Here is a 56,007-nt window from a genome sequence, read left to right on the forward strand (position 1 = left end):
TTGCCCGGCGGTGAAAGCGTCGGGACTATTTGGAGGACAACCGGCTGGCGTTTCTGGACGCGGCTCGCGCGGTCATGGGGTAGCGCACCGCCGTCCCCCGGAGACCTTTTACGGGACAGCCCTTAGGCACGACAACCCTCTGGAGAATATGTCGCTGGATCACGAAAGAGCATGGTTTCCCAGCAGAGGTGTTTGATGACTGGCATGAGACCAGTCGCCGGGGCTCTCATTTCGGCTGCGCGGTAGGCGTCCGACGCGTAGGGTCTTCCTGTGACATTCCTTAACTGGTTGCAGTTCGGTGCGGCATGCACCGCGGTGGCGCTCGGATGCTTCATTCTTACCAAGTTTCTCAACTTCATATTGTCAATGGGGCATCAGGTGCCGGCAAGATCCGATGGTCGATCATACGACTCCGATCGATGTCGGCCGGCCAGGCATGAACACCTAATTTCTGACCTACGGCTTAGTTGTCGATATTTTGGCGTTCGCTTTTCCATCCCGAGCAAGAGATTAAATTCAATGGCCCTCGATGGATTCCGGCAACAGCAGAGACTCCCTCTTGCGGGATCCCTGACTGCCTTCGTGTTGCCCATCGCTGCTTTTGCTGGGTCGACTCAAGCCGCAGCACCCTTCGTGCGACAAGCACACGAAGCGGATTTCCACAAATTGGGTGACAGAGGGCCCTTCTATCTCTCGATCGCTCTCTACGTCTTTTCGATCATGTGGTGGCCCCTTGAGCTTAAGCGCGTGAGAGCACGGATGGCGTCGGCGGGACACCGCAGGGCCTTCTACGAAGGTTGTAGATGCGTATTCATGTGTCTCGCCGTCAGCGAGCAAAAATGTTCCATCATTTCGGCTGATCGAAGGATTCATCACATCGCCAGGGCATTGATTCGCTTCAGCGAGAGTGAAGAAAGGAGGGGTGGTGGAACCTCCAGACAGAATCAACTATTTGAGCATGCCGTTCGGGTGAAAATGGCGCTGGATGAGTGTGCGGGGCAAGTCCTCAAAGAGGGCCAGAGCGCGATGCCTGCTTTGGTGGCGATGCTCATGAAGGTTCTGGAGCGCCTCTCAACTGGTCGATTGCTCGGATTGTTGGACGAGAATGAGCTCCCTGCGTACAGTCCACCGTCTGCGGAGGAGCTTGAGAATGAGGCGAGCAAAAGTGATCGCCGAATTGTTTTGTGGGGGGGCTACAGCCGCTGCTATTGCGGCCGACGTAATGATCTCACTCGGTGTTCCTACGGGAGCCGTCGCGCCTGCTGCCCTGATTTTTCTGATGGGTCCTGCGGTACTGTGGGGAAGCAAAAAGATCGGCAACCCCAAGGAACTGATGGACTCCATACGCCAAGGAGTTGCACGGCCTCAGGAGCCACAGGGTGCGGGGGGAAACGGGGCTTCGTCGGCCCCCGACGAGAGCGTGCCCCCAGCAAGAACGCCCGCTCCTTGAACTGCAGCTGCTTCGATCAGAACAGAGCGAGCCTGATTGAAATGGCAGAGACGCAGAGACGTGGCGCCTCCCAAACGGGGAAGCGCCACCATTTTTAGGCAGTGCTGTGGCCGCATAGAGCTCGTAACACGATCCTGGCGAAGCCCTTCGGACAGGCCCGGGTGTCTACTCTCGCTGGCGCCCTGTTCGTCTCTGGGTGATACGGCCCGTGCGGGATCCGCTGCGCCATCCCCGACAAGACCGGTCAAGCACGCGACCGTCGGAAGCTCGTTTCCCGCGGCGGCCGACCGCTGTATTTCGACCCCGGCCGACTACCGCGAACGCCATGATGCATGCAGGCTGCAGACTTGGCCCCAGGTAGCAGGAGAGACAGTATGCCAAGGCTCTACATCGTCACAGGCGCTCCCGGAGCCGGAAAATCCTCCCTCCTGCCGCACCTGGCGGCGTACCCGTTCGGCACGGTCGACTTCGACGAACTACTGGAGCACGACGGCAGTTTGCTCGACATCAACATCACCTCGCCTGCGGCAAATTCCATGTGGCCTGCCTACAACAGGCTCTGGGTGAAGATCGCGGTCATGATGCTCCGGGCCGGCGGAGACGTATTGATACTTTGTCCTCTGACACCGGCCGAATGGGCGAGCGCGTCTGCAGAGATCTCCAATCCGCCGCCAGCTTCCTGGGCACACCTCGACTGCGCTGACGAGGACCGCCGCACCCGCCTTGCGGCCCGCGGGTGGATGCCCGACCAGATCGAGGAAGCGCTCAAGGACGCAGAAGAGCTCCGGTCAGCAGTGAGCCGGGAGTTCACCACTACAGGCCGCAGCCCCACCGAGACCGCTACGGCCCTGGGCCTCTGGGTGTGCGGCGACACGGAATAAGACATCGTGTCATTTGGCGTCGATCGGTAGGCTCTGGCCGAGATGAGTATGGACGACAAGACCGAGACCGCCTGCCGGATCTGCGGGTACGACGTGGCGAAGCGGTGTTCGACGAGTACGGCGTACCGCAGTACGTCATCTGCCCCTGCTGCTACAACGAATCCGGCATCGGCGATGACAACGTGTCGCAGGTCCGCGAGCTGCGTGGATACTGGGTCGCCAGCGGCGCCCAGTGGCACGACCCAAAGTTCCGTTCAGCTGACTGGGACCTGCTGACACAGCTCGCCAACATTCCACCCGATTGGCGCTGACCTGGAGTGCGGCGCGAGGGTGCGGACGCGGTCCGCAAGGGACGGCCGTGGGGCCTGCCGTTGGAGGACCGGGCACTGCTGGTCGCCGCGTACGGACGCACGAACCTGCCCATGCGCCAGGTCGCCCCACCGTTCGGGGTGTCCAAGTCGGCGGCGGACCGGATCATCGGCTCGTCGTGCCTACCGCCGGCGCAAGGACGAAGGCCTGCGGTCAGCGGTCCGCCCAGTCCGGTGCCCACGCGGCGTCCGGCGTGGGCAGCCCTGAGGTGCGCAGATGGTTGCGTAGCGCGGTCAGTACGGGGTGCCGGTCTCCGGTGCGGGACAGCAGCACGTGTGTGTACACCGGGGTCGGTTCGCGCAGCGGGATGCGCCGCAGGTCGTGGGTCTGGGGCCACACGTACCGGTCCCCGCTGCCGACGAGGGTAGCCAGCGCGTCCGAGTCGGCCAACGCGTCCATCAGGGCCTCGTCCCCGAAGTTGGGGCCGAGTGCGTCGATGCTCAGACCGAAGGCCTCGGACAGGGCCTGATAGAACGCCGCCCACTCCGTGCCGGGCCTGATCCCGGGGATCCAGATGCGGTGGCCGGCCAGGTCCGCGGGCCGGGCCCACGGTACGTCCGCCAACGGGTGGCTGGGTCCGACGAGGAGCTCCAGGGGCGCGTCCAGGAGTCGTTCGGCGCTGATCCCGGCCGGGACCTGGCCTGTCGGCAGGGCACGGAAGGACGCGTCGACAGTCCCGTCGAGCACCGCGCGGACGGCCTGGGCGGCGTTCTCCTTGCTCAGCGTGACGGCGTCGAGGTCCATCTCGGGGTGGGCGCGGTAGAACCGGTAGACGGCCTGGGCCGGAGCGATGCGCCGGTTGAGGACGTCGATGCGCAAGGGCCGGCTGCCGGGGCGCACGGACTGCTCGGCCTGCTCGACGGTGGCCAGGACCTTCTTGGCGTGCGGCAGGAAGACCTGCCCGTCCAGGCTCGTCCGGGAGCCGCGGGAGGTGCGCACCAGGAGCGTGACCCCAAGGTGCTTCTCCAGGGCCGCGATCCGCTTGGAGACCGCCTGCTGGCTGATCCCGAGCTCGTCCGCCGCTGCCTGGAACTGGCCGGTCTCAGCGACGGTCACGAACGTCCGCACCGCTTCAACATCCACACCGCCACTCTACTTTCACAACGATTGGTTGTCGCCGGTCGAGTGCGAGGTTGTTTGATCGCGGGTTCTTCGGAGTGGTGGGATCGGCGCATGTCCACTCGCACCGATCAGATCATGTATGTCAGGACGCCCGATTTCGCGCGTCATATGAAACGAGTCGTGGAGGTGACCGATGCGACGTCCCGGCTGAACGTGCTGCCGTTCAGTGACGGTGTAGGTCGCGCTGAACTACTTTCTGTTGTGTTCGGTGGTCCGCTCCCGGAGTCGGTGACGATCTACCCGCCCTTCTTCACCGAGTGCGGGCTGAACACGACGTTCGGGGAGAACGTCTTCGTCAACCAGGGATGCACGTTCATGGACAGGGGCGGGATTCGGATCGGCAACGGTGTCATGATCGCCCCGAAGGTCGATCTCATCACCGGAGGGCACCCTCTGCCCCTCGCCGAGCGCCGCGAGTACCTCTCCCTCGCCCCGATCGTCATCGAAGACGACGTCTGGATCGGTGCGGGAGCAACGATCACGCAGGGAGTGACCATCGGTGCCGGCGCGGTGGTCGCTGCCGGCGCGGTGGTCACTCGTGACGTTCCCGCACGCACCCTGGTCGCGGGAGTCCCCGCCCGGGAGATCAAGACGATCGACTGAGCCCGGCCCGGCATCGCGAGTGGGGGCGCGGAGCTGGCCGGATCACAGGGCGAATATGCGGGCGATGAAGAAGGCGGCGATGAGAACCGCGCCGAAGACGATGAGTCCCAGCCAGATCTTCGGGTGCTCCCACACGCCTCCGTCCGGGCGCTCTTCATGGGCTTCGGCGATGCATCCCTCGACGGGAGGGGTCTCACCGGGAGGTACAAGGTGCTCGGCCATGGTTCAAGCGTGGTGCCATACACCCGTCTGCGCATCTCCAGACCGCCCGGGACGGCAGCGGAACAGCAGCGGAACGGCGGAGGGTCACCCCTTCTTGCGCGGCAAGGGGGTGCGCCACCAGTTGGCGTCGCCGAGGAGTGCGACGAGGGCCGGTGCGAGCACGCCTCGGACGATGGTCGCGTCGATGACGATGCCGAGCGCGAGCGCCGTGGCGAGGATCTTGACGTCGGTGGTGGGGACGCGTGACGGGGCGACGAAGGCGAGGAACAGGATGAGTGCCGCGGAGCTGACGAGCCTGCCTGTCCGGGCGACGCCCAGCACCGTGGCGGTGTCCGTGTCGGCTCCGGCGTCGTGTTCTTCGCGGATCCGGGACAGCAGGAACACCTCGTAGTCCATCGAGAGGCCGAAGAGGAACGCGAACACGGCGATCGGGACCCAGACGGTGATCGCGCCCGCTGCCGACTGCCCGAACAGGAACTCGCTACCCAGGCCGTGCTGCCAGATCAGGACCGTGATGCCGTACGCGGCGCCGAGCGAGAGCACGTTGAGCACCAGTGCCTTGACCGGCAGCCAGAACGAACGCAGGGCTCTGGACAGGAGCAGGAACGTCACGACCCCGATGATGGCCAGCACCCAGGGCGCGTTGCCGTAGACGGCGCTGAGGAAGTCGGCGTCCTGGGCGGGCCTCCGCCGACCTGGGCGCCGGCCTTCTCGGCGGCGGTCCTGATCTGCGCGGCCGCATCGGCTCCGGCTTCCGTGGAGGTGTCCGCACGCGTCCACGCCTCGACGACGGAACGGCTGCCGTCGGTCCAGGCGGGTGGTGCGATGACGCCCGCCACTCCGTCGATACCGCCGAGTGCCTCACGGACCTTCGCCACGTCCCCGGTGACGATCTCGACAGGGTGGGCGAGACCGGCTCCGATCGACGAACCGTCCAGCTGATCCACGGCGGAGGCGGCCGGACCGCCCAGGGATGCCAGTGACTCCGTCGTGGGCCGACCGAGCCGCAGACCGAGCACCGGCGAGGCCAGTGCGAGCAGCACCACCGTGGCCGCCAGACCGGCCGCCCAGCGGTGGCGCACCACAGCGCTGCCGACCGCGTGCCACAGCTTGCTCCCGGAGGCGCGGGAGCGCCGGCCGGGCCACTCCAGCCGCCTGCCCACCGTCAGCAGGAGAGCCGGGAGCAGGGTGAGGGCGGCAGCGCCGCTCATCAACGGAATGAGCAGCCCGGTGAATCCGACGCTTCGCAGGAACGGGACGGGCAGGACGATCAGTGCCGCCAGGCTCACCGCCACGGTGACCCCGGAGAAGAGCACGGAGCGCCCGGCCGTGGACATGGCCCGCCGCACCGCCTCCTCGGTGTCGGCACCGCGGCCCAGCTCCTCGCGCCAGCGGGTCACGACGAGCAGCGCGTAATCGATCGCCACCCCCAGACCGATCAGGGCGAGCAGGTACTGGACGATGAAAGAGATGTCGGTGACGCCCGTCAGGCCCCACACGATCAGGAACGTGGTGAGGATGGACGCGGCGGCGATGAGCAGCGGCATCGGCGCGAGGGCGGATCCGAACACCACCAGCAGGACGATCAACGCGCCCACGCCGCCGAACAGCGCCCGAAGTGCTTCACCAACTGCTCGTTCGCCTCGTAGCCCGGCTGGTCCGGCAGTCCGAACTCGAAGCTCAGGGCAGCGGTCGCCTTCGGTGCGGCGTAACCGCCCACCACGGCCAGGAGCAGCCAGACTCCGAGTACCAGGAAGCGGTGCCGGATGACGAAGCCAGTCAGTGTGTGCCCGCGTGTCGTCTCTCAGGTAGAGGCTGGTTTCCGCTGATGGGGTGCTGCCTTTCGATACTTCGTCCCCACGGCCGCTTCGGATGCGGCAACGGGGAGAGGCGGTGCGCGCGATCGGGTAGGCACGATTACACGTCGTGGGCGCGTCGCACGCATCCGCGGTGCCGTCCCCTGCGGAAGTATCTCCGGCAGACAGGCGGTTCTCTCTCCGGACCGCCGGATTGCTGTAGTGACACCCGTTCGAGAGGAAGGCGCCCCGTGCTTCAGCCGGACGTCGTCATCGTGGGCGCCGGGGCGGCCGGGCTGACACTGGCCCATCAGTTGTGCGCGCCGACGGATGGCGCCCCCGTGTCGGTTGTCCTCGTCGACGCGCCCGAGGGACCGTTGCGACCACCGCCTCGCACGTGGTGCTTCTGGGAGGCCGCCGGTGGGGCGTACGACGACGTGTTGTCCGCGTCCTGGGGGCGGTTGCGCGTGACCGGCCCCGACGGGGCGGCAACCGTGACGTGCCCCGATCCGTTCCGCTACAAGATGCTCCGCTCGGACGCCTTCGAGCGGTTCGTCCAGCGGCGGCTGTCGCACGCGGCAGGCTTTTGCCGGCTGGAGGCGACGGTGACCGCGGTCGGGGACGCGCCCGGGGGCGGTGGCCGGGTGGTCGCACGCGATGCCCGGGGCGAGCGGATCCTGCTGCACGGGAGGTACGTCTTCGATTCGAGGCCGCCCACCCGGCTGCCGGCGGCGCGCACCACGCTGTTGCAGCACTTCACGGGCTGGTTCGTCGAGGCCGATGGGCCGGTGTTCGATCCGGCTACGGCGGATCTGATGGACTTCCGCACTCCGCAGCCGCCGCGGGGCCTGTCGTTCGGTTACGTGCTTCCGATGGGACCGCGCAGCGCCCTGGTCGAGTACACGCAGTTCTCGCGTGCGGTCCTGGACGCGCCGGGATATGAGCGGGCGTTACGTCACTACATCCGCGATGTGCTGGGGCTCGGTGCCCATCGGGTGACCGCTGTGGAGCGGGGCGTCATTCCGATGACCGATGGACGTTTCCCGGTGCGGGCCGGCCGGTCGGTCTTCCGCATCGGGACGGCGGGCGGGGCCACCCGTCCGTCGACCGGCTACACGTTCGCCGCTGTCCAGCGCCAGAGCCGGACCATCGCCGCGCAGGTACGCGGCGGAAGCCGGCTGCGGGTGGCATCGCCTTACGGAGCCTGGCCGCGCGCCATGGACGCCGTGATGCTGCGGGCGCTGGACAGCGGCCGGGTGGACGGCGGCGAGTTCTTCTCCGGCCTCTTCCGTACGGTCCCGGGAGAGCGGCTGCTGCGGTTCCTGGACGGTACGTCGCGCGGATACGAGGACGTCCTGGTCGGGCTGCGCACGCCGGTCGCCCCGATGCTTCGCACCGTCGTCGAACTCCCTTTCAGACCGAAGCGGCAGGCGCCTGCCGGAGCGCGGACGGCACCCCTTTCCGGCGCTCCTGCCCGTACGCCTCCTGATCAGGAAACGAGCGACCCATGACACTGCTGCGTGACGACGAATTGTCCGCCGCGTTCGACCACGGCTCCCTCGCCTACGACCGGCTCACCGCGGTCAATCCCGGCTACCGCCGTGACCTGCGGCGCTCGGCGCGCAGACTCGGGCTGGCGGGCGGAGGCCGGGGCCTGCGCCTGCTGGATCTCGGCTGCGGGACGGGAACGTCGACCGCCGCGCTCCTGACGGCGGCGCCGGATGCGGAGATCGTCGCGGTGGACGCGTCGGTGGGCATGCTCGAACGTGCCTCGGCCAAGCGCTGGCCGGGGAACGTCACCTTCGTGCACGCACCGGCGGAGGCCCTGCGCCCCTCGCAGGTGAACGGCCGCTTCGACGCCGTGTTCGCCGCATACCTCTTCCGCAATGTGAGCGACCCCGACCAGGTGCTCGACGTGGTCCGTGAACTGCTCGTCCCGGCCGGGCGGCTGGCCGTCCACGAGTACACGCTCGGCTCCGGCCGTACGCACCGGGCGGTGTGGTCGGCGGTCTGCGGCGCGGTGGTGGTCCCGGCCGGGCGGCTCACCGGAGACGCGGACCTCTACCGTCACCTGTACCGCAGCGTGCTGGAGTTCGACTCGGCCGCCGATTTCGCCGACCGGGTGCGACGCCGCGGATTCGGTCAGGTGCGGGTCCTGCCGCTGCCCGGTTGGCAGACGGGCATCACCCACACGATCGTCGCCCAGGCACCGAGCGCCGTACGGGAGCGGCCATGAGGTCCGCAAGGTCCGTTACGGACGGCCACCGTCGCGGCCGCGACCGGAGGGCCGTCATGCTCCCCGGACCCGGCGGTCGTGCTCGTTTCACCGGTGACGCGCCCTCGGTGGCCGTGATCGGCGGTGGCATCGCGGGAATCTCCGCGACGACGGTGCTGGCCGAGCGCGGTGCGCGGGTGACGCTGTACGAGCGTGAGCCGGGTCTCGGCGGCCGGCTCGCGGGCCGGCCCACCGAGATCGCCGACGGGACCACGGTCACGATGAGCCGCGGCTTTCACGCCTTCTTCCGTCAGTACTACAACCTGCGCGGTTTGTTGCGCCGGGTCGATCCGGGACTGCGTACGCTGACCAGGCTGCCCGACTATCCGCTGCGGCACAGCACGGGCCTGTACGACAGCTTCGCGCGGGTGCCGCGCACTCCCCCGTTCAGCGTCCTGGGTTTCGTCGCGCTCAGTCCGACCTTCGGCCTGCGCGACCTGGCCCGGATGAGGCCGCGGGCCGCGCTGCCCCTGTTGGACGTGCGCGTGCCCGACGTGTACGAGCAGCTCGACGAGGTCAGCGCGCACGACTTCCTGACGCGCATCCGGTTCCCGGAGGCCGCCCATCATCTGGCCTTCGAGGTGTTCTCCCGTAGCTTCTTCGCCGATCCGCGAGAACTGTCGGCCGCGGAACTGGTGTTGATGTTCCACATCTATTTTCTCGGCTCCAGCGAGGGACTCCTCTTCGACGTGCCGGACGAGCCGTTCCCGCAGGCGTTGTGGGAACCGTTGCGGCGGTATCTGGAGGGGCACGGCGCGCGGGTACGCACCGGATCGGCGGTGGAGAACGTCACCCCCCTGGTGGGTGGTGGGCACGATGTCACCGCCGGCGGCCGGACAAGGCGCCACGACGCACTGGTCCTGGCCCTGGACACCGACGGACTGCGGAAGGCCGTGGCAGCGTCGCCCGGACTGGGCGACGCGCCCTGGCGTGCGAAGGTGGACGGTCTGCGGACAGCACCACCGTTCCTCGTCTCGCGGCTCTGGCTGGACCGCCCGGTGGCGCCGGACCGCCCCGGCTTCCTCGGTACCAGCGGCTATCCCCCGCTGGACAACGTCAGTGTGCTGGACCGGTGGGAGGGCGAGGCCGCTCGTTGGGCGCGCCGTCACCGGGGCTCGGTGCTCGAACTGCACGCCTACGCGGTCTCACCGGACGCGGACCGTGCCGGGGTGCAGACGGCGGCGGTCGAACAGCTCCACCGGGTCTACCCGGAGACGCGCAGCGCCCGGGTGGTGGACGTACGGCACGAATGGCGCGCGGACTGCCCGCTCTTCCCGCTCGGCGGTTACCCGCACCGGCCTGGCGTCCGCACGCCCGACCCCACCGTGACGGTGGCGGGTGACCTGGTCCGGACGGAGCTTCCGGTGGCGTTGATGGAGCGTGCCGCGACAAGCGGATTCCTCGCGGCCAACGCGCTGTTGGAGCGCTGGGGGGTGCGCGGTCAGACGCTGTGGACGGTGCCGCGGGCCGGCCGCTCCGCGGTGCTGCGCGGGCTGGCCGCGCTCGGCACCCGGTGAGGGAAACGGCCGAGGCCGGGCGGCGCGCGGTCACAGCACCGTCCGGTGGGCCGACGGGCCGGGCGCGCGCCGCGGTCAGCCCGGGAAGCGGCCGCTGCCGCGCAGTTCCCAACGCCGTTCGGCGTACGCGAGGTCGTCCCGCCACAGCCGTCCGGCGGAGGCCCGCATGAGCGGGCGGAGCAGCGGGGCCGCCGCGCGGGCAACGGCGAAACCGCGACGGTCGGAGGCGGCCAGGAGCGCCTCCGTCACCGCGGTCCGGGGCCTGCCCATGAGGTCGGGCCCCAGCGGAGTGGCATGGGATTCGACCGCGGACCCCCGGCCCTCGCCCTCCGTGATGTGCATGACGACGGTGCGTGGTTCCGGCGCGGCGAAGAGGGCCCGCACCGGCACCACGACGCGCCCCACGATCTTGAAGGACACATCGACGGCGAACCCGTCCTCGTCCCCGTCACCCTCACCGGACGGCGTACCGGTCACTGTCAGGTCGACGAATGAGTACGGGTGGAACCAGGCGCCGTGCCACGGGTCGAGGCGATTGGCCACCACGTCTTCCGGCTCGCAGACGCCGACACCCTCGTACACGGAGTCGACGGTGTTGCCCGGCGCCGGTCGGGGCGGGAGAACCGGCCGCTCCAGTGGGGTCTCACCGCCGACATGGTCGAGGCGCACCCAGGCGAGAACCCCGTCGTCGAAGGCCGGATAGGGCTCCCAGCCGGCGAACGGCTCACCGCTCAGGGCGAGTCCGTGCCAGTGACAGACCAGGGTGCCGCACCGGACGGGGCTGTCGCGCAGCGGCGCCCCGAGGTGCGGGCACGCGCCGGGCCCGGCGCGCAGACGGCCCGAGGCATCGCGCCAGGCCACCACTTCGGTGCCGCCGACGGTCCGTCCGACCGACCGCTCGGCCGTGACGGCACGGGACGCCCCGAGGACGTACCAGTTGCCGGAGGGCCGGCCCAGCGCCCGCTTCAGCGCGTCCGCGATGACACCGGGCCTGGCGTCGCGCCAGGTCGGGGGTTGCCGGTCCCATGTGACGGCCGCGCGGCGCAGCCGCAGGGGGATCCGGTTCCGTTCGGTACGGCGGCCGCGGGTCATGCCACCTCCTCACGGACGGGTCGAGCCAGGGTCCCGGGCGCCGGCGCGGCGCTCGTCGCGGGGCGGGCCGGGGAGGTGCGGCCGGCACCCGCTCCTGCTCTGGTGGCCAGGGCCCGTACCAGTCCGTCGAGGGCCACGGCCGCCCGGTTCAGACGGGGGACCACTGCCCGTCGGTGCAGGACGGCGTAGCCGTCGTCCTCGATCGCGTCGAGGATGCGACTGTAGAGGATGAACGCGGTACGGATGCACGGGCGTGAGCGGGGCGTGAGCAGGGCGAGACCGGGGAGCGCGTCGCGGTAGACACCGCGGTTGTGAGCGGCCGCCGCTCGCATGACCCTGGTGATGCGGACGTCGCTCCGGCCGGTGGCCCTGCTCCATTCAAGGTAGTCCCGGTCCACTCCGTGCGCGGCCAGCAGATCGGCGGGCAGATAGAGCCGGCCGCGGTCGAGATCTTCCCCCACGTCCCGGAGGAAGTTGGTGAGCTGGAAGGCGACGCCCAGGGCGGCCGCGTACGGGGCCGCCTCGTGCTGCGGACCTTCGGTACCCAGCACCGGCAGCATCTGGAGACCGATCACGGCGGCCGACCCGTACATGTAGCGGCCGAGTTCCTGGTAGGAGGCGTACCCGGTCACCGTCAGGTCGCTGCGCATCGAGGTCATGAAGGCGGCGAAGTGACGGTGGTCGATGTCGTGGACGGCGGCCGTGTGGACGAGCGACCGGATGACGGGCTCTGTGCAGGGGCCGCCGCGCAGGCCGTCGTCGAGGACTTCCTGGAGACGGTGCAGCGCGTGGGCGCGTTCGTCGGGGGTGGCCGCGCTGTCGAGATCGTCCACAATGTCGTCGGCCCACCGGGCGAAGCCGTACAGGGCGTGGACCGCTGGGCGCTTCTCGACCGGGAGCAGCCGGGTCGCGAGGAAGTACGTCTTGCCGTGCCGCGCGTTGAGCCGGCGGCACGCCGTGTACGCGGCGCGCAGAGCGGGCTCGTGGATGCCTGCCGCGTCGAGTTCACGAGGCGTCATGCGGGCCTGCCCTTCAGGAGGGGGGACGTGGACGGGGCCGGCCGGAGCGAGGGCCGGTGATCCTCTCTGCGGCCAGCTTTCCCGAGATCAGCACGGTGGGCACGCCGACGCCCGGCGTGGTGCCGCAGCCGGCGAGGACGGCGTTCTCGGTGCCCCGTATGAGGTTGCGCGGGCGGAAGGGCCCCGTCTGGGGAAAGGTGTGGGCGGCGGAGAAGGGTGTGCCGGCCGTGTGTCCCTGGGCGGTCCAGTCGATGGGGGTGACCAGGCCCTCCTCCTCGATCGCGGAGCCCAGCCCGGCCATTCCGCGCTGTTCGAGGGTGGTGAGCAGGGTGTCGCGGTAGCGGGGTGCCAGTTCGCGCCACTCGCCGGTGCCCGGTCCGACGTCCGTGTTCGGGCACGGCGCCAGGATGTAGTGGAGGTGTCTGCCGGGCGGAGCCAGATCCGGGTCCGTCGCGGTGGGCCGGGTGATGAGCAGGGAGGGGTCCGACATCAGGGATCCGTGGGTGAGTTCACGGAAGGTCTCTTTCCAGGCCGCGCCGAACGAGATGGTGTGGTGGGCGAGGCCGGGCCAGGTGCGGTCGGTTCCCGCGTGCAGGATCACCGCGGACGGGGAGTGGCGCAGGGCAAGGGGGCGGCGGGGGCTGCGACCGAGCAGTCGGTAGCTGACGGGCAGATCCGGCGTCAGGACGACGGCATCGCAGGCGATGCGCTGCTGGTCGGTGACGACGGCGGTGATCCGTTCTCCGGACCGCTCCAAACGGGTGACGGTCTGCCCGTAGTGGAATGCGGCGCCCGCCTCGGCCGCCGAGCGGGCCATCGCGTTGGGCAGTGCGTGCATGCCGCCCCGGGGGAAATAGACCCCTGCGATGGTGTCCATGTAGGCGATGACGGCGTACGCGGCCAGCGCGCGGGCCGGGGGCACACCCGCGTACAGGGCCTGGAAGGTGAAGACCCGGCGCAGCCGCTCGTCCTTGATGAAGTGTCCGACGCGCGCGTCGAGCCGTCCGAAGCCGCCGAGGGCGGCGAGCCGGGCCAGGTCGGGGTGGAGGAGCTGAAGCGGGGAGTCGAAGTTCGCGTCGATGAACCGGCGCATCTGTACGGCGTAGAGGCGCGTCAGCCAGGTCCGCAGCCTGCGGTAGCCGACGGCTTCCCTGGCGCCCGCGAACTGCTCGACCGCGGCTTCCATGGCCGCCGGTTCCGTGTGCACGTCCAGTTGGGTCCCGTCGGCGAACCGTGCCCGGTAGGCGGGGTGGAGAGGGATCAGCTCCAGCCGGCCGGCCAGAGTGTGGCCGACTGCCGCGAAGGCCTCCTCGACCAGATCCGGCATGGTCAGCACGGTCGGACCGGTGTCCATGCGGTAGCCGCCGCGCTCCAGCAGCCCGGCCCTTCCGCCGGGCGAGGAGTCGCGCTCCACCACGGTGACCTGCCGTCCGGCGCCGAGCAGGTGGAGCGCGGCGGACAGTCCCGCCAGCCCGGCTCCGACCACCACCACGTGATCGGTGGGGCCCTTCACGGTCATCACCGGGCTGTGCCCCCTTCTGCCGGGCCGGTCTCGCCGGAAGGGGAGGAGGAGCCCGTCTCCGGGGACGGGCCGGGCCGGGTCCTCGCTTCCGCCGATGGCGTCGTGCCGGCTCCGGTGACGCTTTCGAACAGGCCGAGCAGGCGGTTTCCGGCGTACGGCTCCACTGAGGCCTCGGCCAGATGGCGTGCCGCGTGCTTCATGAGCCGGCCGGCTCTGTCCTCCATCTCGGCGCGGGCCCCGGTGGTCACGAGTACGTCGCGCACCTCGGTCAGGGTTTCGTCCGAGAGGTCGGCCCGGCCCAGCGCGTCGTCGAGGACGGCGCGCGCACCGCTGGTTCCGGCTCGCGACCGGGCCACGGCCATCAGGCAGGTCGGTTTCCCCTCGCGGATGTCGCCACCCGAAGGCTTGCCGGTCTTGCCGGGGTCACCGAAGACGCCCAGCAGATCGTCGCGGATCTGGAAGGCGAGGCCGGCGCACCGGCCGGCCGCCGACAACGCGCGAGTGGCGTCCTCCGAGGCACCGGCAAGGGCAGCTCCCAGCGCCAGTGGACGGGCAACCGAATACAGGGCGCTCTTCAGGTACGCCGTTCGCAGGGCGCGGGCCTCGGACCGTGTGCCGGTGACCTGCCCGTGCAGGTCGAGGTACTGCCCGGCCACCATCTCGGTCCTCATCGCCCGCCAGACCGCGGACACGCGCTGCCTGGCCGCCGGGCGCATGACCGTCTCCGCGACGGTGTCGTCCGCCCAGGCGAGAGCCAGGTCACCGAGGAGCACGGCAGCGGATCTGCCGAATGAGTCCCGCAGCTTCGGGCCGCACGAAAGGCCGGGGCTCTCCGCGAAGTCGACATGCATGGCGGGGCGGCCCCGGCGCAACGACGAACCGTCCATCACGTCGTCCTGGACCAGCGCGCACGTCTGGACGAGTTCGACCGCCACTCCCAGGCGCAGCGCGGGCTCGACGTCCACGGCCTGTGAGCCCGCGGCGGTCGCGCGCATGCCCCACCAGATGAACTGGGAGCGCATGCGACTCCCGCCGCCGAGGGTGAAGCCGGCGAGGCGTTCGGCTACGTCACGGGAGAAGACGGCGTCGATCGCGGAGGCCTGATCGAGCTTCTCACCGAGGACAGCCTGTGCGGTGCGCAGGACAGCTCCGGCTACGTCCTGGTCCACCAGGCCAATGGCGCCGTGCCGTGGCCCGGCACCGTCGTGCACCGGGTTGCGGCCCCGGCCGGTGTGAGCGGCACCGTCCATCGTCTCTGTCTCCGAACGCGGGGGGCCTTGGGAAAAGGACTGCCCCTTGGCCCGGCTTCGCAGCATCACCATGTCCTCCGGTCGGCGGGTTCGGCGCACTCCCACTCCTCATTCCGTACTGCGAGGCGTTCGGATGCACGGAATAACGAATTTCCGCTACGGATTGGGCCGACCGGCCGTACGAGAGGGCCAAAGGTTCAGCAGCGGCCGCATACCTCTGCATCCATTGTGCTGCATAAGCCGGTATCGATCGCGCAGGGCGCAGCGACCGGGTCTCCCCTGACCAGCGGTGACCGGATCGCAGGCCTGACGTCGAACACCTCTCTCAGCGACACGAACTGCTTAGTTATGGATCAGACGGGAGAGGGAAGTGGAAATGACGTCATTCGACCGACGAAGGAGTGTCATGGCGGTTCCCAGCAATCCGCGCTACACCGTTCCCGGCCTCAGCGCCAAGGAGGGAAAACAAGTTATTGCACTGCTGCACATGCGTCTGCACGCACTCAACGATCTCGCACTCACGCTGAAGCACATCCACTGGAACGTGGTGGGGCCGCATTTCATCGCCGTCCACGAGATGCTCGACCCTCAGACCGTCGCGGTGCGGGGCATGGCGGATGCCACAGCGGAGCGCATCTCCGCGCTCGGCGGCGAACCGCAGGGGACCCCCGGAGTCCTGGTGGCCGAACGCGACTGGAACGACTACGGCCTCGGCCGCGCCGACGCCCTGGCACACCTGGGCGCCCTGGACCTCGTCTACACCGGGGTCATCACCGACCACCGCTCGGCAGCGTCCGAGGCGGGCTCGCTCGACCCGGTCACCGAGGACCTTCTCATCGAGCACCTCCGTTCCCTGGAACAGTTCCACTGGTTCGTCCGAGCCCATCTGGAGAATGCCACCGGCTCCCTCTCGACGGCCGGGAAGCGGACAGAGGAGCAGGCCGCCAAGGCAGCCTCCCCCTCCCGCAAACCCCCGGCCAAGCGGCCCGCCAAGAAGCGCGGAACCGTCAAGGCCTAGGCGTTACGCAGAGGGGGCGTTGCGGGCGAGGCGGTCGGGCAGGGGGCGGTGGCGGCGGTGGTCACGACGGCTGCGTTCAGTTCGGCCGCTGCCTGGCGATCACCGGCTCAGGCCTCCGCGGCGGCCTGAGCCTCGGCATGAGCTGGAAGCCGGCGCCCGTTCAGTGTCGCTGGAGTACCAGTGGCAGCTGTTCGCCGGGATTGACGACGAGGGTGGTCCTGTTGAGGTGTCGGGTGCGGCCGTTGGCGTAGGTGGTGCCGGTTACGGTGAACGTGAGTGGGGGGCGGCCTTCGCGGAGGGTGGCCAGAGGTGCTTCGGCGTCGACCAGCCAGCGGATCAGGTTGTGGCCGAGCAGGTGGACGAGGTCCGGACGTTCGGCGGCCATGTTGCGGTTCTCGCTGATGTCGGCGGCCAGGTCGTACAACTCCCACGAAAGGTCTTCGTAGTTGTACAGCAGTTTCCACTGGCCGGAGCGGATCACCGATTGTGGGTGCTGGTTCCGGCGACCGTCGGCCAGGTAGCCGGGGAGGTGCCAGTAGAGGGCGTCGCGGTCGAGCTCGGCCGTGGCGTCGGCGAACAGGTGGCTCAGGTCCGCTCCGTCGAGCGGGCGGCCGGACGGGAGGGAGGCGCCCGCCAGTGCGGCGAAGGTGGGGTGGTAGTCGGTGACGTAGACCGGGGTGTGGTTGATGGTATTGCCGTGCACCAGTGCGGGGTTGGTACTCCAGGCGATGAGCGGTACGCGGATTCCCCCCTCGTGGAGTTCGCCCTTCTGCCCGCGAAGCGGCCCGTTGTCGGTGTAGAGGCCCAGTCCGCCGTTGTCGCCGGCGATCACCACGATGGTGTTGTCGGCCAGGGAGTGGTCTGGATTGTTCGGGTCGGCGGTGGTCCTCAGGTGGTCGACCACGCGGGCCACGCTCTGATCGAGGCCTTCACCGAGGGCGCCGTAGGCGGGAACCGAAGGGCCGGTCCCGGGCCTCTTGGCCTTGTATTTGGCCAGCAGGTCGGCGCGCGCCTGCGCGTCGGCGACCGGCGCGTGTACCGCGTAGTGGGCCATGAACGCGAAGAACGGGCCGTTCTTGTGCCGGTCCACGAAGTCGATGGTGGCGTCCGCGACGGCGTCCGTGACGTGCTTGGGGGTCCCGACGAGCCCGTTGACCGCGGCCGGATCGGCGCCGACCGCTCCCGGGCTTCCGCCGTGAGGCAGCCGCTCGGGAGGAGCGGCAAAGGTCGCTCCCACGCGTCAGAATGCCCGGTCGGCACCTCCGAGAGGCTGAAGATCGCATTCGCGGGTACCCGGTGTCCATGAAGACTTCCATGGTCACACCCTGGGAGCCGGCTGATGCCGCCCCCGGTGCTGGCTCAGGCGCGACGGGCGGAGCTCGCCGAGGCGTTGGACGTGCTGGGCGTCGACCGGCAGTTGCGTCACCGCCTGGGCGTGGCCGACATGCGGGTCGCCGAGGAGGAGGCCCACGTCTGCTCCCAGGTGGAGAAGGTGCTACGGAACAGTGGGGCCACGCTGTGCGTGGCGCCCTGGAGCGGTGATCTTCACTCCGATCACGAGGCGGTCGGCCGGGCTGCCCGTGCGGCCGCATCGGCGGTCGGCATCGCGCTGTGGCAGTACCCGGTATGGATGTGGCACTGGGCCATGCCAGACGATCCGCGCGTGCCGTGGCGCTCCTTCCACCGGCTGCCGCTCGCCCCGGAGGAGCTGGCCAGGAAGAAGACGGCCCTGCGCTGCTTCCGCACCCAGATCGCACCTCTGGAAGACCACGCGGCGGTGATCCTTCCCCCCGAGGAACTCGCCCACCACCAAAGGCCCTTCGAGACAGTGCTCGTAGAAACGGAATCCCGATGAACGCCTCCACGCCGGGCTCGTACTTCACCCGGATGTACACCACAGCGTCGGATCCCTGGGACCTGGCAGGCCGCTGGTACGAACAGCGCAAGTACGCGATGACCATGGCCGCGCTGCCCCGGCGGCGCTACCGCCGGGCGTTCGAACCCGGCTGTTCCGTCGGTGTACTGACGCGGCTGCTCTCCGAGCGGTGTGACGAGGTCGTCGCAGCGGACCGGGTCCCCCAGGCGGTTGCCGAAGCTGCCGCTCGCAATCACGACCGGCCGCGCGTCCAGGTCGGGCAGCTCGTCGTTCCGGACCAGTGGCCCGCCGGCACCTTCGACCTGGTGGTGCTCTCCGAGCTGCTGTACTACTTCGACGAGCCACAGCTGCGGGCCGTTCTGGACCGCACGGCAGGGTGCCTGGAACCCGGCGGCACACTCGTGACCGTGCACTGGGACCACCCGGTGGCCGAGCACCGCCTCACCGGCGCCGAACTCACACCCCTTCTGCGGGCGGCCCCCGGGCTGGTCGAAGGGCCTTCGTTCCGGGATCCCGACTTCGTCCTGTGCACCTTCACACGCCCGCTGAGCAGCGGCGCCCTGCCTCCGTCGCCGGCCGTCGCGGAAGGACTGGTGTGAGGGCCGCCATCGACGCGCTGGTCGTGGCCGTACCCGCGCATGACGAAGCGGACAGTCTGGCGTCGGCTCTCGGCTCGATCCGCCGGGCCCAGGAGTACTGCCGAAGCGGCTCGTTCGCCGTGCCCGTGCTCAAGCTGGTGGTGGCTGCCGACTCCTGTACCGATGCCACCGCGGCCACCGCCGCCCGCTGCGGCGCCGACGTGGTGGAGATCTCCCACCGGATGGCCGGGGCCGCCCGGTCAGCCGCTGTCGCCCGGGGCCTGGAATCGTCTGGCACCCGGCCCGAGACCACCTGGATCGCCACCACCGACGCCGACTGCCAGGTACCGCCGGAGTGGCTCACCCACCAACTGCGCTGCGCCCGCCAGGGATACCACTGCGTGCTGGGTACCGTGCGTATCTCAGCGGTCCCCCACGTGGCCGCCGGAGTACGAGCCCTGCACGACGCGCACTACTTCGCCGGCCGCTCGGACGCCGCCTGGAGCCACCCGCACATCCACGGAGCCAATCTCGGTATCCGGGGCGACGCCTATCTCCGTGCCGGCGGCTTCCCCGCCGTGCCGCACAGCGAAGACCGCGCCTTGGTCGAGGCGCTGGCCCCCGGCACGCACATCCTGCGCACCGACGCTTGTCCCGTCCGCACTTCGGGGCGCGCCACGCCCCGGGCGCCACACGGATTCGGGACCTTTCTGCACGGCCTCGGCGAACGTACCGGCGGATAGACCATCCGGGCCCCGGGCAGGCCGCCGCCTCCGTGCGGTCGGAACCGGACGGAGGCGGCAACCGCTCAGCGCGTGTCACCCGCGACGCGTGTCCCCGCGGCCCGAGCCGTCGTCGTCCGACCTGTGGGAGCCGCCGTCCTCGGTGTTCTGCTCGTACTGCGTGCGGTCGGTGTCCCCACGCCCTCGGTCGGGACTGTCCGCCTCCCTGGCAGGCACCGGCCGGCCGCGCGGGGCAGGTGCCGGCCGCTGCGGCTCCCGCGCGAACCGTTGCGGTGTGCCCCCTGCTGCGGACTGCTTGGCGGTGCCCGCCGCGGGCGTCACGTTGTCGTTGCCCGCTCGGCCGGTCGCGGTGTCCTGGTACCGGGCTGCCATGCCGTAGGGACGGTCGGTCTCGGCACCGCGCCGATCCCGGTCCTCTTCGTGCACCGCTTCGCGCTCCTGTCGTTGCTCATGGCCGGCATGGCGCACGGCCCTGCTTTCGCGTCCGCCCATGATGGCCGACCCGATCAGCATGAGGAGCCCGCCCGCCAAGGCGAGTCCTACGCCGCTGCCGAGCCCGGCACTGTCCCCGGTGACCGTCAGGCCGCCCTGCGCCTGCCCTTGCCGGACCATCCACAGGATGGCGAACCCGAGGGTGATGACTCCGGCGACGAGGACCAGAAGCCGAGACCTGAACACCACGCCGAGAAGGGTGAGAACCGCACCGACGAGGAGCGGCAGAAACATGGACGCGAACAGTCCCGCGCCCGAGTTCGTCACGCCCGCTCCGGTGAAGAGCTCCCATACCCTGAAATCATGTCCGAGCCGACCGCTGTACCAACTGCGGAAGGGCGCCCAGATCGCAGCGGCAGCGCCGATGACTGCCAGAATCAGTCCAATGGTGTTGCGGATACTCCGTCTCATGCCGCGACCTCCCGGCAGATCGGATCGGTGCACGCGAGTGACCCACGCGCCGTATCCCGCCCTCCATCGACGCTACGCCCGCCCCGTAGGCCACGCCACGCAGGGCACCCCGCTCAGTCCCCGGCGCCCGACGCGCCGCTACCGGCGCCGGCGTTCGGATCGGGATCAGCGGGCCCGGAGCTGTCGGCGTCCTCCTTCGCCGCGACGACGCCTTCGGCGCGCGGCGGGAGGATCACGTCGAGGTCGCCCTCGCCGTCCTGAACCTGCTGGTCAGGCATATCGGCGGGGATCGGCGGCGGGCTGCCCTTCGACCCGCTGCAGGCGGCGCCCGGAGGTCTGCGGTCCGTCATGTTCCTGCTCCCGTCAGTACGCGCCCACTCGTGCGGAGGGCGGGCCAGTGGCGTACCTCGCGTACCCGCTGCTCTCGACACGACGCCTTGGATCGCCCATGGCATCGACCGTGCGGTCCCGGCGACGCTCGCCCCGCGCGACCTGCACGCGTACGGGCCGGGCCCGGACGCGCGCAAGAACCCGCGAGGACGGGCAGATCAGCGCACACGTCCCCCCGGGGTTCAAGGGCACTGGCATGCCGAGCGCCGCGCCAACGGCTGCCGCGAATACGACGACCGGACGGTGGAGACGGTGCGCCGCGTGCGCGCCCTGCCCACCCGCATCATGCGCCAGGTCCTGCCCTGCACCCACGACGCGGCGATACTGCGCCCCTGTCCCGGAGTCCTCGCCAGTCTGCGCGACCAGTTGGACATCCTCGACCAGCGTGCCGCCGAATTGGAGACCGTCCGTCGCCTGCTGCGCCAGACGATCGCCGCCACCGAGAGCACGGCCTGGCCGAGACACAACGACGAGCTGCCGGTGATGACGGCGGACATGCAGATGATGCGGCGCCAGTGCGGCATGTGACCGGTCGTACGTACAACTCAACAAGGTTCTGCGGCAGTCCTGGGAGGTGACTGTCGAGCCGGAGTCGCGGCGGGCTCCTGCTCCTTGAGGCCGACATGACCCCGCTGTATAGATCACGAACGAGCCAACTGGCTTTCGGAGAAGCCCGCTTGCTGTTCTCGGATCTGCACCCGAACGGGCGATGACACAGCCGTGCTCTGCACATCGACAAGACGACCACACCCCCGACCGCCGACGTAACGGCCCCTGCCTCGCTGCTCGACGCACCCCGGGGCAAGGCTGCTCACCCTGCCCGAAGAATGACGCCGGGCCTGCGCGTGGCCGGAACATGGGCGAGGTCGAACGTGAGCGGCTCGCCGTCGTCCGCACGCTCCGCCTCTGACCGCCTTGCTTGCGGTGGACAACGACTTCCATCGCAGTCTTCCTGAGCTATTCCCCATTTTTCCGGAGCTGCGGACCAATATGCCGGGGAATACACCTTCAGGGAAATGACCGCATTGTTCAGCGGTGCCTTGCAGACCGCACATATTGCATCATCGGGGTACGGGCCATCGATCTGAGCGCTGGGCCCGTGACCGGCTTCGACGGGGGCGGCACCGGCCGAGAGTTCTTTCCGGCCGGTGGCCTCTCGTGACTGCTCGTGGTGAACCTCGGACAGCCCGAGCCGGGCAGCGAGTGGCCACGGGCGCCCCCCTTCACCCACGACGATGTGCGCACGACGCTGCGATACCCGCTTATCCGGCTTCGCCCCGAATCATGCAGGGGAGCGAAGGCCGGAGGGTGCCTCGCGACGGACCGTCTCGCGGTACCAGCGGCCCCACTTGTCCAGCTCGTCGGTGAGGGAATCCAGACTGTGCCCGACTTCGGTGAGCGCGTACTCGACTTTCGGCGGCACCTCGGGATACACGGTTCGCGTGATCAGGCCGTCGGCTTCCAGCTCCCGCAGCTGGCGGGTGAGCATCCGCGGGGTGACACCCGGCAGCGCGCGCCTCAATTCACCGAATCGATGGGTGCCCGTGACCAGTTGCTTGAGAATGGCCAGCTTCCAACGGCCCCCGAGGATCTCCATGGCGAACTCGACCGCACACTGGTCCGGGACGTCCTCGGCGCTGGAACGCACTGCAGACCTCCTTTGGTATACGGACTGTGCCTATAGGACATCAAAGACCGTACTTGTGAACAGTGTTAGCCTTGATCATTCGTGAGTCCCCGTCAGTTCGCTGATGATTGCTTGGCGTTGGGGTGGTGCAGTCTTTTCGGGTGCGGGGCGGGCCGAGGGCCCGACGGTCGCGTCGGGTGTGCGCCGGGTTCCACTTTCCCGGGTGGTGGTGCGGGTTGTCGGGACGGTCGGGCCAGCTGGTCAGCCGGGGTTCGGCAGGGCTTGGAGCCGGTCGATCGCGTGGGAGATGACCTCGGTCCAGGGCCATCTGGCGGTGAAGCGGAGCCAGCGGCGGCGGCCGGTGTGGATGAGCTGCGCGGCGGCGGAGAACAGGCGGAGCCGGAGTCGTTTGGGTTCCCAGCGCCGGGCGTCGCCGGTCAGGGCGAGCATCGGCATCCAGGCCAGCAGGTCGAGGGCGATGGAGATGATCTCCAGCCAGATCCGGTTCTGTGCGGTGTCGTGCGGGGGCAGGTCGCGCAGGCCGGTGTCGCGGGCGTTTCGGATCCGGTCCTCGCAGCGGGCCCGCCTTCGGTGACGGAGTTCAAGGTCGGCGAGCTGGCCGCCTTTGGTGTTGGTCGCGAAGCAGGTCAACCGCAGTCCGTCGAGGTCGGTGGAGCGCAACTGGGCGCCGGGGTGAGGCCGTTCCTTGCGGACGATCAGCCGCATCCCCCTCGGCCAGCTGGTCAGGTCGGGCATGTCGGTGATCTCCGCGACCCAGGCGCCGGGCCGCTCCGTGCCGCCGGAGTCGTAGGCCGGCGTCCACGCCTCCTTCGGGATCTTCAGCACCGCCTGGTGGATGGCGTCGGTGATGGTCATGCCGACGGAATACGACAGCCACCGGCGCCGGCGGGTCAGCCAGTCGAGGAAGGCGTGAGTGCCGCCGGCGGAGTCGGTGCGGATCAGTGTCTGGCGTCCGCGCCGCGGGTTCCTGGGCAGTTGGGCCAGGGCGAGTTGGGTGGTTTCGATGTGATCGCTCGCGGTGTTGGAGCCCGCATTGCCGGGCCGCGGCAGTGCGGCCACGGGCTCTCCGGCCCCGGCCTGGCCGTGGTCGACGAACGCGACGAGGGGGTGATGACCGAAGGTCTTCTTCCAGGTCGCGGTGGCGTCCTGCTTCTCGGAGTGCGCCAGGACCAGCACTCCGTCGATGTCCACGATCACGCTGCCGTCGGCGGCCGGACCGTTGCCCCCGGCCAACTCCCAGACTCCGCAGCGCACTTCCGCTCGGGCCGTGCGGATCGCGGTGAGCGCCTTGGGCCCGGCCGCGGCCAGGGTATCGATGAGGCGAGAGACGGTGGGATCGGAGGCCACCGGGCCGAACACGTCGGGCTCGGCCCTCAGCATGGCGACATCGGCCAGGCAGTCCCCGCCGAGTGCGACGGCCAGGGCCACATCCAGAAGGATCTTGCCCGGATCGTGCACCGCCCGCGGCTTGCTCCACGACGCCAACGCCGCCGATATCGCCTCATCCAGCCCGGACTTGCGGACCGTCTCCACCAACAGCACCGCCCCGGCCTGCGAGACCACCGAGCGGCCACCGCCCTCGACGCGGACAGGCGGATAGGACCCGATAGTCTTCTTCACTTGAGAAGTGCCTCCGGCGATGGCAGGAACAAGGACCTCGACAATCCTCATTCTTGCTGGTCAGAGGCACTTCTCGCTTACGCGGTCACCCATCGGACAGCCCGGTTCATGAAAGCGCCAGGCTAGGGCTACAACAGCTCACGGGCGGCTCGACCGGACCGCAACGTCATGACCCACCGGCCGTCAACGGCAGTCGCTCGAACCCTCCGGATCGCCCCAGCCAGCGATCACAGCCACCTGGCGCCTCGTCAGAACAGTCAGCACCGAGTCAGCATCCGTCCTGACACGCAAGGTCAGAGGCGGGCCCAGATGGAGAACGGTCCAGCGGAAGGCCTTCCTCCGATGCACTCTCAGCCGCTTCCGGCCCTCCCCCGCCAACAACACGACGCGAGCATGATCGGCGACACCTCGAAACCCGACAACCCGCAAGAACCCGCAGATCAGCGCACACGTCCCCGGGGCTTCAAGGACACAGGGGGCAACGCCGGAGCGGGGAGCGGCGCACCGTCGTAGCCGCGTACGGCGCCGAACCGATCACCACCCATCCAGTCCGCGCGGGCCTGCTCGATCTCCTCGTGCGAACGTCCCACGAAGTTCCACCACATGACGATCTCCTCCTCGAAGGGCTCACCGCCCACGAGCATCAGACCGGCGTCGGACTCCGCGCGCAGCGGGAGTTCGTCGCGGCCGCAGCCGAGGTAGAGCATCGAGCCCGGCAGGACGGGTACGCCGTCGACCTCGGCCTCGCCGGACATCGACAGCACCGCGTACTCGAAGTCGGGGTCGAGCGGGAGACGCGCCTCGGCGCCCCGGTCCAGAGCCAGGTCCGCGCCGACGATCGGGGTGTACGCGGTGCCGGGCGAGGTCGCGCCGTCGAGGTCGCCGAGGATCACCGTGGCGGTGAGGCCCGGGGCGGTGACCGTCGGCAGGTCCGTGTGGTGCTGGAAGTGCGGCTCGGCATCGCGGTGGGCGTTCGGGAGCGCGACCCAGAGCTGCGCGCCGTGCAGCAGCGCGGCGTGCGACCTGGGGCTCTCCTCGGAGTGGCTGATCGCCCGGCCGGAGGTCATCAGGCCGAGTTCGCGCGGGCGGATCGTCGCCAGGCTGCCGAGGCTGTCGCGGTGCAGGACCTCGCCCTCGTGCAGCCAGCTGACCGTCTGCAGGCCCATGTGGGGGTGGGGCGGTACCTGCATCCCGGGCTCGTCGGTGATGTCGTCGGGACCGTAGTGGTCCACGAAGGCCCAGGCCCCGACCATGCGGCGGCCGAGGTTGGGCAGCAGTCTGCGGACCTCGGTGGACTCCCCGAGCTTCACGTGGCGCGGGGCGAGGAGTTCACGTACCGGTTCGGCCACGACGAAGCCGCGTCCTCCGCAGACGGAGGGGACGGCCTGGCGATCGAGATTGCTCATGGTGCTCAACCTATTCCCGCACGGGCCCGGTCGGACGGCACCCACGCCGAATATTTAGTGGAATGTTGAACCATCTCGGAGTGTTGTGGCGATTGGCCCGTACGGGACCGGCCCGGCGTCGGCCCTCGACCGAGGAGGACGAATGAGCGACACCTACTACGAGTTCGGAACGGCCGCCGAGCGGTGGGACCGCGCACAGTTCTTCTTCGAGTCGAAGGAGTACCTGGTGGCGGCCCGGATTCTGGCCGGGCTGGTCGAGGAGGTGCCGGAGCAGGTCGCGCCGCGTCTGCTACTGGCCAGGGCGTACTACCACTCGGCGCGGCTCGGCCGGGCCGAGACGGAGCTGCGGGCGGTGCTGGAACTCGATCCCGTCGAGCACTACGCCCGGCTGATGCTCGGGCGCACGCTGGAGCGCCAGGGGCGCCCGGCGGAGGCGGCCACGCACCTTCGGGTGGCGGCCGCGCTGTCCGGGGACTTCACTCCGGCCGGGGGCGAGTAGCCACCGGCCGGTCACCGTCAGCCCCGGAGCCGGCCGGCGAAGATATCCGGGTGCGCACCGCGCGGACCGCGTGATAGTCCACTGGGTCATGACCGCGCTCAGTACTCCACGCCTCCTGCTCCGCGCCATGAGCGCGTCCGACGCCGAACATGTGGTGGCGGGCCGGCCGCCGGAGGGCGTCCGCTGGGCTGACGGGTACCCCGCCCCGGGCGAGCAGGCGGCGGCCACCCGGCTGCTCGGCACCATTGCCGGCACCGGGGATCCGGGCCCGTTCGGCTCGTACGAGATACGGCTCGGGGAGGACGGGCCGGTGATCGGCGGGATGGGGTTCCACGGAGCGCCCGACGAGGCCGGGCACGTCACGATCGGTTACGGGCTCGTGCCGTCGGCCCGGGGCATGGGGTACGCCTCGGAGGCGCTGTGGGCGCTGCTCCGGTTCGCCCGGGACCGGGGCGTCACCTGCGTGCACGGGGACACCGACCTCGACAACATCGCGTCCCAGCGCGTCATGACGGCCGCGGGCATGCGTTTCGTGCGTGAGGACTCCGCGTTGAAGCACTACCGGGTGGACTGGGACGGGCCCGGCCAGGTGTGAGCCGGACCGGACCGGAACACGGCGGAACCCGTGAGGATTCACCTCGCGGGTTCCGCCGTGTTCCGGTCCGGCAGCACCTCTGTGCGGGTCAGCCCGCGGCGGTCGCGGTCCGTTCCGACGTTCCGCTTCCGGCCGTCACGGCCTGCGCCTTCGGCACCAGCAGCCGCTCGGTGAGGTAGCCGAAGACCAGCCCGAAAGTGGTCCAGAGCGTGAACTGAACCGCGAGCGTGGCCAGTCTGAACTGCCACAGCAGGGTGGCCGGGAAGTCCCTTCCCACCTCGTTGAACGAGGGCAGGAAGGCGTACGCGAGGCCGATCACCAGCACATAGCCGGCCGCGGCGGCGATCGTCGCGTTCCAGGCGCCCAGGCGGGGAGCCAGCCGCCTCCCGAGGATGACGGCGGCGACGGCAAGCAGCACGCTGAGGGCGACCATCAGGAAGAACAGCGTGGTGCGTTTGCCGATGGTGTCGGGGTTGCCGACGGCCGGCGGATTGGCCGGGTACTTCAGGAACGGCACGACGTACACGGTCAGCAGAGCGGCTCCCGCGATCAGCGCCGCCGTGGCCCTAGGCCCGAACCGGCCCATCCGGCCGAGCGCGTAGCAGAAGACGAGTGCGGCGATGCCGCCGATGGCCACGCCGAAGACGAGCACGCCGGTGGCGAGGCCCGCGGTGGACTGCATGGTGCGGCTGACGAGTTCCTCGCCGCCGCCGTGGTCGTGGCTGTGCGCCTCTTCGAGGGCGATGGCCGCGTCCACCCTGGACTCACCGAGGCAGTAGGCGACGATCAGCGCGAGCGCACCCGCGATCAGCCCGGCCAGCATGCCGCGGACCAGCAGAGCTCTGACAGATATGGAGTTCATGAGGGATTCCCCTGGATCAGCCCGGTAGGTCAGTGGCAGGGGAAACCGAGCAGGTGACGGCCGTCGTGGACCCACTCGTGCACGCCCGCGCCCGCGATGACGGAGGTGGCGCCCTGCTCGGCGCCGACGAAGTACAGCAGGATCAGCATGACGATGCCGAAGAAGACCGCCCAAGGGGCAATGGCCTTCAAGGAGATGGGGGTGATGGCGGGTGCGCCGGTGGTGGGGGCAGCAGTCTGTGCCATGGCAGAACCTCCTGTGGGAACACGCGTCCCGATCGTGGTGCCTGAGACGAAGGTGCTGGGTCTGACTTCCCGCACAGGTACGGGTTCACAGTGGCGCGACCGTGCCGGATTCTCACCGGGCTTCCGTCACACCGTCGTCATGTCGTCGCGACCATACCGCCTGGAAGCGGGGCCCGCCATGGTGCATCGAAGGCGCTGCGGAGCCCGGGTGCCATGGTGTGCTTGGCCAAGTGGCCACTGTTCAGGGAGTTGAGGGCGGTAATGACGGTACGGGTGATGTTGATCTCACCGGCGATGAACGCCGCGCTGCGCGAGGCCCGGTTCGCCGGCGACTCGCCGCTGGACGCATCCGGTCTCCGGCAGGCCCGGTCCGCCGCCGGCGCCGTGCCTGCCGCGGACCGGTGCCTACGGGGGCCGTCCCTGCGCTGTGCCGCCACCGCGGACGCCCTCGGGCTCCGGTCCGATCCCGAACCCGCCCTGCGCGACTGGGAGATGGGCCGCTGGTCCGGAGCGCGGCTCACCGAGGTGAGCGCGGACGAGCCGGACGGGGTGACGGCCTGGCTGACCGACCCGTCCGCCGCTCCGCACGGGGGCGAGTCCCTGCTGGAGCTGTGCGCCCGGGTCGGCGCGTGGCTCGACTCCTCGCACGGGAGACAACACGGGAGTCACGGGAGCGACGGGAGTCACGGGTCCCACCGGAGCGACGAGGGTCATGCGGGTGACGGCGGGCCGGTACTGGCGGTGGCCGAGCCCGCCGTCATCCGGGCCGCCACCGTCCACGCGCTGGAGCTCCCGCCGCAGGCCTTCTGGCGGCTGGACGTGGCCCCGCTGACCGTCACGGAGCTCAGCGGCAGGTCGGGGCGGTGGAACCTGCGCTGCGGCCGGCCGCTCTCGCCGGAATCCGGGAACTGACGCGCGTACCGCAGGGGCGGGGGTTCGATGCGTGCAAGAACTGTGGTCTGTGAGGAGCCTTGACACGCTCTTGGTTCACTTCTTAAATCACGTAGTGAACTAAGGACTCGACTCCCCCACGTGGCCGCCATGCCCCCACTTGCCATATGCATGGCGAGTCACATTTCCTCCGTCCCGTACGGAAAGGAAATCCACATGAGCTCCCCCCACCTGACCAGGCGCCTCCTGGTCTCCGCACTCTCGGTTCTCGCCCTCGTCTCGGCCACCGCCGGCCTCGCCTCCGCCGCCCCCGTGCCCCTTCCGGCAGCACAGGGATCCGTCACGAACCAGGCGTCCGCAGCCGCCGCGACGTTCACCGACGACTTCGACGGAGCCGCCGGTTCCGCCGTGGACGGCGGCAAGTGGCAGATCGAGACCGGGGACAACGTCGACAACCACGAGCGGCAGTACTACACGGCGGGCAACAGCAACGCGGCGCTGGACGGCCAGGGCCATCTGGTGATCACCGCGCGCAAGGAGAACCCGAACAACTACCAGTGCTGGTACGGCACCTGCGAGTACACGTCGGCGCGGCTGAACACCTCGGGCAAGTTCACCCAGGCCTACGGTCATGTCGAGGCCCGGATGAAGATCCCGCGCGGCCAGGGCATGTGGCCCGCCTTCTGGATGCTCGGTGACGACATCGGGCAGGTCGGCTGGCCCAACTCCGGCGAGATCGACATCATGGAGAACGTCGGCTTCGAACCCGGCACCGTCCACGGCACCCTGCACGGACCCGGCTACTCCGGCTCCGCCGGCATCGGCGCCGGATACACCCTCCCCGATGGCCAGGCCTTCGCCGACGACTTCCACACCTTCGCCATCGACTGGGCCCCCGACTCCATCACCTGGTCCGTCGACGGCAACGTCTACCAGCACCGCACCCCCGCCGACACCAACGGCAACACCTGGGCCTTCAACAAGCCCTTCTTCCTCATCCTCAACCTCGCCGTCGGCGGCTACTGGCCCGGCGACCCCGACGGCAACACCACCTTCCCCCAGCAACTCGTCGTCGACCACGTCCGCGTCACCACCAACGACAACCAGCCCCCGGCCTGAGGGAAACGGCCCCGAAACCCGAGGCCCGTGGGGCCGGGACCGCGGTTCGCGGTCCCGGCCCCACGGGCCTCCCGGCTGTCAGTGTGCGGGGGACGTCATCGGCTCACGCCGGGTCGATGCGCGAGATGCTGCCACCGATGGCGAGAACATACAGTTCGCCGTCGCCGCCCTCCACGAACGAAATGACCTCGCCGCCCTGGACTCCCAGGTCACCCTCGCCGGTGACCTCGCCGTTCTCGATCCGCAGGGTGCGGATCGTGCCGTCGCAGTAGTCGCTGAAAACGTACTGTCCCTTCAGGCCGGCGATGGCATCGCCGCGGTAGACGTAGCCGCCGGTGACGGAGCAGCCGAGGCCGGTGCGGTCGTACTCGTGGACCGGTGGCACGTGATTCGCGGGCTCGGTACCGCCGCGGAAGGGGTGGTTGCCCTCCATCGAGGACCAGCCGTAGTTCTCGCCGCCCTTGCTGGCCGCGGGAGCCCAGTCGATCTCCTCCCAGTCGCTCTGGCCGACGTCACCGATCAGCAGGTCGCCCGTGTCCGCGTCGAACGAGAACCGCCACGGGTTGCGCAGTCCGTACGCCCAGATCTCGCCCCTCGCCGCCGGGTCGTCCACGAACGGGTTGTCCGCCGGGATGGCGTACGGGTCGCCGCCGCCGGGATCGATCCGCAGGAGCTTGCCGAGCAGCGTGCCGAGGTTCTGGCCGTTGCCGTCCGGGTCACCGCCCGATCCACCGTCACCGAGGCCGATGTAGAGATAGCCGTCGGGACCGAACATGATGTCGCCGCCGTTGTGGTTCGAGTACGGCTGGGTCTGTGTCAGAACGGTGCGCCGGGTGTCCGGCCGGATCGCGCCGCCCGCCATGGCGAACTCGTCCACGGTGCTTGTGCCTTCGAGGTCCGTGAACGAGATGTAGAGGTGGGCGAAGTCAGGGTCGAACGCGATGCCCAGCAGGCCGCGTTCGCCGTCGATGGTGGTCTCGTCGGAGATGTCCAGGACCGGCTCACCGAGCCCCTGGTCATTCAGAACCCTTACGGTTCCCGCGCGTTCGGCGATCCAGACCGTGCCATCCGGCCCGGCGGTGCCGGCGGACGGGCTCGTGGCCCGCGCGACTTCGTTGAGGACGACCGACGCCGACTGCTGCGGGGCGGCCCACGCCGTGGCGAGGGCCAGGGACGCGGCGAGACAGGCAGCGCCGACGATCGCCGTGATTCTGGTGCGTAATTTCACCGTAGCCTCCTGGAGGCGGTGAGTGGGGGGAGGTTACCCGGCCGCTCGACGGAGAGCCGGCCGGGCATCGCGCTCGCCGGCGCGCAACCAGGGTGGGGAATGGCGTACCGCCGGCACGCACGAGGATAGAGGGACGGGACCCTCTTGGCCTAGACCACAGGAGGGATGACTCGCTCCGCCCGCCGCACCCGCACACCCTTCACCGTCCGGCCTCAACCGCCCCTGCTACCCCCGGTACGTCTCCAGGAGCCGCAGCCAGATCTCGCTGATCGTCGGGTAGGCGGGGACCGCGTGCCAGAGCCGCTCGATGGGGACCTCCGCCGCGACGGCGACCGTCGCGGAGTGCAGCAGTTCGCCGGTGCCCGGACCCACGAAGGTGACGCCGAGCAAAATCTCCCGGTCGAGGTCGACGATCATGCGGGCGCGGCCCCGGTAGCCGTCCGCGTACAGCCCGGCGCCCGCGACCGCGCCGAGGTCGTGGTCGACGGCCCCGACCCGGTGGCCCGCCTGCTCCGCCTCGGCCAGGGTGAGGCCGACCGAGGCGGCCTCCGGGTCGGTGAAGACCACCTGGGGAACGGCGGCGTGATCGGCGGTCGCCGCGTGGGCGCCCCAGCGGTCGGTCTCCAGCAGCGGGACGCCCTGGGCGCGGGCGGCGATCGCCGCTCCGGCGATCCGGGCCTGGTACTTGCCCTGGTGGGTCAGGAGCGCGCGGTGGTTGACGTCACCGACGGCGTAGAGCCAGCCGGTGCCCTCGACCCGGCAGCTGTCGTCCACCGTGAGCCAGGAGCCGGGCTTCAGGTGCACCGTCTCCAGTCCCAGGTCGTCGGTGCGCGGGGCGCGGCCGGTGGCGAAGAGGATCTCGTCGGCCTCGACGCTCTCGCCGTTGTCGAGCTCGACGGTGACCGGTCCGTCCGGGTCCGGACGCCGTACGGCGGTGGCCGAGACGCCGAACCGGAGATCGGCCCCGGCCTCGGTCAGCGCCTCCGCCACGAGCTCACCGGCGAACGGCTCCATCCGGGGCAGCAGCCCCGGGCCTCGGACGACCATGGTGACTTCCGCGCCCAGGGCGCCCCACGCCGTGGCCATCTCCACACCGACCACGCCCCCGCCGACGACCACGAGCCGTCCCGGCACCTCCTGGGCGCTCGTCGCCTCGCGGCTCGTCCAGGGGCGGGCCTCCGCGATTCCGGGCAGATCGGGGACCACGGCCCGGCTGCCCGTGCAGACGGCGACGGCGTGCCGGGCGGTGAGCCGCCGCTCCGTGCCGTCGGGTGCCGCGACGGAGACCGCCTTCGTGCCGGTCAGCCGGCCGGTGCCCCGGTAGATGTCCGCGCCGATGCCCTCCAGCCAGGCCACCTGGCCGTCGTCCTTCCAGTGGGAGGCGTAGTCGTCGCGGTGGGCGAGAACGGCGGCGGTGTCGAGCGGGCCCTGTACGGATCCGCTGAGCCCGGGGACGCGGCGGGCCTCCGCTCGGGCGACGACCGCGCGCAGCAGGGCCTTGCTCGGCATACAGGCCCAGTACGAACACTCACCCCCGATGAGCTCGGACTCCACGATCGCGGCGCTCAGACCGGCGGCCCTGGCCCGGTCCGCCACGTTCTCACCCACCGGACCGGCCCCGATGACCACGACGTCGTACTCGACAGGCTCCACAGCATGTGTCATGAGGCCCATTTTGGTCGTGGGTGTGCGCGGCGGCCACATGGGCAGGCGGAATAGTGCAAGCACAGGCACCGTTGTCCGGGGACACGTCCGCACGGGCACAGGAAGAGGTAGCAGAGCATGAGCACCGTAGAGCTCACCAAAGAAAACTTCGATCAGGTCGTCAGCGAGAACGAGTTCGTCCTGATCGACTTCTGGGCTTCCTGGTGCGGCCCGTGTCGGCAGTTCGCCCCGGTCTACGACTCGGCGTCCGAACGCCACGACGATCTGGTCTTCGCCAAGGTCGACACGGAAGCGCAGCAGGAGCTGGCCGCTGCCTTCGAGATCCGGTCGATCCCGACGCTCATGATCGTCCGTGACAACGTGGCGGTCTTCTCGCAGCCGGGCGCCCTGCCCGAGGCCGCGCTGGAGGACGTCATCGGTCAGGCCCGGAAGCTGGACATGGACGAGGTCCGCAAGTCCATCGCGGAGGAGCAGAAGGGCCGGAAGGAGCAGCAGTAGGCGTCTCGCGGAAGCACGCGAAGCGCGTCGGGGCCCGGCCGTGGACGGCCGGACCCCGTGCGTTGCCGGGCGGCGGACTCAGCCGTCCGTGTGGTTCTCGGGGACAGACGGCTCCGTGACGTGGTTGTCGGGCACACGGTTGTCGGGCCCGTGGTTCTCCCGGACAGGCCGCTCCGAGATCCGGGCCGTGAGTCCGTAGTCGAGTTCCGAGCCGTCGACGAGAATCGCCTCGACGGTGTGGGTCGCCGGGTCGATGTCGGCCACCATGCCCTCCCCGGCGTATCGCGGGTAGCCGGACTCGCCCGTCGCACCGGTCGCCTCCACGACCGCGGAGCGGATGGTCCGCCCGGTGCCGGAGGCGTCCGCCTCCTTGGCGTCGGTGAACTGGGGGATCACCAGGATCTCGTAACTCTGCGGATGGCTCATGGTCACGACGCTAGGCAAGCGAGGTCCGCCTCGCACGTTGCCGCGCTGGCGGGTCGGTTCAGCTCGAATCGCGGTGGACGGCCCTCGCCCGCAGCAGGTCGTGGCGTTCGAGCTCCTTCCCGGGGTGCCGTACCAGCCGGTCGACCAGATCGGCGAGCGGCTGCTCGATGTCCAGTTCCATCCGTACGCTGCTGAGCCTGGGCCTCAGCAGCCTGGCCAGCATCAGGTCGTCCGCGCCGACCACCGCGGTCTCGCCGGGGATCTCGATGCCAGCGTCCTGCAGCGCCCGCATCAGGAGCATCGCGTGGAGGTCGTCGTGGGCGAAGACGGCGTCCAGGCCGAGTGTGCGCCAGCGGGCGGCGAGCCCGGCGGCCGATTCCTCGTCGTTGCGCAGCGGCAGCGGCTCGATCCGGGCCGTTCCGGCGGCGGCCTGCCGGGCGCCCGCGAGTCTGGGTCCGGCGAACGGCGCGAGGCCGGGTTCCTCCGGCATCACCACGCCGATCCGGTGCCTGCCGCGGTCCAGCAGATGACGGACGGCGCAGCTGCCGACCCTGCGCTGGTCCATGATCAGCGCGTGCGCTCCCGCCACGGGCTGCGGTCCGAGCGTGATCACCGCCTTGGCGCCGGAGCGCCGGAGCACGGCCGCGCCCTGCGCGGTGAGAGGGACGGAGCCGGGGACGATGACGGCGACGGGCCGGAGCTCCGCCCAGGCGCGGGCCGCGTCGTCGGCGTCCAGCCCGAGGGAGCCGTACTGGACCACGGTGTAGTCGAGGCGGCGCAGTCCGGATTCCAGCTCGCGCAGGAAGCGGTGGTGCAGGGAGCCGGAGGGAAAACTCCCGGTGGGCAGCAGCACCATGCGGGAGTGTCCGGCGCGCAGGCTCCGGGCGGCCGCGTGCGGTACGTAGCCGAGTTCGGCGGCCGCGTCGCGCACCCGGCGGCGGGTCGGATCGCTGATCCGTACGGCCGCGTTGTTGTTCAGTACGTAGGACACGGTGGCCCGGGAGACGCCGGCCAGCCGCGCCACGTCGGCGCTGGTCGGGACGGGGCCTTCGGCGGGCTGCTCGGGTAACTGAATCATGGCGTCGGGCAGTCTTACAGACCCGTTCGGTACGGAAACGCTCCGGCCCCCGTACCCGTTTCGCGGACCCGCTCCACGCGAGGGGCTGTGCGGGTTCTACGGTGTTGCGATGACCATCCAGCACCGCAGCGACATCAATGACGGCTCGACGGCCTCTCCCGGCCGCACCGGTCCCGGCGCCACCGCGGAGGCCGACCCGAACGGGGTGGGCCCGGTCCGTGCCACCTACGCCCCCGACCGGGACGGCGATCCCGACCCCGGCGAAATCGTCTGGACCTGGGTGCCGTTCGAGGAGAACGACGGGCGCGGCAAGGACCGCCCGGTTCTCGTCGTGGCACGTGAGGAGGCGGGCACCCTGCTCGCCGTACAGCTCTCCAGCAAGCAGCACGACCAGGACCGCGAGTGGGTGGCGCTGGGCGCCGGTCCCTGGGACAGCTCGGGGCGCCCGTCCTGGGTCGACCTGGACCGGGTGCTGCGGGTCCACGAGGACGGGATGCGGCGCGAGGCGTGTGCCCTGGACCGGGACAGGTTCAATCTGGTCGCCGAGCGGCTTCGGGAGCTCTACGGCTGGAGGTGACGGTGCGGCGGCCCGTCACTTCCACGGCGTCCCCGTGCGAGCGTGCCGGGCCGCGGACCCGAACGGCGGAGGCGGGCCGTGCCGGATGACGTCGAAGCCTATGGCTCAACGTCAGGGTGAGGGTTGACCCGTTTGACCGAATATGCGATCGAACGCGGCCCTGGTGGGCGATTCCCCGTCGCGGTCGAGGATGCCGAAGACGATCTGCTCGAAGTGGCCCGCGAACCGGCCGTCGTCGGCCAGCAGCGCGCGGAACACGCCCGCCACCTCCGCCGGATCGTTCTGGAACACACCACAGCCCCAGGCGCCCAGCACCAGCCTGCGGTATCCGCGCACCGTCGCGACCTCCAGCACCCGCTCGGCCCGTGCGGCGAGCGCGGCCCCGACGAGGTGCGCCGAGCCGGGATCCGTACGGCGGATCACCCCGGCCCTGGGCGCGGGCGAGGTGAGGAATCCCGCCGCGTACGGGGTGTCGAGGAGCCGGCCCCGGTCGTCGCGGAAGACCGGCACGCCCGGTGAGTGGATGACCCGGTCGGTGTAGAAGGGGCTGCGTTCGGCCCGGTGGTGCGCGTAGAACTCCGGGGCCCTGCGCAGCGTGGCGTAGAGCGCGGAGCCCCGGCACAGGGCTTCCTCCTGCGCCTGGGCCCCGTTGAGGTATCCGCCACCTGGGTTGCGGGCGGAGGCGTAGTTCAGGACGGCGACCTTGCCCGGCCGTTCGCCGGTCATCCGGGCGGCGGCCTCCAGGCTGCTCTCGCCGGTGACCTCGAAGACCGGTGTGCGGTCGTGGTCCAGCGACGCCACCGGCACCGGCTCGGGGCCGTACAGCCTGGTCCCCGACAGGGCGGCTGTCAGCGCCCGTTCGATGCTCACTTCCCGCCCTTGCGGCGTGCGGTAGAACCCTGCCTCGACGATGGACTCGGTCTCTCGCGCGATGCCGCGCAGCCGGGCGCTCACCGGCCCTCCCCCTTATGGTGCATACGGGGCATGATCGACGCCCCCGCAGTTTGGACGCAACCGAATTTCTGACGCACAAGGGCGCCCTTGTGCGAACTCCCGGCAGGGGTTTGGGTAGGACGGACGCACCGGCAAAGGAGGCCCGGCATGTCACCCGAAACGTCCGGCGGCCACGGTCCGCCCGGCCACGCCCCGCCCCTCGGCGAGGGCGAGGCGGAGGATCTGCTGCGCGGCATCTGCTTCAAGACGGGACCGCCGCGCATCGTGGGAGTCGAGCTGGAATGGCTCCTGCACGATCGCGACCGCCCGCACAGTCCCGTCCCCCACCACCGTCTCGAAGCGGCCGCAGCGGCCGTCCGGGCGCTGTCCCTGAACGCCGCGGTGACCTTCGAGCCCGGCGGACAGCTGGAGCTCAGCTCGCGCCCCGCGGATTCCCTGATGGCGTGTGTCAACGACACCGCCGACGACCTCGTCGCCGTACGTGCCGTGCTCGACCGGCTGGATCTCACCGCCGTCGGGCTCGGCGTCGATCCCTGGCATTCGCCGCGCAGGCTGCTGCGCGAACCCCGTTACGAAGCCATGGAGAAGGCGCTGGACCGGTGGGGCCCGGCGGGCCGCGCCATGATGTGCACGACCGCCTCCGTCCAGGTCTGCCTGGACGCGGGAGAGGAGGAACCCGGTCCGCTCGGTTACGGGCGGCGCTGGCAGCTGGCCCATCTGCTGGGTGCGGTACTGGTGGCGGTGTTCGCCAACTCGCCGTTCCGGCAGGGCAGGCCGACGCCGTGGCGCTCCGCGCGCCAGTCCCTGTGGGCCGATCTCGACCCGCTGCGCACGCTCGCCCCGGCCGGCGCGCTGCCGGCCCGGGACGCCTGGGCCTCGCACGTCCTGGACACGCCGGTCCTGTGCATCCGCGGTGAGGCGGGGCCGTGGCACGTGCCGGAGGGGCTCAGCCTCCGGGAGTGGATCCGGTCCGGGGCGCCCCGGCGCCCGGTCCGCTCCGATCTCGACTACCACATCACCACGCTGTTCCCGCCGGTCCGTCCGCGCGGGCACCTTGAGCTGCGCATGATCGACGCGCAGTCCGGTACCGACGGGTGGCTCGTGCCGCTCGCGGTCACCACTGCCCTGTTCGACGACCCGGAGGCCGCCGAGACCGTGTACCGCACCGTCAAACCGCTGGCCGAGACCGCGGGGCCGCTGGCCCCTCCCCGCAATCCGCTCTGGCTCGCCGCCGCCCGGGACGGGCTGGCCGATCCCGAACTGCGGACGGCGGCCACCGCCTGTTTCGAGCTGGCCATGGCGGCGCTGCCCAGGATGGGTGCGACGCGGGGGGTGCAGGACACCGTGGCGGACTTCCACGACCGGTACGTCGCCCGGGGTCGATGTCCCGCCGACGATCTCCGGGCCACGCTCTCGGCTGACCGGACGGACGGCCGGTACGACCCGAAGGGCACCCTCTCATGACCGACTCCCCCGCACCTGACACACAGCACGGACCTGGCACACAGGACGGACCTGACGCGCTGGACGCCGAGGTGCTCCGCGAGCGTGCCGTCGCCGCGCTCCTCACCGCGCGGGAGCGCACCACACTGCTCACCGACAGCGTGGACGACCATGAACTGACCGCCCAGCACTCACCGTTGATGTCTCCCCTGGTCTGGGACCTCGCGCACATCGGCAACCAGGAGGAGCTGTGGCTGCTGCGCGGAGTGGGCGGACGGGAGGCGATGCGCCCGGAGATCGACGGACTGTACGACGCCTTCGAGCACCCCCGGGTCACCCGGCCCTCCCTGCCGCTGCTGGCCCCAGCGGAGGCCAGGTCGTACGCCGCGGAGGTGCGCGGCCGGGCCCTCGACGTGCTCGGCGCGACGCCGCTCGGCGGGCGCCCCCTGCTGCGGTCCGCGTTCGCCTTCGGGATGATTGCGCAGCATGAACAGCAGCACGACGAAACCATGCTGATCACCCATCAGCTGCGCTCCGGCCCCGCCACGCTCAGCGCACCCGAGCCGCCCAGGGCCGCCGACGCGGCCACGCTTCCGGCCGAAGTGCTGTTCCCCGGCGGCCCGTTCACCATGGGCACCTCGACCGAACCATGGGCCCTGGACAACGAACGCCCCGCGCACGTCCGGGAGGTCGCCGCCTTCTTCCTCGACACCGCCCCGGTGACCTGCGGCGCGTACCGGGCGTTCATCGAGGACGGCGGCTACACCGAGCGGCGCTGGTGGGCGCCCGAGGGGTGGGCGATGGTCCGTGAACACGAGCTGACGGCGCCGTTGTTCTGGCACCGGGACGCCGGTCAGTGGCTGCGTCGGCGCTTCGGCGTGACCGAGCCGGTACCGGCGGACGAGCCCGTGCTGCACGTCAGCTGGTACGAGGCGGACGCGTACGCCCGCTGGGCCGGGCGCAGGCTGCCCACCGAGGCCGAATGGGAGAAGGCGGCCCGCCACGACCCGGCCGCCGACCGGTCCCGGCGCTATCCGTGGGGCGACGAGGACCCCACACCGGACCGCGCCAACCTGGGCCAGCGCCACCTGCGGCCCGCCCCCGCCGGGGCGTATCCGGCCGGCCGGTCACCGTCCGGAGCGGGGCAGCTGATCGGGGACGTTTGGGAGTGGACGTCGAGCGACTTCCTGCCCTACCCGGGCTTCGCGCCGTTCCCGTACCGCGAGTACTCGGAGGTGTTCTTCGGTCCGGGGCACAAGGTACTGCGCGGGGGTTCGTTCGCGGTGGACGCGGTGGCCTGCCGGGGCACGTTCCGCAACTGGGACCTTCCGGTCCGCCGGCAGATCTTCTCGGGGTTCCGCACCGCGAGGGATGCCTGATGTGCCGTCATATCGCTTACGTAGGGCCTCCGGTAGCGCTGGGCGAGGTGCTGACCCGGCCCGCGCACTCACTGGTGCGCCAGTCCTGGGAGCCGCGCAGGCAGCGGCACGGGACGGTCAACGCGGACGGCTTCGGCGTCGGCTGGTACGCGGACGGGGATCCGGTCCCCGGACGCTACCGCCGGCCCGGACCGGTCTGGGGCGACCGGACCTTCGCCGATCTGGCCAGGGTGGTGCGCAGCCATGCCGTGCTGGCCGCGGTCCGCGATGCCACGGAGTTCGATCCGGACGGCGAGGCCGCGGCAGCGCCGTTCGCCGCGGGCGAGGTGCTGTTCAGCCACAACGGCGCGGTGAAGGGCTGGCCCGGCTCCATGGCACCGCTCGCCGCGACGCTGCCACCGGCCGAACTGCTGCGGCTGACCGCCCGCTGCGATTCGGCACTGGTCTGGGCCCTGGTGCGGCACCGGCTCGCCGCGGGCGACGCGCTCCCGCAGGCCGTCGCGGACACCGTGGTCGAGGTCGCGGAGGCGGCTCCGGGCTCCCGGCTCAACCTGCTGCTCACCGATGGTTCCACCATCGTGGCGACGGCCTGGGGCGACACCCTGTGGCACTGGTCCGAGCCCGGCCGGCACGCGGTCGTGGCCTCGGAGCCCTACGACGACGATCCGCGCTGGCGCGAGGTCCCGGACCGCACTCTGCTGACCGCGACCCGCACCGATGTTCTGCTGACCCCGCTCAAGGGGCCCGCCGAGTGAGTCCCTTTCTGCTGACCCCGCTCAAGGAGCCCGCCGAGTGAGTCCCTTTCTGCTGACCCGCACCCTGCCGGTGGACGCGACGGACGCGGCGCTGCGCGCCGACGTGCTGCACGGTCTGACCCGGCAGCCGAAGACGCTGCCGCCCAAGTGGTTCTACGACGCCCGCGGCAGCGAGCTGTTCGAGGAGATCACCCGGCTGCCCGAGTACTACCCCACCCGGGCGGAGCGGGAGATCCTGATCGACCGGGCCGGCGCGATCGCCGCCGCGTCCGGCGCCCGGACCCTGGTGGAGCTGGGCTCCGGGTCCTCAGAGAAGACCCGGCACCTGCTCGACGCGCTGCCGGATCTGCACACCTATGTGCCGGTCGACGTGAGCGAGAGCGCGCTGCGCGGGGCGGCAGAGGCGCTGCTGGAGGAGCGGCCCGGCCTGTCCGTGCACGCGCTCATCGCCGACTTCACCGGCGCGCTGACCCTGCCGCAGACCCCGGGGCCTCGGCTGATCGTCTTCCTGGGCGGCACCATCGGCAATCTGCTGCCGGAGGAGCGTGCCGCGTTCCTCTCGTCCGTGCGCTCGCTGCTCTCCCCCGGTGACAGCCTGCTGCTCGGCACGGATCTGGTGAAGGACGAGGAGGTGCTCGTAGCGGCGTACGACGACGCCTCGGGGGTCACGGCGGCGTTCAACCGGAACGTCCTGTCGGTCGTCGACCGGGAGCTGGGGGCCGATTTCGAGCCCGCCGACTTCGAGCACGTGGCCCGGTGGAATCCGGAGCGTGAGTGGATCGAGATGCGGCTGCGGGCCCGCCGGGAGCTCACGGTGAAGATCCCGGAACTGAATCTGGTGGTGCCGTTCGAGGCCGGTGAGGAGCTGCGGACGGAGATCTCGGCGAAGTTCCGCGAGGAGGGGGTACGGGACGAGCTGGACCGGGCCGGGCTGCGGCTGGCTCAGTGGTGGACCGACGCCGCGGGCAGGTTCGCGCTGTCGCTGGCCACGGTGGACTGAGCCAGCCGGGCCAGTTCACGGCGGCCGGGCACCGCGCCCGCCGGGATCGGCGCCAGTACGCGGATCTCGGCGGTCAGCCCGGCCGCCCGCCGGGAAGGACCGCCGGGGCCTGCCAGAGGCGGTGCGGGGATACCCACTAGTCCTCGGGCGCCAGGTGCTTGTTCCGTACGGTCTCCCAAGCACGGGCCGCCGCTCCGCCGCCGTCGGAGAGGGATATCGAGCAGCAGCCGGCCAGCCAGTTGTGGCCGGTGCGCTCCATGTAGAGGGCCAGGCCGGCCCAGATCAGTGCGATGACGGCGCCGTCGCGGTGGGCCGGGTGGACGCAGGAGCGGCCGACCTCGACCAGGTCGTCGCGGATCGGGTCGAGCCTGGCGAGGTCGAACTCCCCCTCCGCGTAGAGGCGTCCGGCGATCCGGGCCCGCTCTGGCGGCAGCAGCCGGTAGGTGGCGACGATGTCGCCGGTGGCCGTCTCCCGGACCAGCAGGTGGTCGCAGTACGCGTCGAACGCGTCGCTGTCCAGGCCCGGTTCCGGGCCCTCCAGCCGGGCGCCGAACTCGGCGGCGAAGACCTGGTGGCGCAGGCGCTGGACGGCGCGCACCTCCTCCTGGTCCACGGCGAGGGAGACCCGGTAGCGCGGCGGGGCGGCGGGTCGCGCCGGCTGCCGCGCGGCAACGGGCGGTACGGCGCCGAGGGGGACGGCAGCAGGGGTGGCGGCAGCGGTGGAGGCGGTGGGCAGCGCGTGCATGACCGTCTCCGGGGACGGGTCGGCAGGGGCGGCTGCCGGAACGCCGCGGCAGGTGCGGCGGTCCGGCTCCTTACTTCTTCCGTGACCGGCTGGATTCGACGTGACCGCCATGGAGAGCCGGGATGTGCGACTGCTGAATCCCGTGGTGCGTGCCGGCCCACCGCTCACCGGCCGACCGCGCGGTCAGCTGCCCGCGAGAGCTCCCGTGATCTTCTCCGAGGCGGTCTTCGCCTCCGCCGCCGGGTCACCGCCCTGGAGCACGGCCGTCATGTACGGCTTGATCGGGTTGTCGGCCTCCACCGCCGCCCACTGCGGCGAGTTGGGGGTGGCGTGGCCCTCCGCGGCGCCCTCTGCCATCGCGGCGGTGCTCTCCTCGCCCTCGATCACATGGGCCAGGGTGGTCTTGTTGGGCACGTAGCTCATGGTCCTGGCCAGTTCCTCCTGCCACTTGGCGCCGGCCAGCGCCTTGACCACGTCGATGCCGGCGCTCCGCCGGTGCGCCTTCTCCGGAACGATCAGATCGGATCCGCCGGTGAATACCGAACCGGGAGACTTCGCTGTCTTGCCCGGGATCGGGAAGTACCCCAGTTTTCCCTTGAGTTCGGGATTCGTCTTCTCGATAAGCGTCGCCGTACTGGGCGTGGAAATGATCTGTGCGATATCCCCCTTGGCGAACACATTGCCCTGCGGGGGCTTTTCCTCGTCCGCGTCCTTGGGACCGGCGCCGAGCGCCTGGAGCTGCTGGTAGAACTTCATGCCCCGCAGGGCCGCGGCGGTGTTGAGCGTGCCCTTCCAGTCGCCGCTCTTCTCGCTCGCGAGTTCGCCGCCCTCGTCCCAGATGAACCCGGCGAGCACATACCAGTTCTGGCCCGGCAGGTACATGCCCTGATTGCCGTTCCGGTTCAGCTTCTCGCTGTCCGCGATCCACTGCGCACGCGTCTTCGGCGGTGACTTGATGCCCGCCTCCTCGAAGAGGTCCTTGTTGTAGATGACCACCCGGTTGGCCGCGTACCAGGGGATTCCGTACTGGACGCCGCTGATGCTGCCCGGTTCGGCGAGGCCGGGCAGCCAGTCCTCGCTGCCGAGGTCCCGCATCGACTCCAGAGTCAGGTCGCGCAGCCCGCCGCTCTCCGCGTACTGGGCGACCTGGGTGTTGCCGACCTCGATGACGTCCGGGGTGTCCTTGCCGCCCAGGGCGTCGATGACCTTCGGCCCGATACCGCTCCAGCTCTGGATTTTGAAGTCCAGTTCGACCGACGAGTGCGCCGCTTCGTACGACTTCTTGAAATTGGCCAGGAAGTCGGGACTCACGCTGTCCTTCATCAGCCAGATCGTGACCTTCTCGCTGCCGGAGCCGCCCGAACCGGGGATCACACCGCAGCCGCCCAGCGCGGCTACGGATATCAGGGCAACAGCTCCTACGAGCATGCGGTTCTTCACGGGGTCACCTTCTGCGAAACGGCACGACAAAGTCAGGACCCGGTGTGGGGGACTGCGGGCTGCGCTCGCACGGGCGTGGCTGGATTTTGGTATGGACCAATACTTTGGTCAAGGCCGGTCCCGGCCGCGCGAACGCACCGCAAACTCTCGCGAACAGCGCCAAGGTGGGGCACCTTGGTAGAGGCGAGAGGAGACATAAGATGTCAAACCATACGTATCGCGTCACAGAGATCGTAGGAACCTCCCATGAGGGCGTCGACGCGGCGGTCCGCAACGGGGTCGCGAGGGCTTCGGAAACGTTGCACAATCTCGATTGGTTCGAGATCACAGAGGTGCGCGGCCAGATCAAGGACGGCCGGATCGAGCACTATCAGGTAGGCATGAAAGTCGGCTTCCGGCTCGACGACAAGAACTGACGCGGAACGCGCCCGGCGGCGCCCGCGCACCCCGCGGCGCGGGCACCGCCCGCCGCCCGCGGCGGGCTGGAATCGGACTGTCTATCCTGGTCGGCCCGCCCCGAACCGTACGGAGTCCCCGCCCCCATGCCCACCCCCCACGACCCGTACGTCAGGGTCCGCGGCGCCCGCGAGCACAACCTCCAGGACGTCCGGGTCGACATCCCGCGCGACACCCTCACCGTCTTCACCGGTGTCTCCGGCTCCGGGAAGTCCTCGCTGGCCTTCGGGACGATCTACGCGGAGGCCCAGCGCCGCTATTTCGAGTCCGTCGCCCCGTACGCCCGGCGGCTGATCCACCAGGTCGGCGCACCAGCGGTGGGCGAGATCACCGGGCTGCCGCCCGCCGTGTCGCTGGAGCAGCGCCGCTCCGCGCCCGGCGCCAGGTCCTCCGTGGGGACGGTGACCACGCTGTCCAACTCGCTGCGGATGCTCTTCTCCCGGGCCGGGGCGTATCCGGAGGGTGCCGAGCGGCTGGACTCCGACGCGTTCTCACCGAACACCGCCGCGGGGGCCTGTCCGCGCTGCCACGGTCTCGGCCGGATGCACCGCACCACGGAGGAGCTGCTGGTCCCCGACCCCTCGCTGTCGATCAGGGACGGCGCGATCGCCGCCTGGCCCGGGGCCTGGCAGGGCAAGAACCTGCGCGATGTGCTGGACGCCCTGGGATACGACGTCGGCCGGCCGTGGCGTGAGCTCGACCCGGCAGACCGGGAGTGGATCCTGTTCACCGACGAGCAACCGGTGGTGACGGTCCATCCGGTGCGTGACGCGGGCCGGATCCAACGCCCCTACCAGGGTACGTACATGAGCGCGCGCCGCTATGTGATGCATACCTTCGCGGACACCAAGAGCCGGTCCCTGCGGACGAAGGCGGAGCGCTTCCTGACCAGTGAGCCGTGTCCGGTCTGCGACGGCAGCCGGCTGCGGCCGGAGGCCATGGCGGTCACCTTCGCCGGCCGGACGATCGCGGAGCTGGCGGGGCTCCCGCTCACCGGGCTCGCCGAGGCACTGACGGCGGCCGGCGGGGGCGACACCGCCTGGGTGCTGACGGCCGATCTGCTGGCCCGCATCGAGACGGTCACCGAGCTGGGGCTCGGCTATCTCAGCCTGGACCGCGCGGCCCCGACGCTCTCCTCCGGCGAGCTGCAACGGCTGCGGCTGGCAACCCAGTTGAGATCGGGGCTGTTCGGCGTCGTCTACGTACTGGACGAGCCGTCCGCCGGTCTGCACCCGGCGGACACCGAATCGCTGCTCGGGGTGCTCGGCCGGCTGAAGGAGGCCGGGAACAGCGTCTTCGTCGTGGAGCACCAGATGGATGTGGTGCGGCGGGCCGACTGGCTGGTCGACGTGGGGCCGCTGGCCGGCGAGCACGGCGGCCGGGTGCTGCACAGCGGCCCGCCGGCCGGTCTCGCCGATGTCGAGGAGTCGGCGACGCGTCGCTTCCTCTTCGACGACGCGCCGGCCCCGGTGCGCGAGGTGCGGGAGCCCACCGGGTGGCTGCGGCTGCACGGCGTGGACCGGCACAATGTGCGCGGCGTGGACGCCGCCTTCCCACTCGGGGTGTTCACCGCCGTCACCGGGGTCTCCGGCTCCGGCAAGTCGACGCTGGTGGGGCAGGTCCTGGCGGACGTGCTGGCCGACCGGCGGGCCCCGGCTCAGGCCGAGGCGGACCAGCCGAGCAAGCGGCCGGTACCCGGGTGCGCGTCGGCCGAGGGGCTGGAAGCGGTGGACCGCCTCGTCCAGGTCGACCAGAAGCCCATCGGCCGTACGCCGCGTTCCAACCTGGCGACGTACACCGGGCTGTTCGACGTCGTGCGCAAGCTGTTCGCCGGGACGGACACGGCGGTCGAGCGCGGTTACCGGGCCGGGCGGTTCTCCTTCAACGTGGCGGGCGGGCGGTGCGAGACCTGCCAGGGTGAGGGGTTCGTCTCCGTGGAGCTGCTCTTCCTGCCCAGTACGTACGCGCCCTGCCCGGACTGCCACGGCGCGCGGTACAACCCGCAGACCCTCGAAGTCACCCTGCGCGGGCTGAACATCGCCCAGGTGCTGGATCTCACGGTGGAGTCGGCGGCCGAATTCTTCGCCGGTACGCCCGGCGCCGAACGAAGTCTGCGGACCCTGCTCGACGTGGGGCTCGGCTATCTGCGGCTCGGGCAGCCGGCGACCGAGCTCTCCGGCGGCGAGGCCCAGCGGATCAAGCTGGCCGCCGAGCTCCAACGCGCCCGCCGGGGCCACACGCTGTACCTGCTGGACGAGCCGACGACGGGCTTGCATCCGGCCGATGTCGAGGTGCTGATGCGGCAGTTGCACGGGCTGGTCGACGCGGGCAGCACCGTGGTGGTCGTCGAGCACGACATGGCCGTGGTCGCGGGCGCCGACTGGGTGATCGACCTCGGGCCGGGCGGCGGCGACCGGGGCGGCCGGATCGTGGCGACGGGCCCGCCCTCGGCCGTGGCGCGGGCGGAGGGCAGCCGGACTGCGGCGTACCTCCGGGCCTCGCTCCACCTCGACTGACCGTTCTTTCCTCCTCACCTCCCCCAATTGTCCTGCCGGTTGCCGGTTCGGGCAGCCGAAGGGAAATAAAACAGTAAAGAACGTTGACAGTTACCTGGTCCAGACCAATTATGGGCATGCCTCACGGCCGCTCCACGCCGTGCGGCATGTGACCCCCGGCCGGGATTCACAGGAACGGACCACGCCCTCGACGGGCGTGGCAGAGCCGTGCGATCCGCCCGTTGTCTCACTCGCTGGGAGCTACCCCATGAGACGTCCAAGAACAGTCGCCGCCGTCCTGAGCGCGCTGGCCACGGCCGTCGCGTCCGCCGGCCTGGTCCTCGGATCAGGCGCCGGTGCGCAGGCCGCCGCCACCGCCGCCACTCCCCTGCCCGCGCATGTCTTCGCCCCGTACTTCGAGGCGTACAACGGAGACAGCCCGGCCGCCCTCTCGCAGGCGTCCGGTGCCAAGTATCTGACCATGGCCTTCGTCCAGGCCGAGGCCCGGGGTTCCTGCACCCCGTACTGGAACGGGGATTCGAGCACGCCGATCGCCCAGTCCGAGTACGGCGCCGACTTCACGACCATCCGGTCGCGCGGCGGTGACGTGATCCCGTCGTTCGGCGGGTACGCGGCCGACAACGGCGGTACCGAGATCGCCGACAGCTGCACGAACGTCGACTCCATCGCCGCGGCGTACGAGAAGGTCATCACGACCTACGACGTGTCCCGCCTGGACATGGACATCGAGGACAACTCGCTGGAGAACAGCGCCGGGATCGACCGCCGCAACAAGGCGATCAAGAAGGTGCAGGACTGGGCCGCCGCCAACGGCCGCTCGGTGCAGATCTCGTACACCCTGCCCACCACGACCAGCGGACTCGCCTCCAGCGGGCTCGCGGTGCTCAAGAACGCGGTGACCAACGGCGCGCAGGTCGATGTCGTGAACCTCATGACGTTCGACTACTACGACGGTGCCTCGCACAACATGGCGCAGGACACCCAGACGGCGATCACCGGACTGAAGGGCCAGCTGGCCAAGCTCTACCCGTCGAAGACCGAGGCCCAGCTGTGGGGCATGACCGGGATCATCGAGATGCCGGGCATCGACGACTACGGCCCCGCCGAGACGTTCACCACGGCGGATGCCACCTCGGTGTACAACTGGGCCGTCTCCAAGGGCGTCAGCACCCTGTCGTTCTGGGCGCTGCAGCGTGACAACGGCGGCTGCCCCGGCACCGGGGGCAGCGACACCTGCTCCGGGATCGCCCAGGACACCTGGTACTTCAGCCACACGTTCGCGCCCTTCACCACGGGCGGCGGCACCGGTCCGGTGACGGACGACTACTCGGTGGCCGTCGCCCCCGGTTCGGCGACGGTCGCGCCCGGCGGTTCGACCACGGCGACCGTGAGCACCGCGGTCACCTCCGGCAGCGCGAAGACGGTGGCGCTGACGACGAGCGGGGCGCCGACCGGTGTCACGGCCACGCTCAGCCCGACGTCGGTCACCGCGGGCGGTACCTCGGCGCTGAAGCTCACCGCCTCGGCCTCGGCGGCGCCCGGCACGTACAAGGTCACTGTGACCGGTGCGGCGGGCACGCTGAGCCACGCGGCGGTCTTCACGCTGACGGTCTCCGGCCCCGGGGGCGGTACCGGATCGCTGGTGAACGGCGACTTCGAGACGGGTTCGCTCGGCCCCTGGACCTGTGAGTCCGGTGGCGCGGTCGTCTCCACCCCGGTGCACGGCGGCTCGCACGCGCTCGCCGCGGCGGCCACCGCCTCGCAGACCGGCGAGTGCACGCAGACGCTGACGCTGTCCCCCAACACCAAGTACACGCTGAGCGGTTGGGTGCAGGGCAGCTACGGCTACCTCGGCGTCAAGGGCGGGGCCACGGCCAGCACCTGGGGCTCTTCCAGTGGGTACGCCAAGCAGTCGGTGGCCTTCACCACCGGGGCCAGCGGTGCGGTGACGGTGTATCTGCACGGCTGGTACGGGCAGGGCACGGTCTACGGCGACGACCTCTCCGTGACGTCCTGACCGACGGGACGACGAAGTGACGGAGCCCCGGCTCCGGAGGCCGCCCGCCTCCGGAGCCGGGGCTCCGGCGCGTCAGCGGTGGACCTTGCGGGTCGCCCGCAGCCACTCCTTGTTCATCGCGGAGATCGACGGCAGCGGGATGCCCTTCGGGCAGGCCGTGGCGCACTCCCCCGTGAGGGTGCAGCCGCCGAAGCCCTCGGCGTCCATCTGCCCCACCATGTCCAGCACCCGGGTCTCACGCTCCGGGGCGCCCTGCGGCAGCACGTTCAGGTGGTTGACCTTCGCCGAGGTGAAGAGCATCGCGGAGCCGTTGGGACAGGCCGCCACGCAGGCACCGCAGCCGATGCACTCGGCGTGCTCGAAGGCGAAGTCGGCGTCCGGCTTGGGCACCGGGGTGGCGTGCGCGTCCGGTGCCGTACCGGTCGGGGCGGAGATGTAGCCGCCGGCCTGGATGATCCGGTCGAAGGCCGAGCGGTCCACGACCAGGTCCTTGACGACCGGGAAGGCCGAGGCGCGCCAGGGCTCGATGTCGATGGTGTCGCCGTCCTCGAAGGACCGCATGTGGAGCTGGCAGGTGGTGGTGCGCTCCGGGCCGTGGGCGTCCCCGTTGATGACCAGGCTGCACGCGCCGCAGATGCCTTCGCGGCAGTCGTGGTCGAACGCGACGGGGTCGTCCCCTTCGAGGATGAGTTCCTCGTTGAGGGTGTCGAGCATCTCCAGGAAGGACATGTCCTGGGAGATGCCGTCCACTTGGTAGGTGGACATGGCGCCGGGGGCGTCGGCGTTCTTCTGGCGCCAGACGCGCAAGGTGAGCTTCATGCGTAGCTCCGCTGAGTGGGGTGGACGTACTCGAAGACCAGGTCTTCCTTGTGCAGGACGGGAGCGTCGCCGGTCTCTGTGAACTCCCAGGCCGCGGCGTAGGAGAACTCCTCGTCGCGCCGGGCGGCCTCGCCGTCCGGGGTCTGCGACTCCTCACGAAAGTGCCCGCCGCAGGACTCGGCGCGGTGCAGTGCGTCGAGGCACATCAGCTCGGCGAGCTCCAGGTAGTCGACGATGCGGTTGGCCTTCTCCAGCGACTGGTTGAACTCCTCGCCGGTACCGGGGACCTTGATGCGCCGCCAGAACTCCTCGCGGATCAGCGGCAGCTTGCCGAGCGCCTTGCGCAGCCCCTCCTCGGTGCGGGCCATTCCGCAGTACTCCCACATGAGTTCACCGATCTCCCGGTGGAAGGAGTCGGGGGTGCGGTCGCCGTCGACGGCCAGCAGCAGGTTGATCCGGTCCTCGGTCTCGGCCACCGCCTCCTCCACCTCTGGGTGCGAGGCGTCGACCTTCTCGTGGTGCGGGTTGCGGGCCAGGTAGTCGTTGATCGTCGACGGGAGGACGAAGTAGCCGTCCGCGAGGCCCTGCATCAGCGCGGAGGCGCCGAGCCGGTTGGCCCCGTGGTCGGAGAAGTTCGCCTCACCGATCGCGAACAGGCCGGGGATCGTGGTCTGGAGGTCGTAGTCGACCCAGAGCCCGCCCATCGTGTAGTGCACGGCCGGGTAGATGCGCATCGGTGTCTCGTACGGGTTCTCCGCGGTGATCCGCGCGTACATGTCGAAGAGGTTGCCGTACTTCTCCTCGACCTTCGCCCGGCCCATCCGCGCGATGGCCTCCGCGAAGTCCAGGTAGACGCCCTGCCCGCCGGGGCCGACGCCGCGGCCCTCGTCGCAGACGTTCTTCGCCGCGCGGGAGGCGATGTCGCGGGGCACCAGGTTCCCGAAGGCGGGGTAGACGCGCTCCAGGTAGTAGTCGCGCTCCTCCTCGGGGATCTCGTTCGCGGGGCGGGTGTCGCCCTTGGCCTTCGGGACCCAGATCCGGCCGTCGTTGCGCAGCGACTCGCTCATCAGCGTCAGCTTGGACTGGTGGTCGCCGGTGCGCGGGATGCAGGTGGGGTGGATCTGGGTGAAGCACGGATTGGCGAAGTACGCGCCGCGCCGGTGGGCGCGCCAGATGGCGGTGGCGTTGGAGTTCATGGCGTTGGTCGACAGGTAGAAGACGTTGCCGTATCCGCCGCTGGCCAGCACGACCGCGTCGGCGAAGTACGTCTCGATCTTCCCGGTGACCAGGTCGCGGGCGACGATGCCGCGGGCCTTGCCGTCGACGACGATCAGGTCGAGCATCTCGGTGCGGGGGTGCAGTTCGACGTTGCCCGCGGCGATCTGCCGGGACAGCGCCTGGTAGGCGCCGAGGAGCAGCTGCTGCCCCGTCTGGCCCCGGGCGTAGAAGGTGCGGGAGACCTGGACGCCGCCGAAGGAGCGGTTGTCCAGGAGTCCGCCGTACTCGCGGGCGAAGGGGACGCCCTGGGCCACGCACTGGTCGATGATCTCGACGGAGATCTGGGCGAGCCGGTGCACGTTGGACTCGCGGGCGCGGAAGTCGCCGCCCTTGACCGTGTCGTAGAAGAGCCGGTGGACCGAGTCGCCGTCGTTGCGGTAGTTCTTCGCGGCGTTGATGCCGCCCTGGGCGGCCACCGAGTGAGCCCGGCGGGGCGAGTCCTGGAAGCAGAACTGGACGACGTGGTAGCCCTGTTCGGCCAGTGTGGCGCCGGCGGAGCCGCCGGCCAGTCCGGTGCCGATGACGATGACGGTGTGCTTGCGGCGGTTGGCCGGGTTGACCAGCTTCGCCTCGAAGCGGCGGGTGTCCCAGCGTTCCGCGACGGGCCCGCCGGGGGCGCGGGTGTCGGCGAGGGGCTCGCCGGTCGCGTAGTCCGTGTAGTCGTTCATGTCAGCTCACCACTCCGGTCATGACGGCGACGGGTACCGAGACGAAGCCTGCCGTCAGCACCAGCGCGAGCGCGTTGGCGAGGGTCTTCAGGACGCGGTCGCGGGTCGCGCGGCCGGCGCCGAGGGTCTGTGCCGCGCTCCAGAACCCGTGCTGGACGTGCAGGCCCATGGCGAGCATGGCGACGATGTAGATGACGTTGCCGTACCAGGTGGAGAAGGTGTCGATGACGTTCTGGTACGGGTGTCCGGACTGGAATCCGCCCGAGTGCACGGTGCCGGTCGTCAGGTCCAGGATGTGCCAGACGATGAACAGCGCGAGGATGACGCCGCCGTAGCGCATGGTGTTGGTGGCATAGCTGGCGCGCGGCTTCCGGTGCACGTACTTGCTGGGCCGCGCCCTCAGGTCGCGGCGGCTGAGCTGGTACGCGGAGACGGCGTGCAGCACCACGGCGGCGACGAGCACCAGCCGGACGATCCACAGCGCCCACTCGTGGTGCAGGAACGGCTCGCCCATCACACGCAGCCAGTGCGCGTAGCCGTTGAACTCGCCCGGTCCGAAGAAGATCTTCAGGTTGCCGACCATGTGGACGACCAAGTAGAGGAGCATGATCAGGCCGCTCACGGCCATGATCGTCTTCTTGCCGACGGAGGAGTCCCAGAGCGAACGCGTCATGGACGGCCGTCGGTCCGCCCGTGTTGCCAATGCCATGGACACGACGCTAGAGCCGAAGGGACCGATCAGTCCAAGACATGGCGCGGCTCATGTCCATAGCCGCTGCCTATCGGGCGGGCTACGGTGAGTGCATGCAGTTCCAGCAGCTGATGTATTTCGTGGCCGTGGCCGAGGCCCGCCACTTCACCCGCGCCGCAGAGGACGTACATGTGTCGCAGCCCTCGCTCTCGCAACAGATCAGGGCGCTGGAGAGCGAGCTGGGGGCCGAGCTGTTCAGCCGCGCCCGGGGGAACATCGCGCTGACCGACGCGGGCGAGGCGCTGCTGCCGCTGGCCCGGCGCATCCTGGCCGACGCGGACACCGCCAGGCACGAGGTCCAGGAGCTGGCCCAGCTGCGCCGGGGCCGGGTCCGGCTCGGCGCGACGCCCAGCGTCTGCACGGGGCTGCTGCCCGACGTGCTGCGCGCCTTCCACGATCTGCACCCGGGCATCCAGCTGCTGCTGGAGGAGGGCGGCTCGCACGACTTGGTACGGGAGCTGGCGCGCGGCGCCCTCGATCTCGCTCTCGTGGTGCTTCCGCTCCCCGCGGCCTCACCGGCCCTGACCACGGTGGAGCTGCTCCAGGAGGATCTGGTGGTGGTCTCGTCGGCGGCGGGACCCCGACCCGGCCGGGGCGGGCGCGTCCGGATCGCGGATCTGCAGAGCGAGCCGCTGGTGATGTTCCGGCACGGCTACGACCTGCGGGAGCTGACCGTGGCCGCCTGCCGCGCCGAGGGCTTCGAGCCGTCGTTCACCGTGGAGGGCGGCGAGATGGACGCGGTGCTCGGTGTCGTACGGGCCGGTCTCGGCATCGCGGTGGTCCCGAGCATGGTGGCCACCCGGGCGGGCCACGACCTGCGGACGACGCCACTGGCGAAACCGGGGCTCCGCCGCACGATCGCGCTCGCGCACCGCAGTGACGTGGCTCCGCCGCGGGCGGCGCGCGAGTTCCAGCGGTTGCTGCTGGCGAGCCGAGCGGACGCCTCGCCTCCGGGCGCCTGACGCGCCCGGAGCCGGAGCGTCCGCCGCTCACACCGCGTCGGCCAGCAGCAGCGAGTGGATCCGGTCCGGGGCGCCCGGCCGCGCGTAGTACCAGCCCTGGGCCGTGTCGCAGCCCAGCTCCCGCAGCTGCTCCGCCTGGGCCCCCGTCTCCACGCCCTCCACCGTCACCGCCAGGTCCAGGCTGTGCGCGAGCGACACGATGCCCTCGACGATCTTCAGGTCCACCGGATCGGCCGGGTGGTGCTGCATCCCCTGGGTGAAGGAGCGGTCCAGCTTCAGCACGCTCACCGGTAGCCGCCGCAGGTTCGCCAGGTTCGAGTAACCCGTGCCGAAGTCGTCGAGCGCTATGCCGACGCCCATCTCGGACAGTTGGCGCAGCGGCTTCAGCAGATCGTCGTCGGCGCCGATGAGCGCCGACTCGGTGACCTCCAGGCACAGCGCGGCGGGCTCCAGCCCGGAGCGCTCCAGGACATCGACGGTCTCGGCTACCAGACGCGGATGGTGCAGCTGCGCGGGCGAGAGGTTGACGTTGATCCGCAGCGGGCCCCCGTCGGTGTGCCGCTCCTGCCAGAAGTTGGCCTGCCGTACCGACTCCTCCAGCACCCAGCGGCCGAGCGGCACGATCAGCCCGGTGTGCTCGGCGAGCGCGATGAAGCGGTCGGGCCCCAGCACCCCGTGCTGCGGGTGGCACCAGCGCACCAGCGCCTCCGCCCCGTGCACAGAGCCGTCCCCGAGGTGCACCAGCGGCTGGTACTCGATGAAGAACTCGCCGCGCTCCAGCGCGGCCGGCAGCGCCGTGGTCAGCCCGTGCCGGGTGATGGCGCGGGCGTCCGCCTCCGCGTCGGCCAGCTCGAAGCGGTTGCCGCCCGCGGACTTGGCCCGGTACATCGTGATGTCGGCGCTGCGCAGCACCTCGGCGGCGCTGCGCTCACCGGCCGGCCCCTCGACGACCCCGATGGACCCCCGGACGGTGAGCTCACGCCCGTCCAGCCGGATCGGTGTGGCGAGCACCCCGAGGATGCGGCAGGCCAGTTCGTCGACCTCCGAGGCCGTGTCGGGACCGGTCGTCAGCGCCACGAACTCGTCGCCGCCGAGCCGTGCCACCATCTCGCCCGGCGCGGTCGCGCAGCTCTGCAGCCGGTCCGCGACCTCCACGAGCAGCCGGTCGCCCGAGGCGTGACCCAGGCTGTCGTTGATCGCCTTGAAGCCGTCCAGGTCCAGATAGCAGAGCCCGAAACGGCTGCCGTCACCGGCCGAGAGCGCTTTCTCGAGGCGCTCGAAAAAGAGCGTCCGGTTCGGCAGGCCGGTGAGCGCGTCGTGCGTGGCCTCGTAACGGAGGCGCAGATTCAGCAGCCTGCGCTCCGTGGTGTCCTCCATCAACGCCAGCTGGTATTCCGGGTTGCCCTCCGCGTCACGCAGCAGGGACACCGTCAGATTGGTCCACAGGACCGTGCCGTCGTTGCGGTAGAACGCCTTCTCGACCCGGTAGTGGTCGCGCTCGCCGCTCACCAGCTCGTTGTAGTACTTCCAGACCTTCGGGGAGTCCTCCGGGTGGACCCACTCGTTGACGCGGTGGCTGCGCACGTGATGGTCGAGCCCGCCGAACATCCGGGTGAGGGTGTCGTTGACCTCCAGCACGTTGCCTTCGAGGTCGGCGATCCCGATGCCGATGGCGGCGTCCTTGAAGACGGCCCGGAACCGCGCCTCGGTCGCGTGCAGCGCCTGTTCGGCGTGGGAGCGCGCGGCGAGCGCCGAGCGGGCGATGGCCTCCTGCTCGGCGAGGGTCCGCTCGCGCAGCGCCTGGCTGAAGCCGCCCGCGACGGCGTGCTGGATCCTGGCGCAGCGGGACCGGCTGTCTTCGGTCGCCAGTGCCACCGGGCCGTTGTTCCCGCAGTACAGGACGAGGTAGGAGTCGACGACGCCGAGCGTGGAGCTGAGCGCGTCCGGGTCCGTGCAGTGCGCGGCGACGAGCGCGCCGCCCACCCCGGCCGCCGATACGGCGTCGAAGGGGCGGGCGTGCAGGGTGTCGCTGAGCATGCGGGCCAGCGGGAGCAGATGGTGCTCGAACTCCGGGCGGGTCAGGGAGGTGGCCGTCGACGGGAATATGGCCCGGCTCCAGATCGTGGCGAATCGCCGGAGCCGATCCTCGGGGCCGTCGGGCTCCGCGTCCGGTGCGCCGGACGACTGGGCGGGAATGCTCACGCCTTGCGTCCCACTCCCGCGAAGCCCGAGAAGGCGTACGGGTCTTCACCGCCCTGCGCCACCGGGGTGTCGGGGCGCCAGTTCGGCATCGGCACCAGGCCGGGGTCGACCATCTCGTACCCGTCGAAGAACCGGCCGATCTCGTCGGACGGGCGCATGACCAGCGGGTTGCGGATGTTTTTGTACACCCCGACCGCGCCGCCGGCCTCCTCCCGCGTCAGCGGGATGCCCTCGTACGAGGCGTGGGTGACGACGAGGAGGCTGCCGGGGGCCAGGAGGTCCCGCAGTTCCGCGACCGCCTTGTGCGGCTCGTCGGAGTCCTCGATGAAGTGGAGTACGGCGACGAGCAGCAGCGCCACCGGCCGGTCGAAGTCGAGGAGTCCGGAGATCTCCGGGTTGTCCCGGATCTCCTGCGGGCGGCGCAGATCGGCGGTGGCGATCACCGCTGCGGAATTGCCCTCAAGTACGGCCTGGCTGTGTGCGACCGCGACCGGATCGTGGTCGACGTACGCCACCCGGGCCTCGGGGGCGATGCCCTGGGCGACCTCGTGGACATTACCGAAGGTCGGTATCCCGGAACCGATGTCCAGGAACTGGGAGATCCCCTCATCGAGGGCGTAGCGCACTGCCCGGCGCATAAAGGCACGGTTCGCCTGCATGATCTTGGGAAGTCCCGGCATGAACTCCATGGCCTTGCGGGCCGCTTCCCGGTCCACCTCGAAATTGTGCGAGCCGCCCAGATAGAAGTCATACATTCGGGACACGCTCGGCACCGAAATGTCAATGCCTTGCGGTGCCCAGGCGGGACGCTCCATCGATCTCTCCAACAAGTCGCCACGGCGATCCGGCCATGTTCATGGTCAGTGTTGACCAGAGGCTACTGATCGCCCGCCAGGAGAGCGAGCGGAAACGGAAATTAGCGGTCCGTTATTGGTCACACACGTGGCAACTGCAACCGTCTCGTCGCTGCGTGTGACATTCGGCCGACGGAACCCCTGAAAAAGGTTCGCAATAGAACTACTTTGACGTATCGGCCGACTCGGCATTGCGGGACACCACGCACCATCTTCCCCCGGCTCCGGGGCTGTTGACACCGGCCGGCCCACCGCCGCCGAAGCGGGCGCGCGGCCGCCGCACGCGAACCGGATCAGCCGATGTGCATGTCAACTCTCCTGCCGACGCTGGCAGTTGCGATGCGGAATCGTGTGACGCATGACCATGAGCGGGTCCGCATGGGCCCTCTTTGTTCGATGCGTCCGCAGAATTTTCCCCGGCCTCAAACACCCAGTGCCTCAGGTCCCCACCATCAGGGGAATCCGACGGCGGTGCGGCGTGCCGACGTGCGGCCCGGAACATGCTCCCGGTCGTGTACGGATCACTCATCGGCCGGCTCTCGGCGGCCGTCGCACTCATCTGGCTGCTGACCGCCCCGGTGCCCGCGGTGGCGAGCAACTGCGGGTACGCCTCGATCGGCGACGACGGGGGCAGTTCGGCGGTCGCCAGCAGCGGTGACGGCAGTTGTCACGCGGGCCCGAAGCCCAAGCCCACGCCACCGCCCTCGCCCCGGCCCCCGCCGCCTCCACCGCCCCCTCCCCCTCCACCACCGCCCCCACCAGCACCAGTGGCGCCCGCGCCGCCC

Annotated in this window: 52 protein-coding genes and 4 pseudogenes (1 of these 56 running past the window's edge); 27 read left to right on the forward strand and 29 right to left on the reverse strand. The window is 70.3% G+C overall.

The annotated features are described in order from the left end of the window. From RLT59_RS01885 to RLT59_RS01900, 4 genes and pseudogenes are all read left to right on the forward strand, one after another. Positions 1-83 (forward strand): annotated as a pseudogene (locus tag RLT59_RS01885) (hypothetical protein); it begins 393 nt to the left of the window's first position. A 1,741-nt stretch (positions 84-1,824) separates the two neighbouring features. Then, positions 1,825-2,331, forward strand: a complete 507-nt coding sequence (locus tag RLT59_RS01890; protein WP_311301722.1) for an ATP-binding protein — start codon at positions 1,825-1,827, stop codon at positions 2,329-2,331. 42 nt (positions 2,332-2,373) lie between these two features. Then, positions 2,374-2,642: pseudogene (locus RLT59_RS01895) on the forward strand (hypothetical protein). 6 nt (positions 2,643-2,648) lie between these two features. Further along, a pseudogene (locus RLT59_RS01900) lies at positions 2,649-2,810 on the forward strand (transposase family protein); the annotation flags it as partial. 43 nt (positions 2,811-2,853) lie between these two features. Here RLT59_RS01900 and RLT59_RS01905 read toward each other — a convergent pair. Next, positions 2,854-3,783 (reverse strand): LysR family transcriptional regulator, encoded by a 930-nt coding sequence (locus RLT59_RS01905; RefSeq protein WP_311301723.1) that lies wholly within the window; start codon positions 3,781-3,783, stop codon positions 2,854-2,856. Between the two features lie 114 nt (positions 3,784-3,897). Between RLT59_RS01905 and RLT59_RS01910 the strand changes: the two genes are divergently transcribed. Next, positions 3,898-4,425, forward strand: a complete 528-nt coding sequence (locus tag RLT59_RS01910) for a DapH/DapD/GlmU-related protein (protein WP_311307584.1) — start codon at positions 3,898-3,900, stop codon at positions 4,423-4,425. 42 nt (positions 4,426-4,467) lie between these two features. Here the strand turns inward: RLT59_RS01910 and RLT59_RS01915 are convergent, their stop codons facing one another. The 4 genes from RLT59_RS01915 to RLT59_RS01930 all read right to left on the reverse strand — a co-directional run bounded on the left by RLT59_RS01915 (position 4,468) and on the right by RLT59_RS01930 (position 6,370). Further along, positions 4,468-4,647, reverse strand: a complete 180-nt coding sequence (locus RLT59_RS01915) for a DUF6480 family protein (protein WP_024490199.1) — start codon at positions 4,645-4,647, stop codon at positions 4,468-4,470. Positions 4,648-4,731: 84 nt separating this feature from the next. Continuing rightward, a complete protein-coding gene (locus RLT59_RS01920; RefSeq protein WP_311301724.1) occupies positions 4,732-5,259 on the reverse strand; it encodes an MMPL family transporter in 528 nt (175 codons plus the stop codon). After that, the gene (locus RLT59_RS01925; RefSeq protein WP_311301725.1) at positions 5,256-6,245 is read right to left on the reverse strand and encodes an MMPL family transporter; all 990 of its coding nucleotides are present in this window, start codon (positions 6,243-6,245) and stop codon (positions 5,256-5,258) included. The genes RLT59_RS01920 and RLT59_RS01925 overlap by 4 nt, the downstream gene beginning before the upstream one ends. Continuing rightward, complete coding sequence (locus tag RLT59_RS01930; protein WP_311301726.1) at positions 6,233-6,370, reverse strand: hypothetical protein; 138 nt, start codon at positions 6,368-6,370, stop codon at positions 6,233-6,235. Before RLT59_RS01930 ends, RLT59_RS01925 begins: the two co-directional genes overlap by 13 nt. Positions 6,371-6,694: 324 nt before the next feature. On the opposite strand from RLT59_RS01930, the gene RLT59_RS01935 reads away from it, so the two are divergent. From RLT59_RS01935 to RLT59_RS01945, 3 genes are read left to right on the forward strand one after another with little or no spacing between them, the layout of a single operon-like run. After that, positions 6,695-7,954, forward strand: coding sequence for a lycopene cyclase family protein (locus RLT59_RS01935; protein WP_311301727.1), 1,260 nt, complete (start codon positions 6,695-6,697; stop codon positions 7,952-7,954). Continuing rightward, positions 7,951-8,679, forward strand: a complete 729-nt coding sequence (locus tag RLT59_RS01940) for a class I SAM-dependent methyltransferase (protein WP_311301728.1) — start codon at positions 7,951-7,953, stop codon at positions 8,677-8,679. The genes RLT59_RS01935 and RLT59_RS01940 overlap by 4 nt, the downstream gene beginning before the upstream one ends. A gap of 56 nt (positions 8,680-8,735) precedes the next feature. Beyond that, entirely contained in the window at positions 8,736-10,235 is a 1,500-nt protein-coding gene (locus RLT59_RS01945; protein ID WP_311301729.1) for an FAD-dependent oxidoreductase, read from the forward strand. A 75-nt stretch (positions 10,236-10,310) separates the two neighbouring features. Here the strand turns inward: RLT59_RS01945 and RLT59_RS01950 are convergent, their stop codons facing one another. The 4 genes from RLT59_RS01950 to RLT59_RS01965 are packed head-to-tail and all read right to left on the reverse strand — an operon-like array spanning position 10,311 to position 15,118. Beyond that, positions 10,311-11,327 carry a Rieske (2Fe-2S) protein gene (locus RLT59_RS01950; RefSeq protein WP_311301730.1) on the reverse strand — a complete coding sequence of 339 codons (1,017 nt, stop codon included), beginning with the start codon at positions 11,325-11,327 and terminating at the stop codon, positions 10,311-10,313. Next, positions 11,324-12,346, reverse strand: a complete 1,023-nt coding sequence (locus RLT59_RS01955; RefSeq protein ID WP_311301731.1) for a phytoene/squalene synthase family protein — start codon at positions 12,344-12,346, stop codon at positions 11,324-11,326. Before RLT59_RS01955 ends, RLT59_RS01950 begins: the two co-directional genes overlap by 4 nt. A gap of 13 nt (positions 12,347-12,359) precedes the next feature. Continuing rightward, positions 12,360-13,868, reverse strand: a complete 1,509-nt coding sequence (locus RLT59_RS01960; protein WP_311301732.1) for a phytoene desaturase — start codon at positions 13,866-13,868, stop codon at positions 12,360-12,362. Then, entirely contained in the window at positions 13,865-15,118 is a 1,254-nt protein-coding gene (locus RLT59_RS01965; RefSeq protein WP_311301733.1) for a polyprenyl synthetase family protein, read from the reverse strand. The genes RLT59_RS01960 and RLT59_RS01965 overlap by 4 nt, the downstream gene beginning before the upstream one ends. Before the next feature lie 406 nt (positions 15,119-15,524). Between RLT59_RS01965 and RLT59_RS01970 the strand changes: the two genes are divergently transcribed. After that, positions 15,525-16,136, forward strand: coding sequence for a Dps family protein (locus RLT59_RS01970; protein ID WP_311301734.1), 612 nt, complete (start codon positions 15,525-15,527; stop codon positions 16,134-16,136). A 160-nt stretch (positions 16,137-16,296) separates the two neighbouring features. On the opposite strand, the gene RLT59_RS01975 is transcribed toward RLT59_RS01970, so the two are convergent. Then, positions 16,297-17,373, reverse strand: a complete 1,077-nt coding sequence (locus RLT59_RS01975) for a sulfatase-like hydrolase/transferase (protein WP_311301735.1) — start codon at positions 17,371-17,373, stop codon at positions 16,297-16,299. Between the two features lie 102 nt (positions 17,374-17,475). Between RLT59_RS01975 and RLT59_RS01980 the strand changes: the two genes are divergently transcribed. From RLT59_RS01980 to RLT59_RS01990, 3 genes are read left to right on the forward strand one after another with little or no spacing between them, the layout of a single operon-like run. Further along, entirely contained in the window at positions 17,476-17,991 is a 516-nt protein-coding gene (locus RLT59_RS01980) for a PIG-L deacetylase family protein (protein ID WP_311301736.1), read from the forward strand. Further along, positions 17,988-18,611: a class I SAM-dependent DNA methyltransferase gene (locus RLT59_RS01985; protein WP_311301737.1), complete on the forward strand. Its 624-nt coding sequence runs from the start codon at positions 17,988-17,990 to the stop codon at positions 18,609-18,611. Before RLT59_RS01980 ends, RLT59_RS01985 begins: the two co-directional genes overlap by 4 nt. After that, positions 18,608-19,333 (forward strand): glycosyltransferase family 2 protein, encoded by a 726-nt coding sequence (locus RLT59_RS01990; RefSeq protein ID WP_311301738.1) that lies wholly within the window; start codon positions 18,608-18,610, stop codon positions 19,331-19,333. The genes RLT59_RS01985 and RLT59_RS01990 overlap by 4 nt, the downstream gene beginning before the upstream one ends. A gap of 75 nt (positions 19,334-19,408) precedes the next feature. Here RLT59_RS01990 and RLT59_RS01995 read toward each other — a convergent pair whose 3' ends face one another. Together RLT59_RS01995 and RLT59_RS02000 are read right to left on the reverse strand one after the other, a co-directional pair. After that, positions 19,409-20,269, reverse strand: coding sequence for a hypothetical protein (locus RLT59_RS01995; protein ID WP_311301739.1), 861 nt, complete (start codon positions 20,267-20,269; stop codon positions 19,409-19,411). Between the two features lie 80 nt (positions 20,270-20,349). Further along, entirely contained in the window at positions 20,350-20,586 is a 237-nt protein-coding gene (locus RLT59_RS02000; protein ID WP_311301740.1) for a hypothetical protein, read from the reverse strand. Here RLT59_RS02000 and RLT59_RS02005 point away from each other — a divergent pair. After that, on the forward strand, positions 20,585-21,154 hold the full coding sequence (locus RLT59_RS02005; protein WP_311301741.1) for a MerR family transcriptional regulator: 570 nt from the start codon (positions 20,585-20,587) through the stop codon (positions 21,152-21,154). The two genes, RLT59_RS02000 and RLT59_RS02005, sit on opposite strands and share 2 nt — an antisense overlap. Positions 21,155-21,908: 754 nt before the next feature. Here RLT59_RS02005 and RLT59_RS02010 read toward each other — a convergent pair. From RLT59_RS02010 to RLT59_RS02020, 3 genes are all read right to left on the reverse strand, one after another. Further along, positions 21,909-22,274, reverse strand: a complete 366-nt coding sequence (locus tag RLT59_RS02010; protein WP_311301742.1) for a winged helix-turn-helix transcriptional regulator — start codon at positions 22,272-22,274, stop codon at positions 21,909-21,911. A gap of 240 nt (positions 22,275-22,514) precedes the next feature. Then, a complete protein-coding gene (locus RLT59_RS02015) occupies positions 22,515-23,894 on the reverse strand; it encodes an IS1380 family transposase (RefSeq protein WP_311301743.1) in 1,380 nt (459 codons plus the stop codon). A gap of 440 nt (positions 23,895-24,334) precedes the next feature. Next, positions 24,335-25,300 carry a pirin family protein gene (locus RLT59_RS02020; protein ID WP_311301744.1) on the reverse strand — a complete coding sequence of 322 codons (966 nt, stop codon included), beginning with the start codon at positions 25,298-25,300 and terminating at the stop codon, positions 24,335-24,337. A gap of 142 nt (positions 25,301-25,442) precedes the next feature. On the opposite strand from RLT59_RS02020, the gene RLT59_RS02025 reads away from it, so the two are divergent. Together RLT59_RS02025 and RLT59_RS02030 are read left to right on the forward strand one after the other, a co-directional pair. Then, positions 25,443-25,799, forward strand: a complete 357-nt coding sequence (locus RLT59_RS02025; protein WP_311301745.1) for a tetratricopeptide repeat protein — start codon at positions 25,443-25,445, stop codon at positions 25,797-25,799. Positions 25,800-25,887: 88 nt separating this feature from the next. After that, positions 25,888-26,394, forward strand: coding sequence for a GNAT family N-acetyltransferase (locus RLT59_RS02030; RefSeq protein ID WP_311301746.1), 507 nt, complete (start codon positions 25,888-25,890; stop codon positions 26,392-26,394). Positions 26,395-26,482: 88 nt separating this feature from the next. Here the strand turns inward: RLT59_RS02030 and RLT59_RS02035 are convergent, their stop codons facing one another. Together RLT59_RS02035 and RLT59_RS02040 are read right to left on the reverse strand one after the other, a co-directional pair. After that, the gene (locus RLT59_RS02035) at positions 26,483-27,256 is read right to left on the reverse strand and encodes a CbtA family protein (protein ID WP_311301747.1); all 774 of its coding nucleotides are present in this window, start codon (positions 27,254-27,256) and stop codon (positions 26,483-26,485) included. A 29-nt stretch (positions 27,257-27,285) separates the two neighbouring features. Continuing rightward, entirely contained in the window at positions 27,286-27,501 is a 216-nt protein-coding gene (locus RLT59_RS02040; protein ID WP_311301748.1) for a CbtB domain-containing protein, read from the reverse strand. 261 nt (positions 27,502-27,762) lie between these two features. Between RLT59_RS02040 and RLT59_RS02045 the strand changes: the two genes are divergently transcribed. Further along, positions 27,763-28,413 (forward strand): histidine phosphatase family protein, encoded by a 651-nt coding sequence (locus RLT59_RS02045; RefSeq protein WP_311301749.1) that lies wholly within the window; start codon positions 27,763-27,765, stop codon positions 28,411-28,413. Positions 28,414-28,608: 195 nt separating this feature from the next. Then, the gene (locus tag RLT59_RS02050) at positions 28,609-29,511 is read left to right on the forward strand and encodes a glycoside hydrolase family 16 protein (protein WP_311301750.1); all 903 of its coding nucleotides are present in this window, start codon (positions 28,609-28,611) and stop codon (positions 29,509-29,511) included. Between the two features lie 103 nt (positions 29,512-29,614). Here the strand turns inward: RLT59_RS02050 and RLT59_RS02055 are convergent, their stop codons facing one another. Together RLT59_RS02055 and RLT59_RS02060 are read right to left on the reverse strand one after the other, a co-directional pair. Continuing rightward, positions 29,615-30,739, reverse strand: coding sequence for a PQQ-dependent sugar dehydrogenase (locus tag RLT59_RS02055; RefSeq protein WP_311301751.1), 1,125 nt, complete (start codon positions 30,737-30,739; stop codon positions 29,615-29,617). Between the two features lie 225 nt (positions 30,740-30,964). Continuing rightward, positions 30,965-32,404 (reverse strand): dihydrolipoyl dehydrogenase family protein, encoded by a 1,440-nt coding sequence (locus RLT59_RS02060; RefSeq protein WP_311301752.1) that lies wholly within the window; start codon positions 32,402-32,404, stop codon positions 30,965-30,967. Between the two features lie 117 nt (positions 32,405-32,521). Between RLT59_RS02060 and trxA the strand changes: the two genes are divergently transcribed. Then, positions 32,522-32,902 carry a thioredoxin gene (trxA, locus tag RLT59_RS02065; protein WP_311301753.1) on the forward strand — a complete coding sequence of 127 codons (381 nt, stop codon included), beginning with the start codon at positions 32,522-32,524 and terminating at the stop codon, positions 32,900-32,902. Positions 32,903-32,980: 78 nt separating this feature from the next. On the opposite strand, the gene RLT59_RS02070 is transcribed toward trxA, so the two are convergent. Beyond that, positions 32,981-33,328 (reverse strand): hypothetical protein, encoded by a 348-nt coding sequence (locus RLT59_RS02070; protein WP_311301754.1) that lies wholly within the window; start codon positions 33,326-33,328, stop codon positions 32,981-32,983. A gap of 58 nt (positions 33,329-33,386) precedes the next feature. Continuing rightward, a complete protein-coding gene (locus RLT59_RS02075) occupies positions 33,387-34,406 on the reverse strand; it encodes a LacI family DNA-binding transcriptional regulator (protein ID WP_311301755.1) in 1,020 nt (339 codons plus the stop codon). A gap of 109 nt (positions 34,407-34,515) precedes the next feature. On the opposite strand from RLT59_RS02075, the gene RLT59_RS02080 reads away from it, so the two are divergent. After that, positions 34,516-34,983, forward strand: a complete 468-nt coding sequence (locus tag RLT59_RS02080; RefSeq protein WP_311301756.1) for a type II toxin-antitoxin system PemK/MazF family toxin — start codon at positions 34,516-34,518, stop codon at positions 34,981-34,983. A gap of 111 nt (positions 34,984-35,094) precedes the next feature. Here RLT59_RS02080 and RLT59_RS02085 read toward each other — a convergent pair whose 3' ends face one another. Then, on the reverse strand, positions 35,095-35,937 hold the full coding sequence (locus RLT59_RS02085) for a TIGR02452 family protein (RefSeq protein ID WP_311301757.1): 843 nt from the start codon (positions 35,935-35,937) through the stop codon (positions 35,095-35,097). A 147-nt stretch (positions 35,938-36,084) separates the two neighbouring features. On the opposite strand from RLT59_RS02085, the gene egtA reads away from it, so the two are divergent. The 4 genes from egtA to egtD are packed head-to-tail and all read left to right on the forward strand — an operon-like array spanning position 36,085 to position 40,514. Continuing rightward, entirely contained in the window at positions 36,085-37,401 is a 1,317-nt protein-coding gene (egtA, locus tag RLT59_RS02090; RefSeq protein WP_311301758.1) for an ergothioneine biosynthesis glutamate--cysteine ligase EgtA, read from the forward strand. Continuing rightward, entirely contained in the window at positions 37,398-38,759 is a 1,362-nt protein-coding gene (gene egtB / locus RLT59_RS02095) for an ergothioneine biosynthesis protein EgtB (protein WP_311301759.1), read from the forward strand. The genes egtA and egtB overlap by 4 nt, the downstream gene beginning before the upstream one ends. Next, positions 38,759-39,514, forward strand: a complete 756-nt coding sequence (gene egtC / locus RLT59_RS02100; RefSeq protein WP_311301760.1) for an ergothioneine biosynthesis protein EgtC — start codon at positions 38,759-38,761, stop codon at positions 39,512-39,514. Before egtB ends, egtC begins: the two co-directional genes overlap by 1 nt. Before the next feature lie 37 nt (positions 39,515-39,551). Continuing rightward, on the forward strand, positions 39,552-40,514 hold the full coding sequence (gene egtD / locus RLT59_RS02105; RefSeq protein WP_311301761.1) for an L-histidine N(alpha)-methyltransferase: 963 nt from the start codon (positions 39,552-39,554) through the stop codon (positions 40,512-40,514). Between the two features lie 139 nt (positions 40,515-40,653). Here egtD and RLT59_RS02115 read toward each other — a convergent pair. Both RLT59_RS02115 and RLT59_RS02120 read right to left on the reverse strand, forming a co-directional pair. Further along, a pseudogene (locus tag RLT59_RS02115) lies at positions 40,654-41,259 on the reverse strand (GNAT family N-acetyltransferase); the annotation flags it as partial. A 183-nt stretch (positions 41,260-41,442) separates the two neighbouring features. Then, on the reverse strand, positions 41,443-42,699 hold the full coding sequence (locus tag RLT59_RS02120) for an extracellular solute-binding protein (RefSeq protein ID WP_311301762.1): 1,257 nt from the start codon (positions 42,697-42,699) through the stop codon (positions 41,443-41,445). A 200-nt stretch (positions 42,700-42,899) separates the two neighbouring features. On the opposite strand from RLT59_RS02120, the gene RLT59_RS02125 reads away from it, so the two are divergent. The 3 genes from RLT59_RS02125 to RLT59_RS02135 all read left to right on the forward strand — a co-directional run bounded on the left by RLT59_RS02125 (position 42,900) and on the right by RLT59_RS02135 (position 47,688). Beyond that, a complete protein-coding gene (locus tag RLT59_RS02125; protein ID WP_311301763.1) occupies positions 42,900-43,115 on the forward strand; it encodes a dodecin in 216 nt (71 codons plus the stop codon). Between the two features lie 126 nt (positions 43,116-43,241). Beyond that, positions 43,242-45,671, forward strand: a complete 2,430-nt coding sequence (locus tag RLT59_RS02130; RefSeq protein ID WP_311301764.1) for an excinuclease ABC subunit UvrA — start codon at positions 43,242-43,244, stop codon at positions 45,669-45,671. Between the two features lie 247 nt (positions 45,672-45,918). Then, a complete protein-coding gene (locus RLT59_RS02135; protein WP_311301765.1) occupies positions 45,919-47,688 on the forward strand; it encodes a glycosyl hydrolase family 18 protein in 1,770 nt (589 codons plus the stop codon). A 72-nt stretch (positions 47,689-47,760) separates the two neighbouring features. On the opposite strand, the gene RLT59_RS02140 is transcribed toward RLT59_RS02135, so the two are convergent. Genes RLT59_RS02140 through RLT59_RS02150 form a run of 3 tightly spaced genes read right to left on the reverse strand, consistent with a single transcriptional unit; the run spans position 47,761 to position 51,162 of the window. Beyond that, a complete protein-coding gene (locus tag RLT59_RS02140) occupies positions 47,761-48,507 on the reverse strand; it encodes a succinate dehydrogenase/fumarate reductase iron-sulfur subunit (RefSeq protein WP_311301766.1) in 747 nt (248 codons plus the stop codon). Continuing rightward, on the reverse strand, positions 48,504-50,453 hold the full coding sequence (locus tag RLT59_RS02145; protein ID WP_311301767.1) for a fumarate reductase/succinate dehydrogenase flavoprotein subunit: 1,950 nt from the start codon (positions 50,451-50,453) through the stop codon (positions 48,504-48,506). Before RLT59_RS02145 ends, RLT59_RS02140 begins: the two co-directional genes overlap by 4 nt. Position 50,454: 1 nt before the next feature. Then, on the reverse strand, positions 50,455-51,162 hold the full coding sequence (locus tag RLT59_RS02150; protein WP_311301768.1) for a succinate dehydrogenase: 708 nt from the start codon (positions 51,160-51,162) through the stop codon (positions 50,455-50,457). A gap of 95 nt (positions 51,163-51,257) precedes the next feature. Here RLT59_RS02150 and RLT59_RS02155 point away from each other — a divergent pair, with 95 nt between their 5' ends. Next, positions 51,258-52,166 (forward strand): LysR family transcriptional regulator, encoded by a 909-nt coding sequence (locus RLT59_RS02155; RefSeq protein ID WP_311301769.1) that lies wholly within the window; start codon positions 51,258-51,260, stop codon positions 52,164-52,166. A gap of 27 nt (positions 52,167-52,193) precedes the next feature. Here the strand turns inward: RLT59_RS02155 and RLT59_RS02160 are convergent, their stop codons facing one another. Further along, a complete protein-coding gene (locus RLT59_RS02160; protein ID WP_311301770.1) occupies positions 52,194-54,368 on the reverse strand; it encodes a putative bifunctional diguanylate cyclase/phosphodiesterase in 2,175 nt (724 codons plus the stop codon). Continuing rightward, entirely contained in the window at positions 54,365-55,183 is an 819-nt protein-coding gene (locus RLT59_RS02165; RefSeq protein WP_311301771.1) for an SAM-dependent methyltransferase, read from the reverse strand. The genes RLT59_RS02160 and RLT59_RS02165 overlap by 4 nt, the downstream gene beginning before the upstream one ends. Positions 55,184-56,007: the final 824 nt, after the last annotated feature.

The sequence above is a fragment of the Streptomyces sp. ITFR-6 genome (genome assembly GCF_031844725.1).
In the GTDB taxonomy this organism is placed as follows: Bacteria; Actinomycetota; Actinomycetes; order Streptomycetales; family Streptomycetaceae; genus Streptomyces.

What these genes read in the sequence shown, in the direction of transcription:
- RLT59_RS01890 (WP_311301722.1), top strand. Translation starts at nt 1,825, where the DNA reads ATGCCAAGGCTCTACATCGTCACAGGCGCTCCCGGAGCCGGAAAATCC.
- RLT59_RS01910 (WP_311307584.1), top strand. Translation starts at nt 3,898, where the DNA reads ATGTATGTCAGGACGCCCGATTTCGCGCGTCATATGAAACGAGTCGTG.
- RLT59_RS01915 (WP_024490199.1), bottom strand. Translation starts at nt 4,647, where the DNA reads ATGGCCGAGCACCTTGTACCTCCCGGTGAGACCCCTCCCGTCGAGGGA.
- RLT59_RS01940 (WP_311301728.1), top strand. Translation starts at nt 7,951, where the DNA reads ATGACACTGCTGCGTGACGACGAATTGTCCGCCGCGTTCGACCACGGC.
- RLT59_RS01945 (WP_311301729.1), top strand. Translation starts at nt 8,736, where the DNA reads ATGCTCCCCGGACCCGGCGGTCGTGCTCGTTTCACCGGTGACGCGCCC.
- RLT59_RS01950 (WP_311301730.1), bottom strand. Translation starts at nt 11,327, where the DNA reads ATGACCCGCGGCCGCCGTACCGAACGGAACCGGATCCCCCTGCGGCTG.
- RLT59_RS01955 (WP_311301731.1), bottom strand. Translation starts at nt 12,346, where the DNA reads ATGACGCCTCGTGAACTCGACGCGGCAGGCATCCACGAGCCCGCTCTG.
- RLT59_RS01965 (WP_311301733.1), bottom strand. Translation starts at nt 15,118, where the DNA reads ATGGACGGTGCCGCTCACACCGGCCGGGGCCGCAACCCGGTGCACGAC.
- RLT59_RS01970 (WP_311301734.1), top strand. Translation starts at nt 15,525, where the DNA reads ATGGCGGTTCCCAGCAATCCGCGCTACACCGTTCCCGGCCTCAGCGCC.
- RLT59_RS01980 (WP_311301736.1), top strand. Translation starts at nt 17,476, where the DNA reads ATGCCGCCCCCGGTGCTGGCTCAGGCGCGACGGGCGGAGCTCGCCGAG.
- RLT59_RS01985 (WP_311301737.1), top strand. Translation starts at nt 17,988, where the DNA reads ATGAACGCCTCCACGCCGGGCTCGTACTTCACCCGGATGTACACCACA.
- RLT59_RS02005 (WP_311301741.1), top strand. Translation starts at nt 20,585, where the DNA reads ATGTTCCTGCTCCCGTCAGTACGCGCCCACTCGTGCGGAGGGCGGGCC.
- RLT59_RS02000 (WP_311301740.1), bottom strand. Translation starts at nt 20,586, where the DNA reads ATGACGGACCGCAGACCTCCGGGCGCCGCCTGCAGCGGGTCGAAGGGC.
- RLT59_RS02020 (WP_311301744.1), bottom strand. Translation starts at nt 25,300, where the DNA reads ATGAGCAATCTCGATCGCCAGGCCGTCCCCTCCGTCTGCGGAGGACGC.
- RLT59_RS02025 (WP_311301745.1), top strand. Translation starts at nt 25,443, where the DNA reads ATGAGCGACACCTACTACGAGTTCGGAACGGCCGCCGAGCGGTGGGAC.
- RLT59_RS02030 (WP_311301746.1), top strand. Translation starts at nt 25,888, where the DNA reads ATGACCGCGCTCAGTACTCCACGCCTCCTGCTCCGCGCCATGAGCGCG.
- RLT59_RS02035 (WP_311301747.1), bottom strand. Translation starts at nt 27,256, where the DNA reads ATGAACTCCATATCTGTCAGAGCTCTGCTGGTCCGCGGCATGCTGGCC.
- RLT59_RS02040 (WP_311301748.1), bottom strand. Translation starts at nt 27,501, where the DNA reads ATGGCACAGACTGCTGCCCCCACCACCGGCGCACCCGCCATCACCCCC.
- RLT59_RS02045 (WP_311301749.1), top strand. Translation starts at nt 27,763, where the DNA reads ATGACGGTACGGGTGATGTTGATCTCACCGGCGATGAACGCCGCGCTG.
- RLT59_RS02050 (WP_311301750.1), top strand. Translation starts at nt 28,609, where the DNA reads ATGAGCTCCCCCCACCTGACCAGGCGCCTCCTGGTCTCCGCACTCTCG.
- RLT59_RS02060 (WP_311301752.1), bottom strand. Translation starts at nt 32,404, where the DNA reads ATGACACATGCTGTGGAGCCTGTCGAGTACGACGTCGTGGTCATCGGG.
- trxA (WP_311301753.1), top strand. Translation starts at nt 32,522, where the DNA reads ATGAGCACCGTAGAGCTCACCAAAGAAAACTTCGATCAGGTCGTCAGC.
- RLT59_RS02070 (WP_311301754.1), bottom strand. Translation starts at nt 33,328, where the DNA reads ATGAGCCATCCGCAGAGTTACGAGATCCTGGTGATCCCCCAGTTCACC.
- RLT59_RS02075 (WP_311301755.1), bottom strand. Translation starts at nt 34,406, where the DNA reads ATGATTCAGTTACCCGAGCAGCCCGCCGAAGGCCCCGTCCCGACCAGC.
- RLT59_RS02080 (WP_311301756.1), top strand. Translation starts at nt 34,516, where the DNA reads ATGACCATCCAGCACCGCAGCGACATCAATGACGGCTCGACGGCCTCT.
- egtA (WP_311301758.1), top strand. Translation starts at nt 36,085, where the DNA reads ATGTCACCCGAAACGTCCGGCGGCCACGGTCCGCCCGGCCACGCCCCG.
- egtB (WP_311301759.1), top strand. Translation starts at nt 37,398, where the DNA reads ATGACCGACTCCCCCGCACCTGACACACAGCACGGACCTGGCACACAG.
- egtC (WP_311301760.1), top strand. Translation starts at nt 38,759, where the DNA reads ATGTGCCGTCATATCGCTTACGTAGGGCCTCCGGTAGCGCTGGGCGAG.
- RLT59_RS02125 (WP_311301763.1), top strand. Translation starts at nt 42,900, where the DNA reads ATGTCAAACCATACGTATCGCGTCACAGAGATCGTAGGAACCTCCCAT.
- RLT59_RS02130 (WP_311301764.1), top strand. Translation starts at nt 43,242, where the DNA reads ATGCCCACCCCCCACGACCCGTACGTCAGGGTCCGCGGCGCCCGCGAG.
- RLT59_RS02135 (WP_311301765.1), top strand. Translation starts at nt 45,919, where the DNA reads ATGAGACGTCCAAGAACAGTCGCCGCCGTCCTGAGCGCGCTGGCCACG.
- RLT59_RS02140 (WP_311301766.1), bottom strand. Translation starts at nt 48,507, where the DNA reads ATGAAGCTCACCTTGCGCGTCTGGCGCCAGAAGAACGCCGACGCCCCC.
- RLT59_RS02145 (WP_311301767.1), bottom strand. Translation starts at nt 50,453, where the DNA reads ATGAACGACTACACGGACTACGCGACCGGCGAGCCCCTCGCCGACACC.
- RLT59_RS02150 (WP_311301768.1), bottom strand. Translation starts at nt 51,162, where the DNA reads ATGGCATTGGCAACACGGGCGGACCGACGGCCGTCCATGACGCGTTCG.
- RLT59_RS02155 (WP_311301769.1), top strand. Translation starts at nt 51,258, where the DNA reads ATGCAGTTCCAGCAGCTGATGTATTTCGTGGCCGTGGCCGAGGCCCGC.
- RLT59_RS02165 (WP_311301771.1), bottom strand. Translation starts at nt 55,183, where the DNA reads ATGGAGCGTCCCGCCTGGGCACCGCAAGGCATTGACATTTCGGTGCCG.